General features: G+C 71.2%; 52 protein-coding genes and 1 riboswitch (2 of these 53 running past the window's edge). Of the genes, 21 read left to right on the top strand and 31 right to left on the bottom strand.

Annotated features, from left to right (window positions below; genetic code table 11):
- Positions 1-560: the 3' end of a MarP family serine protease gene (locus LQ757_RS05805; RefSeq protein WP_231046220.1), read on the top strand. 616 nt of this gene lie to the left of the window's left edge; only the last 560 of its 1,176 coding nucleotides appear in the window; its start codon lies off the left edge, out of view; the stop codon is at positions 558-560.
- A 42-nt stretch (positions 561-602) separates the two neighbouring features.
- Here the strand turns inward: LQ757_RS05805 and LQ757_RS05800 are convergent, their stop codons facing one another.
- Both LQ757_RS05800 and LQ757_RS05795 read right to left on the bottom strand, forming a co-directional pair.
- On the bottom strand, positions 603-1,535 hold the full coding sequence (locus LQ757_RS05800) for an aldose 1-epimerase family protein (RefSeq protein WP_231046219.1): 933 nt from the start codon (positions 1,533-1,535) through the stop codon (positions 603-605).
- Between the two features lie 17 nt (positions 1,536-1,552).
- Complete coding sequence (locus LQ757_RS05795; protein WP_231046218.1) at positions 1,553-2,374, bottom strand: DeoR/GlpR family DNA-binding transcription regulator; 822 nt, start codon at positions 2,372-2,374, stop codon at positions 1,553-1,555.
- Between the two features lie 140 nt (positions 2,375-2,514).
- Here LQ757_RS05795 and galT point away from each other — a divergent pair, with 140 nt between their 5' ends.
- Both galT and galK read left to right on the top strand, forming a co-directional pair.
- A complete protein-coding gene (galT, locus tag LQ757_RS05790) occupies positions 2,515-3,615 on the top strand; it encodes a galactose-1-phosphate uridylyltransferase (protein ID WP_231046331.1) in 1,101 nt (366 codons plus the stop codon).
- Positions 3,612-4,775 carry a galactokinase gene (gene galK / locus LQ757_RS05785; protein ID WP_231046217.1) on the top strand — a complete coding sequence of 388 codons (1,164 nt, stop codon included), beginning with the start codon at positions 3,612-3,614 and terminating at the stop codon, positions 4,773-4,775. Before galT ends, galK begins: the two co-directional genes overlap by 4 nt.
- Before the next feature lie 12 nt (positions 4,776-4,787).
- Here the strand turns inward: galK and LQ757_RS05780 are convergent, their stop codons facing one another.
- The 3 genes from LQ757_RS05780 to LQ757_RS05770 form a co-directional block, all read right to left on the bottom strand.
- Entirely contained in the window at positions 4,788-5,348 is a 561-nt protein-coding gene (locus LQ757_RS05780) for a helix-turn-helix domain-containing protein (protein WP_231046216.1), read from the bottom strand.
- A gap of 317 nt (positions 5,349-5,665) precedes the next feature.
- Positions 5,666-6,238: a GNAT family N-acetyltransferase gene (locus LQ757_RS05775; protein ID WP_231046215.1), complete on the bottom strand. Its 573-nt coding sequence runs from the start codon at positions 6,236-6,238 to the stop codon at positions 5,666-5,668.
- Positions 6,235-6,732, bottom strand: a complete 498-nt coding sequence (locus LQ757_RS05770; RefSeq protein WP_231046214.1) for a YbaK/EbsC family protein — start codon at positions 6,730-6,732, stop codon at positions 6,235-6,237. The genes LQ757_RS05775 and LQ757_RS05770 overlap by 4 nt, the downstream gene beginning before the upstream one ends.
- Positions 6,733-6,788: 56 nt before the next feature.
- On the opposite strand from LQ757_RS05770, the gene LQ757_RS05765 reads away from it, so the two are divergent.
- Together LQ757_RS05765 and LQ757_RS05760 are read left to right on the top strand one after the other, a co-directional pair.
- Positions 6,789-8,105 carry an APC family permease gene (locus tag LQ757_RS05765; RefSeq protein ID WP_231046213.1) on the top strand — a complete coding sequence of 439 codons (1,317 nt, stop codon included), beginning with the start codon at positions 6,789-6,791 and terminating at the stop codon, positions 8,103-8,105.
- Between the two features lie 9 nt (positions 8,106-8,114).
- Complete coding sequence (locus LQ757_RS05760; protein WP_231046212.1) at positions 8,115-8,651, top strand: gamma carbonic anhydrase family protein; 537 nt, start codon at positions 8,115-8,117, stop codon at positions 8,649-8,651.
- A 15-nt stretch (positions 8,652-8,666) separates the two neighbouring features.
- Here LQ757_RS05760 and LQ757_RS05755 read toward each other — a convergent pair whose 3' ends face one another.
- The 9 genes from LQ757_RS05755 to LQ757_RS05715 all read right to left on the bottom strand — a co-directional run bounded on the left by LQ757_RS05755 (position 8,667) and on the right by LQ757_RS05715 (position 18,365).
- Positions 8,667-10,013, bottom strand: a complete 1,347-nt coding sequence (locus LQ757_RS05755; protein ID WP_231046211.1) for a DUF6716 putative glycosyltransferase — start codon at positions 10,011-10,013, stop codon at positions 8,667-8,669.
- Positions 10,010-10,888, bottom strand: a complete 879-nt coding sequence (locus tag LQ757_RS05750; RefSeq protein ID WP_231046210.1) for an N-acetylneuraminate synthase family protein — start codon at positions 10,886-10,888, stop codon at positions 10,010-10,012. Before LQ757_RS05750 ends, LQ757_RS05755 begins: the two co-directional genes overlap by 4 nt.
- Positions 10,885-12,249 carry an acylneuraminate cytidylyltransferase gene (locus LQ757_RS05745; protein WP_231046209.1) on the bottom strand — a complete coding sequence of 455 codons (1,365 nt, stop codon included), beginning with the start codon at positions 12,247-12,249 and terminating at the stop codon, positions 10,885-10,887. Before LQ757_RS05745 ends, LQ757_RS05750 begins: the two co-directional genes overlap by 4 nt.
- Before the next feature lie 123 nt (positions 12,250-12,372).
- The gene (locus LQ757_RS05740; RefSeq protein ID WP_231046208.1) at positions 12,373-13,257 is read right to left on the bottom strand and encodes a bifunctional methylenetetrahydrofolate dehydrogenase/methenyltetrahydrofolate cyclohydrolase; all 885 of its coding nucleotides are present in this window, start codon (positions 13,255-13,257) and stop codon (positions 12,373-12,375) included.
- A gap of 8 nt (positions 13,258-13,265) precedes the next feature.
- Positions 13,266-14,540, bottom strand: a complete 1,275-nt coding sequence (gene glyA / locus LQ757_RS05735; protein WP_231046207.1) for a serine hydroxymethyltransferase — start codon at positions 14,538-14,540, stop codon at positions 13,266-13,268.
- Positions 14,541-14,609: 69 nt separating this feature from the next.
- Positions 14,610-14,692: riboswitch (ZMP/ZTP riboswitch) on the bottom strand.
- Between the two features lie 82 nt (positions 14,693-14,774).
- Positions 14,775-16,079, bottom strand: a complete 1,305-nt coding sequence (locus tag LQ757_RS05730; RefSeq protein ID WP_231046206.1) for a DJ-1/PfpI family protein — start codon at positions 16,077-16,079, stop codon at positions 14,775-14,777.
- 5 nt (positions 16,080-16,084) lie between these two features.
- On the bottom strand, positions 16,085-16,501 hold the full coding sequence (locus LQ757_RS05725) for a hypothetical protein (RefSeq protein ID WP_231046205.1): 417 nt from the start codon (positions 16,499-16,501) through the stop codon (positions 16,085-16,087).
- Between the two features lie 134 nt (positions 16,502-16,635).
- Positions 16,636-17,274, bottom strand: a complete 639-nt coding sequence (locus LQ757_RS05720) for a response regulator transcription factor (RefSeq protein ID WP_231046204.1) — start codon at positions 17,272-17,274, stop codon at positions 16,636-16,638.
- Positions 17,271-18,365 (bottom strand): sensor histidine kinase, encoded by a 1,095-nt coding sequence (locus tag LQ757_RS05715; RefSeq protein WP_231046203.1) that lies wholly within the window; start codon positions 18,363-18,365, stop codon positions 17,271-17,273. The genes LQ757_RS05720 and LQ757_RS05715 overlap by 4 nt, the downstream gene beginning before the upstream one ends.
- A gap of 161 nt (positions 18,366-18,526) precedes the next feature.
- On the opposite strand from LQ757_RS05715, the gene LQ757_RS05710 reads away from it, so the two are divergent.
- Both LQ757_RS05710 and LQ757_RS05705 read left to right on the top strand, forming a co-directional pair.
- Positions 18,527-20,056 (top strand): beta-N-acetylhexosaminidase, encoded by a 1,530-nt coding sequence (locus LQ757_RS05710; RefSeq protein ID WP_231046202.1) that lies wholly within the window; start codon positions 18,527-18,529, stop codon positions 20,054-20,056.
- 93 nt (positions 20,057-20,149) lie between these two features.
- The gene (locus tag LQ757_RS05705) at positions 20,150-20,542 is read left to right on the top strand and encodes a VOC family protein (RefSeq protein ID WP_308195568.1); all 393 of its coding nucleotides are present in this window, start codon (positions 20,150-20,152) and stop codon (positions 20,540-20,542) included.
- Between the two features lie 80 nt (positions 20,543-20,622).
- Here the strand turns inward: LQ757_RS05705 and LQ757_RS19375 are convergent, their stop codons facing one another.
- The 3 genes from LQ757_RS19375 to LQ757_RS05690 are packed head-to-tail and all read right to left on the bottom strand — an operon-like array spanning position 20,623 to position 23,821.
- The gene (locus LQ757_RS19375) at positions 20,623-21,531 is read right to left on the bottom strand and encodes a carbohydrate ABC transporter permease (protein WP_231046201.1); all 909 of its coding nucleotides are present in this window, start codon (positions 21,529-21,531) and stop codon (positions 20,623-20,625) included.
- A 3-nt stretch (positions 21,532-21,534) separates the two neighbouring features.
- Positions 21,535-22,518 carry a carbohydrate ABC transporter permease gene (locus tag LQ757_RS05695; RefSeq protein ID WP_231046200.1) on the bottom strand — a complete coding sequence of 328 codons (984 nt, stop codon included), beginning with the start codon at positions 22,516-22,518 and terminating at the stop codon, positions 21,535-21,537.
- A 49-nt stretch (positions 22,519-22,567) separates the two neighbouring features.
- Complete coding sequence (locus tag LQ757_RS05690; RefSeq protein WP_231046199.1) at positions 22,568-23,821, bottom strand: extracellular solute-binding protein; 1,254 nt, start codon at positions 23,819-23,821, stop codon at positions 22,568-22,570.
- 411 nt (positions 23,822-24,232) lie between these two features.
- Between LQ757_RS05690 and LQ757_RS05685 the strand changes: the two genes are divergently transcribed.
- The 9 genes from LQ757_RS05685 to LQ757_RS05645 all read left to right on the top strand — a co-directional run bounded on the left by LQ757_RS05685 (position 24,233) and on the right by LQ757_RS05645 (position 33,394).
- Positions 24,233-25,102: an SIS domain-containing protein gene (locus LQ757_RS05685; protein ID WP_231046329.1), complete on the top strand. Its 870-nt coding sequence runs from the start codon at positions 24,233-24,235 to the stop codon at positions 25,100-25,102.
- A gap of 5 nt (positions 25,103-25,107) precedes the next feature.
- Positions 25,108-26,076 (top strand): ROK family protein, encoded by a 969-nt coding sequence (locus tag LQ757_RS05680; protein ID WP_231046328.1) that lies wholly within the window; start codon positions 25,108-25,110, stop codon positions 26,074-26,076.
- On the top strand, positions 26,073-27,059 hold the full coding sequence (locus LQ757_RS05675) for a 1-phosphofructokinase family hexose kinase (protein WP_231046198.1): 987 nt from the start codon (positions 26,073-26,075) through the stop codon (positions 27,057-27,059). Before LQ757_RS05680 ends, LQ757_RS05675 begins: the two co-directional genes overlap by 4 nt.
- On the top strand, positions 27,056-27,913 hold the full coding sequence (locus LQ757_RS05670) for a class II fructose-bisphosphate aldolase (protein WP_231046197.1): 858 nt from the start codon (positions 27,056-27,058) through the stop codon (positions 27,911-27,913). The genes LQ757_RS05675 and LQ757_RS05670 overlap by 4 nt, the downstream gene beginning before the upstream one ends.
- A complete protein-coding gene (locus LQ757_RS05665; RefSeq protein ID WP_231046196.1) occupies positions 27,910-28,698 on the top strand; it encodes a DeoR/GlpR family DNA-binding transcription regulator in 789 nt (262 codons plus the stop codon). The genes LQ757_RS05670 and LQ757_RS05665 overlap by 4 nt, the downstream gene beginning before the upstream one ends.
- A complete protein-coding gene (locus tag LQ757_RS05660; RefSeq protein ID WP_231046195.1) occupies positions 28,695-29,852 on the top strand; it encodes an N-acetylglucosamine-6-phosphate deacetylase in 1,158 nt (385 codons plus the stop codon). Before LQ757_RS05665 ends, LQ757_RS05660 begins: the two co-directional genes overlap by 4 nt.
- A 425-nt stretch (positions 29,853-30,277) precedes the next feature.
- Complete coding sequence (locus LQ757_RS05655; protein WP_231046194.1) at positions 30,278-32,083, top strand: sigma-70 family RNA polymerase sigma factor; 1,806 nt, start codon at positions 30,278-30,280, stop codon at positions 32,081-32,083.
- Between the two features lie 29 nt (positions 32,084-32,112).
- Complete coding sequence (purU, locus tag LQ757_RS05650) at positions 32,113-32,988, top strand: formyltetrahydrofolate deformylase (protein WP_231046193.1); 876 nt, start codon at positions 32,113-32,115, stop codon at positions 32,986-32,988.
- A 37-nt stretch (positions 32,989-33,025) separates the two neighbouring features.
- Positions 33,026-33,394: a YrdB family protein gene (locus tag LQ757_RS05645; protein WP_231046192.1), complete on the top strand. Its 369-nt coding sequence runs from the start codon at positions 33,026-33,028 to the stop codon at positions 33,392-33,394.
- Positions 33,395-33,418: 24 nt separating this feature from the next.
- Here LQ757_RS05645 and LQ757_RS05640 read toward each other — a convergent pair whose 3' ends face one another.
- A complete protein-coding gene (locus tag LQ757_RS05640) occupies positions 33,419-34,513 on the bottom strand; it encodes a hypothetical protein (RefSeq protein ID WP_231046191.1) in 1,095 nt (364 codons plus the stop codon).
- Positions 34,514-34,635: 122 nt separating this feature from the next.
- On the opposite strand from LQ757_RS05640, the gene LQ757_RS05635 reads away from it, so the two are divergent.
- Entirely contained in the window at positions 34,636-35,226 is a 591-nt protein-coding gene (locus tag LQ757_RS05635) for a TetR/AcrR family transcriptional regulator (RefSeq protein WP_231046190.1), read from the top strand.
- A 67-nt stretch (positions 35,227-35,293) separates the two neighbouring features.
- On the opposite strand, the gene LQ757_RS05630 is transcribed toward LQ757_RS05635, so the two are convergent.
- The 9 genes from LQ757_RS05630 to LQ757_RS05590 all read right to left on the bottom strand — a co-directional run bounded on the left by LQ757_RS05630 (position 35,294) and on the right by LQ757_RS05590 (position 46,666).
- Positions 35,294-36,079 carry a glucosamine-6-phosphate deaminase gene (locus LQ757_RS05630; RefSeq protein WP_231046189.1) on the bottom strand — a complete coding sequence of 262 codons (786 nt, stop codon included), beginning with the start codon at positions 36,077-36,079 and terminating at the stop codon, positions 35,294-35,296.
- Positions 36,064-36,984, bottom strand: coding sequence for an ROK family protein (locus tag LQ757_RS05625; RefSeq protein ID WP_231046188.1), 921 nt, complete (start codon positions 36,982-36,984; stop codon positions 36,064-36,066). The genes LQ757_RS05630 and LQ757_RS05625 overlap by 16 nt, the downstream gene beginning before the upstream one ends.
- Positions 36,981-38,621 (bottom strand): glycoside hydrolase family 3 N-terminal domain-containing protein, encoded by a 1,641-nt coding sequence (locus LQ757_RS05620; RefSeq protein ID WP_231046187.1) that lies wholly within the window; start codon positions 38,619-38,621, stop codon positions 36,981-36,983. Before LQ757_RS05620 ends, LQ757_RS05625 begins: the two co-directional genes overlap by 4 nt.
- Complete coding sequence (locus LQ757_RS05615) at positions 38,618-39,514, bottom strand: carbohydrate ABC transporter permease (protein WP_231046186.1); 897 nt, start codon at positions 39,512-39,514, stop codon at positions 38,618-38,620. The genes LQ757_RS05620 and LQ757_RS05615 overlap by 4 nt, the downstream gene beginning before the upstream one ends.
- On the bottom strand, positions 39,511-40,455 hold the full coding sequence (locus LQ757_RS05610) for a carbohydrate ABC transporter permease (protein WP_372459632.1): 945 nt from the start codon (positions 40,453-40,455) through the stop codon (positions 39,511-39,513). Before LQ757_RS05610 ends, LQ757_RS05615 begins: the two co-directional genes overlap by 4 nt.
- 169 nt (positions 40,456-40,624) lie before the next feature.
- Entirely contained in the window at positions 40,625-41,866 is a 1,242-nt protein-coding gene (locus LQ757_RS05605; protein WP_231046184.1) for an extracellular solute-binding protein, read from the bottom strand.
- A gap of 68 nt (positions 41,867-41,934) precedes the next feature.
- Positions 41,935-43,107, bottom strand: a complete 1,173-nt coding sequence (locus LQ757_RS05600; protein WP_372459631.1) for an ROK family transcriptional regulator — start codon at positions 43,105-43,107, stop codon at positions 41,935-41,937.
- 175 nt (positions 43,108-43,282) lie between these two features.
- A complete protein-coding gene (locus tag LQ757_RS05595; protein ID WP_231046183.1) occupies positions 43,283-45,178 on the bottom strand; it encodes a heavy metal translocating P-type ATPase in 1,896 nt (631 codons plus the stop codon).
- A 270-nt stretch (positions 45,179-45,448) separates the two neighbouring features.
- Positions 45,449-46,666: an NADP-dependent isocitrate dehydrogenase gene (locus LQ757_RS05590; protein WP_231046182.1), complete on the bottom strand. Its 1,218-nt coding sequence runs from the start codon at positions 46,664-46,666 to the stop codon at positions 45,449-45,451.
- 262 nt (positions 46,667-46,928) lie between these two features.
- Between LQ757_RS05590 and LQ757_RS05585 the strand changes: the two genes are divergently transcribed.
- The gene (locus LQ757_RS05585; protein WP_231046181.1) at positions 46,929-47,381 is read left to right on the top strand and encodes a GNAT family N-acetyltransferase; all 453 of its coding nucleotides are present in this window, start codon (positions 46,929-46,931) and stop codon (positions 47,379-47,381) included.
- A 17-nt stretch (positions 47,382-47,398) separates the two neighbouring features.
- On the top strand, positions 47,399-47,728 hold the full coding sequence (locus LQ757_RS05580; protein WP_231046180.1) for an MGMT family protein: 330 nt from the start codon (positions 47,399-47,401) through the stop codon (positions 47,726-47,728).
- 90 nt (positions 47,729-47,818) lie between these two features.
- Here the strand turns inward: LQ757_RS05580 and LQ757_RS05575 are convergent, their stop codons facing one another.
- On the bottom strand, positions 47,819-49,615 hold the full coding sequence (locus LQ757_RS05575; protein WP_231046179.1) for a sensor histidine kinase: 1,797 nt from the start codon (positions 49,613-49,615) through the stop codon (positions 47,819-47,821).
- Positions 49,615-50,280, bottom strand: a complete 666-nt coding sequence (locus tag LQ757_RS05570; protein ID WP_231046178.1) for a response regulator transcription factor — start codon at positions 50,278-50,280, stop codon at positions 49,615-49,617. The genes LQ757_RS05575 and LQ757_RS05570 overlap by 1 nt, the downstream gene beginning before the upstream one ends.
- Positions 50,281-50,505: 225 nt before the next feature.
- Between LQ757_RS05570 and LQ757_RS05565 the strand changes: the two genes are divergently transcribed.
- On the top strand, positions 50,506-51,837 hold the full coding sequence (locus tag LQ757_RS05565) for a type III PLP-dependent enzyme domain-containing protein (protein ID WP_231046177.1): 1,332 nt from the start codon (positions 50,506-50,508) through the stop codon (positions 51,835-51,837).
- Positions 51,838-51,895: 58 nt separating this feature from the next.
- Here LQ757_RS05565 and LQ757_RS05560 read toward each other — a convergent pair whose 3' ends face one another.
- Both LQ757_RS05560 and LQ757_RS05555 read right to left on the bottom strand, forming a co-directional pair.
- Entirely contained in the window at positions 51,896-53,701 is a 1,806-nt protein-coding gene (locus tag LQ757_RS05560) for an ABC transporter ATP-binding protein (RefSeq protein WP_231046176.1), read from the bottom strand.
- Entirely contained in the window at positions 53,698-55,638 is a 1,941-nt protein-coding gene (locus tag LQ757_RS05555; protein ID WP_372459626.1) for an ABC transporter ATP-binding protein, read from the bottom strand. Before LQ757_RS05555 ends, LQ757_RS05560 begins: the two co-directional genes overlap by 4 nt.
- A gap of 509 nt (positions 55,639-56,147) precedes the next feature.
- Between LQ757_RS05555 and LQ757_RS05550 the strand changes: the two genes are divergently transcribed.
- Positions 56,148-57,671, top strand: partial view of an FtsX-like permease family protein gene (locus LQ757_RS05550; protein ID WP_231046175.1) — the start only. 1,554 nt of this gene lie beyond the right edge of the window; 1,524 of the gene's 3,078 nt are visible here — the first part of the coding sequence; it begins with the start codon at positions 56,148-56,150; its stop codon lies off the right edge, out of view.

Below are 57,671 nucleotides of genomic sequence, written 5' to 3'. Positions count from 1 at the left end.
GCAACGCCTTCGAGTGCGGCAGCAACCTCTCGGGCAGCGGCTTCGTCGTGGCATCCGATCGCGTGGTCACCAACGCGCACGTCGTGGCCGGCGTCAGCGAACCCATCGTCGAGGCGCCCGGCCAGCCGGCGCTCCCGGGGCGCGTCGTCGCGTTCGATCCCGACAACGACCTCGCGCTCATCGCCGTCGACGGACTCGCGACCCCGCCGCTCGCGATCGACGAGCCCGCGATGGGCGACGACGTGGCCGTCGCGGGCTACCCGTTCGGCGGCCCGTTCGAGCTGCGGCCGGGCCGTGTCGCGGCCAGCGGGCCGCTCACGATCGTGACCGACGGCACGACGTCGACCCGCGAGGTCGTCACCATCTCGGCCGATGTGGACCACGGCAACTCGGGCGGGCCGGTGCTCACCCAGGACGGCGAAGTCGGCGGCGTCGTGTTCGCGCGTTCCGACACGTCGGACCTCGTCGGGTTCGCGATCCCGGTCTCGACGCTGACGCCGCTCGCCGATGCGGCGCCGACGCTCGACACGCCCGTCGGCTCGGGGTCGTGCGTGCGCTGAGCGCCCCGGCTCACCGCGCCGCGATGAGCGGAATGGACGACGTCAGTCGGCGCTGAATCCTTCGAAGCGGATGCCCCAGCTCAGCTCCCACTCCTCGCCCGGGCCGAGCCAGCGCAGGCCGCGCTCGGAGTTGAACGCCTCGGCCGGTGCGGTCATCGGCTCGATCGCGATCGCCACGTCGCCGTCCTCACCGGGGAACGTGCGCGTGGTGTAGACCTGCACGTACCCGAACTCGTCGTCGGCCCAGACCGAGACACTGCGCCCATCGGGCGCGGTGAGCGTGTGCTCGACCCGGCCCTCGTCGCCTGAGAGCTCGCCGAACGCGTCGTCGAGCGAGACGTCGCCCACACGGCGACCTTCGCGGAAGTCCCACTCGGTACCGTCGACCGGCACCTCGCCGGTCGGCAGCAGTCGGTCGTCGACCTCGATGTGGCTCGCCGCGTCGAGGCGCAGGGTGAGATCTGCCGTGGGGACGCCGCCGATCTTGAGGAACGGGTGCGTGCCGATCGCGACGGGGGCCGGTTCGGCGCCGAGGTTCTCGACGAAATGCGTGACCCGCAGTCCGTCGGCGACGAGCTCGTAGTGCACGGCCGTGCCGAGCAGGAACGGGTAACCGAGCTGAGGGTAGATGCGTGCCGAGAGGGTGACCGAGTCCCGCTCGCGCGAGATGGCCGTGTATTCGGTGTACCGCAGCAGCCCGTGGATGGCATTGTTGTGCTTGGGCTCACTGATGGCGAGTTGGTGGTCGACGCCGTCGTGGCTCCACCGGCCGTCGCGGATGCGGTTGGGCCATGGCACGAGCACGATGCCGGCGCCCGACGGAGGCGACTGGTCTTCGGCGTACGGCGGCACGAGGTCGATGCCGTTGATGCTGAGGGTGCGGATGCCGGCCGCGACGGCGGTGATGGTCGCCTGGATGTCTCCGCTGGCGGTCGACGTCTCGAGGACGAACTGCTCGCCCGTGGGTGCGCTCATCCCTCCACTCTAGGGTCTCAGGCGCACGTCACCGCGAGCCCGACGTCCTCGAGCTCGGCGACGATCGCCCGCGGCGCGGAGGCGTCGGTCACGAGGGCGTCGAACGCGTCGACCGGGGCGACTCGTCCCAGGTGCACCTCGCCGATCTTCGTGCCGTCGGCGACGACGAGGGCCCGCGCCGCGCGCTGCAGCATGAGCGACTTCACGGCGGCTTCGGGCAGGTTCGCGTTGGTCACCCCGTGCGCGGGATCGACGCCATTGCAGCCGATGACCGCGAGGTCGACATGCACGTCGCGCAGCATCGACGCGGCGAGCGGGTCGACGAGCGAGTGCTGGCGCGGCCGCAGGGTGCCGCCGGTGACCACGACCTGGAAGCGCGGGATCTCGGGCTCCAGTTCGAGGGCGATCGACAGGCCGTTCGTGAAGATCACGAGATCGGCGAGGTCGTCGCGGCGGCGCAGCGCCCTGGCGACCTGCAGCGTCGTCGTGCCGACGTCGAGGATCAGACTCTGTCCGCTCTTCACGAGTGAGGCGACGTGCTCGCCGATGCGCCGCTTCGGCTCGACCGACGCCTCGAGCGCCTCCTCGAAGCTCGGCTCCCGCTCGGGCCGATCGGCGCCGACGACGGATGTCGCGGGCACGGCACCCCCGTGGACCCGGCGGATGCCGCCCTGGCGTTCGAGCGCGTCGAGGTCGGCGCGCGCCGTGACGGTGGTGACCCCGAACGCCCGGCTCAGCTCGGTGACCCGCACGAAACCGCGTTCGGCGACGAGGGCGAGGGCGAGTTCGCGCCGTCGAGGTGCGTCGTGCTGCGGGGTCGTCGGCTCGGTGTCGGTCACATCGCCATGATCGCCCCTCGGCCCGAGCTTTGCAATACGAAACTCATTTGTTTGCAAAACGAAAGTCGCGTATCGTGTGCGACGTGAACGACACGACCGAGGCCGCTGCGGGGACATCCGCGCTCGAATTCGACCCTCGCATCGCGGTGCGCCCGACGACCCTCGCCGACGGGCGCGAGCTCATCTACTTCGACGACGCCGACACCACCCTCACCGGCGAGCACGCGATCGACGCGCGAACGCTCGAAGCGCGCCCGCCGACGGCCGAGATGCGGCAGGATCCGCTGACCGGCGAGTGGGTCTCGATCGCGGCGGCACGGCAGAACCGCGTCATGCTGCCGCCCGCGAACCTCGACCCGCTCGCGCCGCAGACGCCTGACAACCCCTCCGAGATCCCGAGCGAATACGACGTCGCCGTCTTCGAGAACCGGTCGCCGTCGTTCGGGCCCTCGCTCGCCGAGCCCGGCACGCCGAGCGCGCTCGCGTCGCTGCGCGAGGTCGGGCTCGAGCGCACCCATACGTCGGTGGGTCGCTGCGAGGTGGTGTGCTTCAGCCCCGAGCACGAGGGCTCATTCGGCACGCAGACCGTCTCGCGGGCACGCACCGTGATCGAGGCATGGGCGCACCGCACGGCCGCACTGTCGGCGCTGCCGGGCGTCGAGCAGGTGTTCCCGTTCGAGAATCGGGGCCGTGAGATCGGCGTGACCCTGGGCCACCCGCACGGGCAGATCTACGCCTACCCCTATGTGACGCCGCGCACCGAGCGACTGCTCGCCTCGATCGACGCGTACGGTCCAGGCCTCTTCGCCGATCTCGTCGAGCGCGAACGCAGCGGCCCGCGGGTGCTGCTCACGGGCGAGCACTGGACTGCGTTCGTGCCGTTCGCCGCGCGGTGGCCGATCGAGGTGCACCTGCTCCCTCACCGGCACGTGCCCGACCTCGCCGCCACGACGCTCGCCGAACGCGACGAGCTCGCATCGCTGTACCTCAAGCTGCTGCGCGGCATCGACCTGCTCTACGACACCCCGACGCCGTACATCGCGGCCTGGCACCAGGCGCCGGTGAACGATCGGCGCGACGAGGTGCGCCTCATGCTGGCGCTCACGAGCCCGCGACGGGCCGCCGACAAGCTGAAGTTCCTCGCGGGCTCGGAGGCCGCGATGGGAGCATGGATCGGGGATGTCACCCCCGAGGCACAGGCCGAGGCGCTGCGCGCCGCGATCGGGAAGGCACGGGTATGAGCGGGGACGCGGTCGCCGGGGCGGCGCACGGCTTCGCCGAGTGGTTCGGGCGCACGCCCGCGGGCGTCTGGTCGGCGCCGGGGCGGGTCAACCTCATCGGGGAGCACACCGACTACAACGACGGGTTCGTGTTCCCCTTCGCGATCGACCGCCGCACGGTCGTGGCGCTCGGCGACCGCGACGACCGGGTGCTGCGCGTCGCGACGAGCCACGACCCCGAGTCCGTCTCGATCCACCTCGACGAGCTGTCCCCCGACGCCGTCGACGGCTGGGCGGCGTACCCGCTCGGCGTCGCCTGGGCGTTCGGCGAGTTCGGGGCCGATCTCGCACACGCTCGCGGGGTCGACCTCTACATCGACTCCGACGTGCCGATCGGCGCGGGGCTCTCTTCTTCGGCCGCCATCGAATGCGCGGTGGCGCTCGCCCTCGACGAGCATTGGGGCCTCGGCTTCGATCGCCCGACGCTCTCGAAGATCGGCCGCCTCGCCGAGAACCGCGCGGTGGGTGCGCCGACCGGCATCATGGACCAGACCGCCTCGCTGCTTGGCGAACCCGACTCGGCGGTGTTCCTCGATTGCCGCAGCCTCGACGCCGACGTGATACCGCTCGGGTTCGGGGCCGAGAGCCTGTCGCTGCTCGTCATCGACACGCGGGTCTCGCACGCGCACGCCACCGGCGGGTACGCGTCGCGACGGGCATCGTGCGAAGCGGGCGCCCGCACGCTCGGTGTGGAGTCGCTGCGCGACGTGCACGTCGACGACCTCGAGGGCGCCGCCGAGCTACTCGACGACGAGACGTTCCGTCGCGTGCGGCACGTCGTCACCGAGAACCAGCGCGTGCTCGACACCGTGCGCACGCTGCGCGAGCACGGGGCCGGCGCGATCGGCCCGTTCCTCGACGCGTCGCACGCGTCGATGCGCGACGACTTCGAGATCTCGGTGCCCGAACTCGACCTCGCGGTCGAGACTGCGCAGGCTACCGGAGCGATCGGCGCTCGCATGACGGGCGGGGGATTCGGCGGCGCCGCGATCGCGCTCATGATCGACGCGCTGGTCCCGGTCGTGACGCGCGAGGTCGTGGCGGCCTTCGCCGAGCAGGGGTTCCGCGAGCCGGTCGTCTTCACCGTACGGCCGAGCGCGGGGGCACGGCGCGACGTCTGACCACGGCCCGCGTCACGCCTCGCACCCGCATTCGCAGTTCGGCGCGCAGCCCGCATGTTCCCAGCACGCGGCAGTGCAGGCGCAGTCGCCGGCGAGCAGGGCATGTGCCCGACGGCTCGCCTCGGCGAGACGCGTCGCCCTCGCAACCTGCTCGGCCCCGGCGATGTCTCGCCGCGTGGGTTGATCAACACTCGCGTCGATGCCGAGTTCGCCCCGTCGCCGATCGCGCTGCTGGCGATGGTGGTACCACGCCTTCGGCGCCGGGCGGTGACGGTACCCATCGACGAGTGCGGTCGCCGGAGGGTCCCACGTAGGTCGAACATCAAGATGCGCAGGCAACTTGCGACCACCGTGGTCGCGTAGGACATCGGTCGACACCGGATCGACTTCGACGCCATCGCGGTCGACGACGACTAACCGCATCCCAGCCAGCGAAAGCATCGCGACGAACGTGACGACATCCACCTGCCGCGACGCAGACTCGATGCGAGCGATCTGCGACTGCGAGAGCCCCACCGCCGAGGCCAGCTGACGCTGACTCAGATCACCGGCTCGCCGAACGCGCATCACCATCCCGGGGATATCGATCCTCGTCATGCATCAGTCTCCTCGCCCGCGGTTGCAGACCTCAGTCTTGCCTCGACCACCGACACTCTGCGATCGACAGAGCATGGCCCTTCGTGACTCCGACACTGATGCCACGTGGCATCAGTGTCGGAGTCTTGAGCCGGATGAGCTCCAGTCGGCGGGCGAGTTCGGCCGACCCACTCGAGACCCGCGCAGAGACGGCACGACTCGGTGGGGACTTCAGAAGAGATGCGAACGAGGCGAGCGGGTGCGCGTCGCGAAGCGCAGCGCAGGTGCCGGCGTGGTCTGCGAGTCACGGTGGATCACGGCGCGGGGGTGTACTCCTCCGCGAGGATCGCGTAGGTGAAGCCGTCGACCCAGCCGAGTTCGGCGTGCCACGAGTCGCGCACCCCGTGCTGCTCGCGGCGCATGCCAAGCTTCTCCATGACGCGCCACGAGGCGACGTTGTCGGCGAAGCACTCGGCCACGACTCGGCGCAGGCCGAGGTCGGTGAACGCGATCTCGAGCAGGGCACGCGCGATCGTGGTCGCGTGCCCTCGGCCCGCGTGCGCCGGGTCGATGAGGTAGCCGAGCAGCCCTTCGGCCCCGCGCCAGACGTCCCCGTCGAACTGGCCGATGCCGTCGCGCACGTCGAGTGATCCGGTGCCGACTACGACGCCGTCGAGCACGGCCACCGCGGTGTGCTGGGCGGGGTCGTCGATGCTGTCGAGCCACGCCGCACGGAACTTCTCGGGGTCGACCGTCGTACGCAGCAGCCACCGGACCACGTCGGGGTCGTTGCGCCACACGAGCACCTGGTCGAGGTCGTCGCTCGTCGGGGCCCGGAGCTCGAGGGAGCCGGCGGTGCGCGGCCACGCGACGCGGTCCGAGGTCACGCGGATGCCTCGGGCGACGGCTCGACCGCGCGCGGCACGCCGCCCGTGATGCGCACGAGCTCGTCGAACGACGTGGGGAATACGGTCTTCGCGTGGCCCGCGGCAGCCCACACCACGGAGTACTGGGCGAGCTCGGTGTCGACGATCGTGCGAACGGGGGCAGGGTGGCCCACCGGTGCGACACCGCCGATGACCTGTCCGGTCGCGTGCTTCACGGTGTCCTTCGAGGCGCGACCGATGACGCCGCCGAGCTCTGTGCCGAGCCACTCGGTGTCAACCCGGTGCGCACCCGACGTGAGCACGAGGATGGGCTCGTCGTCGAGGGTGAACACGAGCGAGTTCGCGATCTGGCCGACGTCGATGCCGAGGGCCGCAGCCGCGAGCGGGGCGGTCGTCACGGCATCGTCGAACCACACGATCTCGGGGTTCAATCCGTGCTGGGCGAGGGCTTCGGCGACGCGGTCGACGGCGGGATGCGAGGGGGCAACGGTCATGCTCCGATCCTACGATCGCCCCCAGCTCGCAACACGCGTCGGCTAAGGTGCCGCTCGTGACCGCTGCCGAACCGCACGACCGACTGGTCCGCCGACTCGGGCTCGGCGACGCCGTCGCGATCGGCCTCGCGGCGATGATCGGCGCGGGCGTCTTCGCCGTCTGGGCGCCGGCCGCCCAGGCCGCCGGCGCGGGCCTCGTCGTCGGGCTCGCGATCGCCGCGTTCGTCGCGCTCGCCAATGCCGCGTCGACCGCCCAGCTCGCGGTGCGCTACCCCGAGTCGGGCGGCGCCTACCGGTACGGACGCGAACGCCTCGGCGAATGGCCGGGATTCCTCGCAGGATGGGGATTCGTCGTCGGCAAGACCGCGAGTTGCGCCGCCATGGCCCTCACCGCCGCGGCCTACCTCGTGCCGGGCGTGTGGCAGCGGCCCGTCGCGGTCGCCGTGGTCGTCGTGCTCGTCGGGGTGAACCTGCTCGGCGTGACCCGCACCGCGCGGGTGGGCGCGGTGCTGGTCGCCGCCGTGATCGCCGTGCTCGCCCTGGTCGTGGTCGCCGGGATCGCGGCAGCGTCGGGCGGGAGCAGCAGCGCCGAGCTCGGCGCGATGGACGGCCAGTCGATCGTGCCGCCGTTCTCACCAGGGATGCCCGGCACGGCGTACGGAATCCTGCAGTCGGCCGCGCTCATCTTCTTCGCCTTCGCAGGATATGCCCGGATCGCGACGCTCGGCGAGGAGGTGCGCGAACCCTCGCGCACCATCCCCAGGGCCATCGGCATCGCGTTCGGCGTCGTCATCACGGTCTACCTCGCGGTCGGCGCGGCGGCCCTCGCGGCACTCGGTCCGCGGCTGCTCGCCGCATCGGGCGCACCCCTCGTCGACGTCGTCGCGGCAGCCGGGTGGAGCTGGGCCGAGCCCGTCGTGCGGATCGCCGCCGGCGTCGCCGCGCTCGGTTCCCTGCTCGTGCTCATCGCCGGCATCGCGCGCACCGAACTCGCCATGGCTCGCGATCGCGAACTGCCGGCGCGGCTCGCCGCGGTGCATCCGCGAACGTCGACGCCGCTCGTCGCCGAGCTCGTGACGGGCGCCGCGATCCTCGTGCTCGTGCTCGCCGTCGACCTCCGCGAGGCGATCGGGTTCAGCTCGTTCGGCGTGCTCGTCTACTACCTGATCGCCAACGTGTCGGCGATCACGCAACCCGCGGCCGAGCGACGCGTCCCACGCACCTTGTCGGCTGCGGGCGCGATCGGATGCGCCGTGCTCGTCGTCACCCTTCCGCCGGTGTCGATCGGCATCGGGCTCGCCGTGTTCGTCGTCGGCGCGCTCGGCCGGCTCGTCGTCGCAAGCGTCCGGCGCCGTCGCCGCGACGCTGGCTAGGCTTGCCCCATGCCAGCAGACCCCTCCGCCCGCATCCTCACCCTCGCGGGCATCGACGCCCCCAGGCTCGCAGACTCGGCCTTCGTCGCGGCCGGCGCCGTGATCGTCGGCGATGTGCGCCTCGAGGCCCGATCGAGCGTCTGGTACAACGCCGTGCTCCGCGCCGAGGCCGAGCCGATCGTGCTCGGCGAGGGCTCGAACCTCCAGGACACCGTGGTCTGCCACGTCGACGCGGGTTACCCGCTCACCGTCGGACGCAACGTGTCGGTCGGGCACGGCGCCGTGCTGCACGGATGCACCGTCGAAGACGATTCGCTCGTGGGCATGGGCGCCAGGGTGCTCAACGGCGCCGTCATCGGGGCGGGCTCGCTCGTCGCCGCCGGCGCCGTCGTGCTCGAGGGCACCGTCGTGCCGCCCGGTTCGCTCGTCGCGGGCGTGCCCGCGAAGGTTCGCCGCGAGCTCACCGACGCCGAGCGCGAGGGCATCCGCCGCAACGCCGACGCCTACCTGCGGCACGTCGACGAGCACACCGCCCCGGTCGACTGAGGATGCCGACCCGGCTCAGGCCGCGTCGACGAGCTGCGGCGAACGCAGCTCGCGCGCCCCGAGCTGCGGTGTCGCAGGCTCGCCCGCGAGACGCCGGCGCACCTGACGCACCCGACGCACGACCCATCGCGACGGGAGTGCGAACACGACCGACACGGAACCCGCGAACGAACGGTCGAACTCGCCGAGCATGCGCTTGCGCTCGAACGAACGGCGCAACGCGCCGCCCGTCAGGTTGTACCGGCGTTCACGCAGGGGCAGCGGCGCCGCGGCGCGACGCTCGAGCAGCTCGCCGACACGTGCCGGCCAGTCGTCGTGCTCGCGCCCGTGGAAGTAGTTGTCGTCAAGCCACTCGGCGCTCGGGTGCCTCGCGTCCCACCCGGCGACCGCCTCGGCGCCTCCGAAGAGGCCGCTGCCCTCGAACACCGTGTTGATGAGCTTCGGCGCGATGCCGAACTCGTCGACGACGACCGCGGGAACACCGGCCGCGATCGCTTCGAGCACCGCGGTCGAGCTCACCGTCACGAGCGCCGCGGCGCGTTCGAGGTGCTCGGCCATCGGCCCGTCCTCGACGACGAGGTTCGGCGGCAGGGTGCCGCCGAGCTCGGCACGAACGCCCGGGTCGTCGAGGAGATCGCCGAAGTCGTACGCCTCATCGTGCGTCTGCGCCTCGCCGCGGCGAGCGCGCACCTTCACGACGACGCGTCGCGACGGACGGCGACGTGCGGCGTCGACGAGCCAGCCGAGCAGGCGCACGCGGTCCTCGCGGGCCGCGGGCACCTTGGCCTGGGCGGCGAACACGAGGTCGGGGCGCTCGAGCGCCGACGGTTCGCCGTCACCTTCGGCGGGGACATCCGCTCGCCTCGTCTCGGAAAGGAACGGCAGTGTCGCGAGCCCGAACCCGACGGGGATACCGAGCTGCTCCGCGTTCGCGCGGAACTCGCGCACCTCGCGCCGGCTCTGCAGGACGATGAGGTCGACCTGCTCGCGGTAGATGATCGCCTTCGGCTCGGCGGGGATCGTGAGGCCAGGGAATCCGCTCACGAGCACCGGCCGGTCGGGCGCGCGGCCGACGATCGGCGTGACGACGCGCACGAGCGGTCCGCGCATCGCGAGCAGCATCACGTCGGGCCGGCGTACCGCGAGGTGCTGCTCGACCTCGTGCAGCTCGAGGAAGGTCACGTCGGAGACGTCGAACACCGACCCAGCCAGCGCCGCGCGCAACTGCCGAGCACTCGGCGCCACGGGCGTCGCGAGGATGGCGAGTTCGGCCCGCCATCCTCGCGGGAGACGCGACGCGAACGCGGCCCCCCACTTGACGTACGAATCGGAGTCCGCGAGGACGAGGAACCTCGGGCTCACAGGGCGGGCACCCGCCGCAGCTTCGCGCGCGGCGCCTCCTCGCCCGGGAATACGCGCTTCACGCCGTCGCCCATGGCGTCGCCGATGACGCGGATGTCGCGCACGAGGTGCTCGAACCCGGTGGGCTCGAGCGAGGCGGCCTGGTCGGAGCCCCACATCGCACGGTCGAGCGTGATGTGGCGCTCGACGGCGACCGCGCCGAGGGTCACGGCGGCGAGCGAGATCTGCAGGCCGCGCTCGTGGCCGGAGTATCCGATCGGCACCCCGGGGTAGCGACGGCGCAGGGTGTCGATCATGCGCAGGTTCGCCTCTTCGGCCGGCATCGGGTAGCTCGACGTGGCGTGCATGAGGATGAGGTCGTCGGTGCCGAGCACCTCGACCGCGCGGTCGATCTCGTCGATCGTCGACATGCCCGTCGAGAGGATCACGGGCTTGCCCGTGCGGGCCATCGTGTCGAGCAACTCGAGGTCGGTGAGCGACGCCGAGGCGACCTTATAGGCGACGACGTCGAGGGCTTCGAGGAACTCGACCGACGGGACATCCCACGGCGACGCGAACCAGTCGAGGCCTGCACGCATCGCGTACGAGGCGATCTCGAGGTACTCGGGCTCGCCGAACTCGACCCGGTGACGGTACTCGAGGTAGGTCATCGTGCCCCACGGCGTCTCGCGCGGCACGTCGCGCATGTGCTCGGGCGTCGCGATCTCGGGCGTGCGCTTCTGGAACTTGACGGCCTGGGCACCTGCCTCCACGGCCACGTCGATGAGCCGCTTGGCGATCTCGACGTCGCCGTTGTGGTTGAGGCCGATCTCGCCGATCACGTAGACCGGGTGGCCCGGGCCGATCAACGATCGGCCGATGCGGACGGACGTCATGCGAATGCTCCCTGCTTCTGGACGACCCGGTCGGCGTATGCCGATTCGGGAATGGTTCGTGCGCCGACGACGAGTTCGGCGAGTTCACGCACCGCTCCGGTGCCGCCGCGGCGGTCGAGGACGAGCCGTGCGATGCTGCGCACCGACGGCACCGCGTCGGCGACGGCGACCGGCCAGCCGACGAGCGCGAGCGCGGGAAGGTCGCCCTCGTCGTTGCCGAGGTAGGCGATGCGATCGAGGCGGATGCCCCGGGCCTCGGCCCACTCGGCGAGCGCGATGCCCTTCTCGGCGACGCCCTGTCGCACCTCGACCTGCAGCTTCGCGGCACGAGCGGCCACCACGGGGTTCGTCTCGGCCGACAGGATCAGCACGGGGATGCCCGCCTCGCGCAGCCGTGCCACGCCGTGGCCGTCGCTGCGGCTGACGCGCACGAGCTCGCGGCCCTCGGCGTCGACCCACGCGGTGTCGTCGGTGTGCACGCCGTCGAAGTCGGTGACGACCGCGTCGACGTCGATGCGGGGCTTCGGGTGGCGACGTCCGCTGTCGTTGCTGTCGCGGCTGTCGTGACCCGTCGAGCCGTGGTGGCGCGCCGGCTGCGGCGGCATGACGACCGGGCCGGTGCCGACCGGGTCGTCGTCGCCGAGCCCGCCGCGAGCGATCACCCGGGCGAGGGCCAGGTCTGCGGGGTCGTCGATCTCGATCGCGTGCGCGTCGGGCACGCGCAGCATGCCGATGCGCCCGAAGAATCGATGGCCGGCGTCACGGAACCCGTCGGTGCGCATCACGTAGAAGGCGCCGGTCTCGCGGTACTCGGGCTCGCGCTCCTGCCTGCGATGGCGCACGGATGACTCGTGGTTGACCCCCTCGGCACCGTCGGCCGATTCGCGCCAGAGGAAGGCATGGCTCGGCACGACCGAGAAGACCACGTCGTCCTCGCCGTCGACGACCCTGCGCACGGCCTCGTCGAGGTCGGCGGAGTCGACGAACGGCGACGTCGCCTGCAGGAACACCGTGATGCCGGGAAGGGTTCCGGCGCCGGCGGCGATCTCGTCGAGCGCGTGCAGCAGTGCCGACTCGGAGCTCGCGGTGTCTCCCGCGAGCTCGACCGGGCGGCGGATCACCCCGGCGCCCTCGGCGTGCGCCGCATCGGCGATGCGGTCGTCGTCGGTCGACACGAACACGGCGTCGATGCGGCTCGCGCCGATCGCGGCGCGGATCGTTCGGGTGATGAGCGGTACGCCCGCGACGGGCGCGAGGTTCTTGCCCGGGAGGCCCTTGGAGCCGCCTCGCGCGGGAACGATCGCGACGACCCCCGCCGCGGGGGGCATGGCGCGACCGGTGCGTCGCCCGTCTGGGAACATGCCGCGAAGCTACGCGCGCCGATTTGCCGCCCGGTGATCAACGAGTGAACGCCGGGCGACCGGGAGGAGGCCGGACGGGCGGGCTAGCGGGCCGATGCCGAGCGCGCCGGACGCCGCCCGGCGCTACCGGTTCAGCTTGAACTCGGCCGACTTCACGACGTTCGCGAGCAGCATGGCCCTGGTCATCGGCCCGACCCCACCGGGGTTCGGCGAGAGGTGCCCGGCGACCGATGCGACGGCGGGATCGACGTCGCCCGTGAGCCGGCCCTTGCCGGTCTCCTCGTCTTGCACGCGGGTGATGCCGACGTCGAGCACCGCGGCGCCCGGCCTGATCCACTCGGGCTTCACGAGGTGCGGCACGCCGACGGCGGCGACGACGATGTCGGCCCGGTGCACCTCGGCCGCGAGGTCGACGGTGCGGGAGTGCGTCAGGGTCACGGTCGCGTCGAGGCCCTTGCGGGTGAAGAGCAGTCCGAGCGGACGGCCGACCGTGAGGCCGCGACCGATCACCGTGACGTGCCGTCCGCGGATCGGCACGTCGTAGCGCCGCAGCATCTCGACGATGCCCGCCGGCGTGCACGGCAGCGGCGAGTGCAGCTCACCCTCGATGCCGAGCACGAGCCGGCCGAGGTTCGTCGGGTGCAGGCCGTCGGCGTCCTTGTCGGGGTCGATGAGCTCGAGCATCGCGTTCTCGTCGTGCCCCGCGGGCAGCGGCAGCTGCACGATGTACCCGGTGACCTCGGACGCGGCGTTGAGGTCGCGGATCGCGGCGCGCACGTCGGCCGTGGTCGCCGAGGCGGGCAAGTCGACGCGGATGGACTCGATGCCCACCTCGGCGCAGTCGCGGTGCTTGCCCGCCACGTACGACTTCGAGCCGGGGTCGTCGCCGACGAGCAGCGTGCCGAGACCCGGCACCACCCCGTGGGCGCGCAGCAGTGCGATGCGCGAGGCGAGCTCCTGCTTCACGGCCGCCGCGGTCGCGACGCCGTCGAGGGTGATGGCGGTCATGGTGGAACCTACTGCGCCAGGCCGGGGTACAGCGGGAACCGCGCCGTGAGGGCCTCGACGCGGGCGCGCAGCGCCGGGACATCCGCTTCGCCCTGCAGAGCCAGTGCGATGATGTCGGCGACCTCGGTGAACTCGGCGTCGCCGAACCCGCGGGTGGCGAGCGCGGGCGTGCCGATGCGCAGGCCCGAGGTGACCATCGGCGGGCGCGGGTCGAACGGCACCGCGTTGCGGTTCACGGTGATGAGCGCCTCGTGCAGCAGGTCTTCGGCCTGCTGGCCGTCCATGGCGGAGTTGCGCAGGTCGGCGAGCACGAGGTGCACGTCGGTGCCGCCCGTGAGCACGTCGACGCCGGCGGCGCGCGAGTCGTCGGCCGTGAGGCGGTCGGCGAGGATCTTCGCGCCCCGCACGGTGCGCTCCTGGCGGTCCTTGAACTCGGCCGAGGCCGCGATCTTGAACGCCGTGGCCTTCGCCGCGATGACGTGCATCAGCGGGCCGCCCTGCTGGCCTGGGAACACGTTGGAGTTGAGCTTCTTCGCGAGCTCCATGTCGCGCGCGACGATGAAGCCCGACCGGGGGCCGCCGATCGTCTTGTGCACGGTCGACGACACGACGTCGGCGAAGGGCACCGGGTTCGGGTGCAGGCCCGCGGCGACGAGGCCCGCGAAGTGCGCCATGTCGACCCAGAGCTTGGCGCCGACCTCGTCGGCGATCTCGCGGAAGGCGGCGAAGTCGAGCTGGCGCGGGTACGCCGACCAGCCCGCGATGATGACCTGCGGCTTGTGCTCGAGGGCCTTGTCGCGCACGACGTTCATGTCGACGACGAACGTCTCGGGGTCGACGCCGTAGGCGACGGCGTTGTAGAGCTTGCCCGAGAAGTTGAGCCGCATGCCGTGGGTGAGGTGACCGCCGTGCGCGAGCTCGAGCCCGAGGATCGTGTCGCCGGGCGTGGCGATGGCCGACAGCACGGCGGCGTTGGCGGTGGCGCCCGAGTGGGGCTGCACGTTCGCGTACTCGGCGCCGAACAGGCTCTTGGCACGCTCGATCGCGAGCGACTCGGCGACGTCGACGTACTCGCAGCCGCCGTAGTAGCGACGACCCGGGTATCCCTCGGCGTACTTGTTCGTGAGCACCGAACCCTGCGACTGCAGCACCGAGACCGGGACGAAGTTCTCACTCGCGATCATCTCGAGGTAGTCGCGCTGGCGACCGAGCTCGAGCTCGAGCACCTCGGCGATCTCGGGATCGACCTCGGAGAGGGGGGCGTTGAAGACGGACTCGGCCAAGACTGGCTCCTTCTGACGGTACGGACCAAACGAGGGTGCTGCCTCGTGCGACTCGCGCCACGAGGCATCCGTACCGGCCCAGGCGTGCGGTCGGTGCGTGCCAGGTCGCTCCCCGATGGGAACCCATCTCAACGCCAGTCGCGACGAACGCAAGCATAGCAACGGATGTCCCACGCCGCGGTTCCCGTGCCCACGCGGGTCACACGTGGGCACGGGAACGGCAGCCCTGTGTCGCTAGGTGCCCGAGCGCCCGCGTCGGCGAGCACGGGCGAGTGCGAACGCGCCGAGCGCTGCGAGCACGCCGACGCCGGCGAGGAGGAGCGGGCGGAACGTCTCTGCCCACGGCCAGGCCGGCCCCTCGAGCGCGAGGGCGTCGACGGGGTACTCCAGCACCTTCGCCGTCCACTCGGCGGTGGCGACGTCGGTCGTTCGCGCGAGGTCGCGCAGCACGGCGTCGAACGCGAAACCCGCTTCGCGATGCGGATACTCCGGCGCCATGCCGGGGACCGGTTCGTGCTCGGTCCTGCCGGGCACGACGAGCCGATCGAGTCCGACTGCGGTCTCGGCGCGCGGCACGAACGTGAGGCCGTGGCGGGAGCGCACCGCGCCCTCGCCGATGGCGACCGTGCGCACCGCGAGGGATTGCCCATAGGTGTCGAAGACCGAGGCGAGCTCGATCTCGCCGACGCCGTCGCTCAACAGCACCCCGATTCCCTCCCGGCCCCAGCTGAACGCGGTGTTGAGCCCCACAACGGCATCGGCCGGCGCGAGCTGGGCCTGCTCCAAGCGGGCGGCCCCGTCGCGGTGGTAGAACGGCCACGCGATCCCGCGCGCGGCCTCGGCTGCGGCATCCGCGCCGACGAGGCGCTCGACGATGCGCAGCGTGCCGTCGATGCCCGACAGGATGCCGGCGGTGCTGACGACGTCGCCGTCGTCGACGTACCTCGTGCCGCGCACCCAGTCGACGGCCCCGTACGTGCGCTCGAACTCGTCGACGCGCAGCCAGTGCGCGGTCGCGGTGCGCCCGTCGAGGAGCCCGGCCGAGGCGAGTACGCCGGATCCGTTGCAGATGCTGAGGAGCAGCGCTCCCCCGGCTGCCTGGTCGGCCAGCCAGTCGGTGACGGGTTCGATCGTGGGCCTGCCGACGTCGGGCATTGCCGGTATCACGACGACGTCGGCCGATCCGCCGAGCACCTCGTCGAGTTCGTCGAAGGTGAGATCGGGCACGAGGTCGAGTCCGCCCGTGAGTGGCACCGGGTGGGTCGCGGGCGCCACGGTGTAGACGTTGAACGCTCCCGTGGTCGCGAGGATCTCGTAGGGGGCGAGCGTGTCGGACACCACGGCGCCCTGCTCGCCGACCACGACGACCGCCGTCGGCTTCGCCGGATCGTGCGCAACCGGTTCTGGCGCCGGAGAAACGCCGTCGGTCCTCGGTGCGTTGAGCGAGGTGAGTGCGCCGACGACGGCCGGAGCGCCGAGGGCTGCGGGAAGCGCGACCGCGGCGAGCACGACCACCACGACCTTCAGGAATGCGCGCATGGCGGTCACCACCCGTACTCGCGCCGGCGGCGCAGCATCGCGACGAGCATCGCCGGAACCATGAGCACGTGCCCGGCGATCATGAACGCCCCGTCGGAGAGCACCCCGGCCCAGAGGAACGGGAGCAGAACGAGGAACGACAGGTACATCGCCGCCGACATCTCGGCGATCGCCGGCAGACCGTGGCCGCGGATCCGCATCCACACGGCCATGCCGATCGACATGTTCGTGGCCATCACGAGCGCCTGCGCGGTCGTGTTCTCGTGAAGCCCCGGCCAGGCGAACGCCCAGACCGGGTCCAGCACGACCATTCCGACGAGCATGGCGATCACCATTTCGAGCAGGTGCAGTGCGAACCGCAGCACCGAAGGTCGGCGGACGGTCGTCTCGGTGCGGTGGGGCGTCTCAGCGTGGTGGCTCATCTCGACTCCTTGCGTGTTCGAAGGGGGAACACACGGAATCCTCCGCGGGGCACGGGGGCGCGTCAGGTGCCGAAGGTCATGGCCGGGGTCACGTTCGGGCGGTGACGTGCGGCGGTGACCCGGCGGGGAACGCGTCAGAGGACGCCGAGGTCGCGTGCGCGGATGGCCGCCTGCGTGCGGTCGCGCACCTCGAGCTTCGACAGCACGCTCGTGACGAGGTTCTTCACGGTGCCCTCGGCGAGGAACAGCACGCCTGCGATCTCGCGGTTGCTGCGACCGTCGGCGAGCAGGCGCACGACCTCGACCTCACGGTCGGACAGGGGATGCTCCGGGGGCGGCGCATCCTCAGGCAACCGGGCCACCCGTGCCACGACCTTCGCCGCCACCGACGGCTGGAGCACAGACTCGCCGCGCGCCGCCGCGTCGAGCGCCTCGACGAGCCTCGCCGACGACACGTCCTTGAGGAGGTACCCGACGGCGCCGGCGCGCAGGGCGGCGAACACGTCGTCGTCGTCGTCGAACGTCGTCAGGGCGAGCACCCGCACGTCGGGCTGCTCGGCGCGGATGCGCGCCGTCGCGGCGATGCCGTCGAGCACCGGCATCCTCAGGTCCATGAGCACCACGTCGGGACGCAGCCGCCCGCTGCGACGCACCGCCTCCTCGCCGTTGCCTGCCTCCCCGACGACCTCGACCCCCGGGTGCACCTCGAGCAGCGTCATGAGCGCCTCGCGGAAGAGCGCCTGGTCGTCGGCGACGAGGACGCGGATCGTCATCCCGGCACCTCGACCGTCAGGGTGAGTCCGGCGCCGCCGGCCGGGGCCAGGGACATCCGCCCGCCGAGGTTCGACATGCGCTCACGCAACCCGGTGAGCCCGAAGCCGTCGCCTGGCGGCTCGGGAAGGCCCCGGCCATCGTCGCGCACCTCGAGCCTGAGGTGCTCGTCATCGGTGAAATCGAGGACGACGGTCGTGCTGCTCGCGTCGGCGTGCTTGCGGACGTTCGTGAGCCCCTCCTGCACCGCCCGGTAGAGCGACTCCTCGATCTCTGCCCGGATGGGGCGGACGCTTCCGAGGATCTCGAGCTCGGTCGGCACACCCGCCTCGGTCGCTTCGGCGGTGAGGGCCTGCAGCGCCTCGGGCAGCGCGGGGCGGTGTTCGCGCAGGGCGGCCACCGACCGGCGCACCTCGGCGAGGGCCTGCCCCGACTGCTCCTGCGCCGTGGCGAGCATCGCGTCGAGCCGCTCGGGCTGGGCCGTGCGGATGACGGCGCGCGCGGCCTCGAGCTGCATCTGCACGACCGTCAGGTGGTGTCCGACACCGTCGTGGATGTCGCGCGCGAGCCGGTTGCGCTCCTGGATGGTGGCCAGCTGCTCGGCCTGGGCGGCGTAGCCGCGCAACCGCTCGTTCGCTTCGGCGAGCGCAGCCCGGGCTTTCTGCTCGCGAACGAGGAGCCAGGTCACGATGAGCGTGAAGATCGTGACCGCGAGCGTGCCGAGCCCTTCGCGGAGTCCGTCCTGCCAGTCCATGCCGAGGTGCACGAGCGGGATGACGGCCGCGACCACGGCCGCGACCGGCAAGGGCAGGAGCAGCACGCTCTGCACGACGAGCACCACGAGGAGCAGAGTGGAGCCGACCGCCGCACCCGACAGCGAGAACACCGCGAACCCGAGCGCCAGTTGCACGCCGACGAACGCCACCGCCCACCAGACGGAGCGCCCCTGCACGAAGCGGAACCCGAAGATCGCGAGCAGCGAGAAGACGAGCCCGACGAGCAGGGTCGGCACCGGCTGCTGCTCGAAGCTCGCCGACCCGAGGGGCAGCGTCACGTACGCGATGACGGTCAGGATGGCCACGGCCCACTGCACCGTTCCACTGTGGGGGACACGGTGTTCCCGGGTCAACCTCGCGTCGTCCCCTCTCCGGCTCGATCACCCCGCGCTCGCGGAGCGGGTCTCCCGCTTCTCGCTGCGTACGCTGGTGTCTGCGGGGGGCAATCCACCTCATCGCCGACCAGAACGGATTCGCCATGACCGGCATCGTCCCCGCCCCGGCCTCGATCGAGTTCCACACGACCTCGGCGCCGTTCCGCATCGTCGACGAGACACGCATCGTCGCAGCCGCCGACGTGCACGCGATCGCAGCGGCGCTCGCGCGCGACCTTCGCACCGTCCTGGGGCGCGAGCTGCCCGTGGCCGACGCCACGGCGCGCGAGGCCGACATCTCCCTCGTGCTGCACGACGGCGGCGAGGCGGGTGGTGAGTCGTACACCCTCGACGTCTCCGATCGAGGCATCGCGATCGGTTCCGCGACCCCGGCCGGCCTGTATCGGGCGACGTGCTCGCTGCGACAGCTGCTCCCGGCACGAACCGCGGCCGGCGCCTCGAAGCCTTCGGTCGGCGACGTGGTCGTGCCCGCCGTCTCGGTGGCGGATGCGCCGCGCTTCGCCTATCGCGGCGTCATGCTCGACGTCGTGCGCCACTTCTTCGCGGTCGAGGACGTGCTGCGACTCATCGACGCCCTCGCCGTGCTGAAGATCAACATCCTGCACCTGCACCTCACCGACGACCAGGGCTGGCGCATCCGGGTCGACTCGTGGCCCGAGCTCACCGGCATCGGCGGATCGACCTCGGTCGGCGGAGCCGGCGGCGGGTTCTACACGAAGGCCGACTATGCCCGCATCGTCGACCACGCCGCCGAGCGGTTCATCACCGTGGTCCCCGAGATCGACCTGCCCGGCCACACGAACGCCGCCCTCAGCGCCTACCCCGAGCTCAACCACGACGGCGTCGCCCGCGAGCCGTACGAGGGCGTCGAGGTCGGGTTCTCGTCGCTGAGCGCCCGTCCCGAACGGGCGGAGGCGACCGACCGGTTCCTCTCCGATGTCATGCGAGAGGTCGCCGAGCTCACCCCCGGCCCCTGGCTCCACATCGGCGGCGACGAATCGATGTCGACCACCGCGGCCGACTACCTCGACCTCGTGCAGCGCATCACGAGCGCCGCGGCCGCGACCGGCAAGTCGGTCATCGGCTGGCATGAGATCGGAGCGTCGCCATCGTTGCCGGTCGGCACGATCGCACAGTATTGGGGCTACCTCGAGCCCCAGGATGACGCGGCTCGCCTCACGACCTCAGTCGTGGTGCAGGGCGGCCGGGTGATCATGTCCCCCGCCGACGTCGCCTACCTCGACATCCAGCACGCCGGAAGCCCGAGCACGCCCGATGGATACGAACTCGGACTCGACTGGGCGAACGGACCGACCTCGCTCGAAGACGCGTACGCGTGGGAGCCGACCGCGATCATCGACGGCATCGGCGAGCAGCAGATCCTCGGCGTCGAGGCGCCGATCTGGACGGAGACGGCACGAACCATCGCCGATGTCGAGTTCCTCGTCTTCCCCCGCGTCGCGGCGATCGCCGAGATCGGCTGGTCGCCGAGGCCACGTGACGGTGCCCGCGATCACGATGAGTTCGCTGCACGCGTCGCGTCGCTCGGCGCGCACTGGCGCGGTGCCGGCACGGTGTACTGCGCCGTCGACGGCGTCCCCTGGGAGGCGTAGCGCAGTCCGTCCACCCGGCCCTTCCGGCAGATGGCGGCTCGGGCTAGGCTGCGGCTGGCGCGGAAGTGCCGCGCCAGCCGACACGGGAGGCGCATGATGCCGGGAATCGTACATTTCGAGATCCCTGCCGATGACCAGGGCCGGGCGCGGGAGTTCTACAGCGCCGCCTTCGACTGGCGGCTCGACGTCCTGCCCGAGCTGCAATACACCAACGTCGTGACCACGCCCGTCGACGAGACGACGCAGGCGCCGCTCCAGCCGGGCGCGATCAACGGCGGCATGTTCGAGCGCTCGGGCGATCTCACGCATCCGATCATCACCGTCGACGTCGACGACATCGACGCCGCCCTCGAGAAGATCGTCGGGCTCGGCGGCGACGTCGTGCAGGCGAAGACCGCGATCCCGGGCATGGGGTACTTCGGCTACTTCCGCGACACCGAGGGCAACGTCCTCGGGCTCTGGACGACCGCCGCCGACGCCGCCTGACGACACCGCCTGAGCGGGACCCGCCGAGGGGCGAGAGGCGCCCGGGACGCTCGGCGTTGCCGACCGAACCGGGCCATCCCCTACTTGACGCTGCCCGCGGTGAGCCCTCCGACCAGTCGCTTCTCGATGATCATGAACAGGATCACGACCGGGATGATGGCCACGATCGAGACGCCGAACACGTAATGCCAGCTCGTCTCGTACTGCCCGACGAACTTCGTGAGCGCGACCGACAGCGGCTGGTTGCCCGCGGTCGAGAGGATCACGAGCGACGCCGCGAACTCGTTCCAGCACGCCACGAACGTGAAGACGATGGCGGTGACGATGCCCGGCCAGACGAGCGGCAGGTTGATGCGGAACAGCACGGTGAGCCGGCCGGCGCCGTCGATCTGTGCCGCCTCGTCGACCTCCTTCGGGATGCCGGCGAAGAACGAGTGCATGATCCACACCGCGAACGACAGGTTGAACGCGGCGTTGATGAAGATCATCGCCGCCCAGGTGTCGATCATGCCGAGCGTCACGAACTGGCGGAACAGGCCCGAGGTGAGCACCGCGGGCTGCAGCATCTGGGTCACGATGACGAGGAAGAGGAAGACCATGCGGCCCGGGAACTGCATGCGAGCCGTGTAGTAGGCCGCGGGCATCGCCACGAGCAGCACGAGCAGCGTCGCGAACACCGAGATGATGATCGTCGAGATGAGGTTCTGCACGAGCGGCGTCTCGGGCGTCGACCACATGTTGATGTAGTTCTCCCAGTGCCACTCCGTGGGGAAGTAGGTGGGATCGACCGAGCGGATCTGCGCCTTGGTTTTCACCGAGCCGAAGAACATGATCACGTACGGGAGGATGAACACCAGCAGCACGATGAGCCCGGCGACCATGCGCACGAGCACCTTGCCGAACGGGACCTGGTCTTCGGTGTAGCGGCGCTTGCGAGCGGATGTCGCGGGCGCGGGGATCGTCTCGAAGGCGGGGGCGGTGACGGCCACGGCTCAGACCTCCTTCATCGGCTTGACGACCTTGACGTACACCGCGACGATCACGATGACGATGAGGAAGGCGACGACCGAGAGCGCGCTCGCGACGTCGACCTTGTGCTGGTTCTGGATGTACTTGAAGATCATCGTCATGATCGTGTCGGCGTCGTAGCCGGGGATCGACCCTGTCATGACCTTCAGGATCGGCAGCGAGTTGAACACGTTGATGATGTTGATGAGCACGGCGACCGAGAGCGCCCCGCGAAGCTGCGGCAGCACGACGTTGAAGTAGGTGCGCACCGGTCCGGCGCCGTCCATCTTCGCGGCTTCGAGCACGTCGCCGGGCACTGTCGCGAGGCCCGCCAGGATCGTGTAGGTCGTGAACGGCAGCGACACGAACACGGCGACCACGATCGACCACGCGAACGCGGTCTCGGGGTTGCGGGTCCAGCCGTAGCCCTCGGGCGTGGCGATGAGGCCGACGTCGACGAGGAACTTGTTGATGATGCCGAAGTACGGCTCGAGCCCGTAGTAGACGACCATCGTCGTCATGACGACCGAGGCCGCCCACGGGATGATCACGGCGAGCCGCACGATGCGCCGCCCGGGGAACGCCTTGTTGAGGATCTGGGCGAGGCCGAGCGAGATGACGACGGTCGCGGCGACGACCACGACGACCCAGACGATCGTGCGACCGAAGATCGGCCAGAAGTAGGGGAACGTGAAGACCTCGATGTAGTTGTCGAAGCCGACCGAGCCCTTGTCGAGCCCCGAGATCGAGATGTCGCGGGTGGAGTTGTAGAACATGACGACGGCTGGGAACAGCACGACGCCGAAGATGAGGATCAGCGCGGGGCCGATCCACGGCAACGAGGCGAGCAGCTCGCGCCCGCCCTTGCGGGGCTTGGCCGCGTCGGTGCCAGCCGGCCCGCCGGAGCGGGGGCGGCGCTCGGCCGCCCCCGCCTCGGGGATCGATGACGCATCGGTGGTGGTACTCATGGTTCGGTGGTCACCGATCCCTTCGGGTGGGTCGTGATGGGGTGCGGGATCAGCCCGCGTCGGCCTGCGCCTGGATCTCGGTGAGGACTTCCTGCGCGGGCTTCGTCTGGATCTGTCCGAAGAGCGCCTTGAACGCCGCATCGGTCGCCGACCACGCGGGGTTCGTGCTCGGGTAGAACTGCGCGTCGGGCAGCACCTCGAGGAACGGCTGCAGCGCCTCTTCGCCGCCAAGCGCCTCGGCGCCCGACTTCGTGACCGGCAGGAAGCCCTCGGCCTGGACCCACGGCACGTACACGTCGGCCGTGTAGTAGTAGTCGAGGAACTTGGTGATCGCCTCCTGCTTGTCGCCGTCGTTCTCGAAGGCCATGAGCTGGTCCATGACGCCGACGGTGATGGGGCTGCCGTCCTGCGTGGGGATCGGGACGATCGAGTAGTCGAGCTCGGGGTTGCCCTCTTCGATCTGGCCGACGGTCGGCGGGAGGCCGACCTGCATGCCGATCTTGCCCTGCACGAAGATGTCCATGAGCGGCGAGCGGTCGGTCGAGCCCGGGTCGGCCTGCGTGGCGCCCGCGTCGATCATCTTCTTGATCTGCTCGGCGCCGGGCAGGTTCGCCGGGTCGTCGACCGTGATCGCGTCGGCGTCGCCGAAGGTGCCGCCGCCGCCCCACAGCCACACGGCCGCCTCGGCCTGGGCCTCTTCGGAGCCGAGGGGCATGCCGTAACCGGCCACCCCGCCGCCGAGGGCGGAGACCTTCGTCGCGGCGTCGAGCAGTTCGTCCCACGTCGTGGGCGGCGCCGCGACGCCGGCCTGCTCGAGCAGCGTGTTGTTCACGAACAGCGCGCGGGCCGACGCGATCAGCGGCAGCGCATAGGCCGTGCCGTCGACCTCGGCGTTCGCGATGAACGACTCCTGGAAGTCGCTGAACGTCTCAGCCGACACGACCTCTTCGGCCGGGTAGAGCAGCTCGTCGGCCGCGAAGCCGGCGAAGGGGCCGCCGTTGTAGATGTCGGGTGCCTCGCCGCCCTGGATCTTCGTGGCGATGACCGACTCGAGGTTGTCCCACGACTGCACCTCGAGCTTGACGTCGATGTCGGGGTTCGCAGCCTCGAACCCGTCGATGACCGTCTCCCAGTTTCCCTGGGTGTTGTCGGGGTCGTACGTCGGCACGAGCAGGTCGAGGGTGGTCTTGCCGGAGGTGTCACCCCCATCGCCGGTGCCGCCGCCGAATCCGCACGACGCGAGGGTCAGGGACGCCGCTGCGGCGATCGCGATCGCGGAGCCGAAGCGCAGAGACTTCTTCATGGATGCTTCCTCACTCTGGTGGATGGTGCACCGCCACTGCGTGAGCCTCGCGCGACGGTGCGTGTGTTCGAATCACGCACTCCGCACGCTCGCAGAGTGGTGTTTCATGAACGTTACGCCGAGTAAACAATCAAATCCATTCACCCGACGGAGGGCAATCTACGACGAATGCCGTGCACCCGTCAAGATCGGGCCGGTTATTGTTATTCTATCTCGCCCGGACCACACGAAACAGGGACCGAGGTCGCGAAGCCCTCAGTGAAACACGCGTTTCGGTGATTGTTCGACAGATCTTGCAATCATCTGCAATCATGGAGACGTCACCGCGGCGTGCAAGCTCCGCGACCGCGCCACACACTTCCTTGGAGTACGCCCGTGTCCCTGCAGTCCACCCCCGTTCCCGCCGCCCACATGGCGGCCGAGCTGGCCTCCCAGCCCGAGACCTGGGCGCGTGCCGCCGACCTCCGCGACGACCAGGCGCGGCTGCCCCAGCGCGGCGCGCGCATCGCCGTCGTGGGCTGCGGCACATCGTGGTTCATGGCGCAGTCCTACGCCTGGCTCCGCGAGACGGGCGGCCACGGCGAGACCGACGCGTTCGCGGCATCCGAGGCGTTCGTCGACCGCGGCTACGACGCGGTCGTCGCACTCACCCGCTCGGGCACCACGACCGAGGTGCTCCAGCTCGTCGAGCAGCTGCGCGGGCGGGTGCGCACGATCGGCGTCATCGGCGACGCGGGGTCGCCCCTCGTGAACCTCGTCGACGATGCCATCACCCTGCCCTTCGCCGACGAGCAGTCGGTCGTGCAGACCCGCTTCGCCACGACCGCGCTCGCCCTCTTCCGCGCCTCGCTCGGCGAAGACCTCGCGCCGGCAGTCGCCGACGCCGAGCGCGCCCTCGCAGAGCAGTTCGACCCGGCGCTCGTCGACGCCGAGCAGGTCACGTTCCTCGGTCGCGGCTGGTCGGTCGGCCTCGCACACGAGGCCGCGCTCAAGATGCGCGAGGCGTCGCAGTCGTGGACCGAGTCGTACCCCTCGATGGAGTACCGCCACGGCCCGATCTCGATCGCCGCGCCCGGCCGGGTCACCTGGCAGTTCGGCGAGGCACCCGAGGGCCTCGCTGCGGATGTCGCAGCGACGGGTGCCCGCTTCGAGACGAGTACGCTCGACCCCATGGCCGAGCTCGTGCGCGCACAGCGCGTCGCGCTCGCGCGCGCCCGCGCCAAGGGACTCGACCCCGACCAGCCGCGCAACCTCACGCGTTCGGTCATCCTCGGGGCGTGACTCCCATGACCTCCGCCGATGCACTGGGGCCGCTCGGCTCCGGCGCGCCGGTGCTCGCGTTCGACGTCGGCGGCACCGACACGAAGTCTGCGCTCATCGGCGCCGACGGTCGGGTGCTGGGCCTGCGGCGCACGCCGACCCCGCTCGACCCGGCCGACCCGGCCGGCGCCGTCGTGGCGTCGATCGGCGCACTCGCCCGCCGCCACCTCGACGAGTCGCCGGGCCTCGCGCCCGTCGCCGTCGGCGTGAGCGTGCCCGGCCTCGTCGACGAGGTCGCGGGCGTGGGCATCTTCGCCTCCAACCTCGGGTGGCGCGATGCGCCGATCCGCGATCTCGCCGAGGCCGCGACCGGTCTGCCCGTCGCCTTCGGCCACGACGTGCGCGCCGCCGGGGACGCCGAGCACCGCCTCGGCGCCGCCCGCGGCTACGGCGACGTCGTCGTGCTCGCGATCGGCACGGGCATCGCGAGTTCGCTCATCCTCGACGGCCACCCGTACTCGGGCGGCGGCTATGCCGGGGAGTTCGGCCACTCGCTCGCCGACCCGCTCGGCGAGCCGTGTGCGTGCGGCGCGATCGGCTGCCTCGAGACCATCGCCTCCGCCGGGGCGATCGCGCGGCGCTACCGCCGGGCGTCGGGCAACCCCGTCACCGGTGCGAAGGACGTGCTCGATGCGGCCGGCGCCGGCGACCCGATCGCCCGGCGGGTGTGGAACGACGCGGTCGAGTCGCTTGCGCGGGCCCTCGCCCGGGTGGTCGCGAACCTCGCCCCCGAGGCGATCGTCATCGGCGGCGGCCTCGCGCAGTCGGGCGCTTCCCTGTTCGACCCGCTCGCCGAGCGGCTCGACGCACTGCTCAGCTTCCATCGGCGCCCCGCACTCGTGCACGCCGAGCTCGGCGACGACGCGGGCCTGCTCGGCACCGCTCTCGCGGCGCGCGACCTCGCCGCCGTCCGTGCAGCGGAGGTCATCCCGTGATCCTCACCGTGACGCCCAACCCCGCCGAAGACCTCACCTGGCACGTCGACCGGCTGCGTCCGGGCGACACCCACCGTGTCGACGCGGGCGCCTCCCGCGCGGGAGGCAAAGGCATCAACGTCGCCCGGGTGCTCGCCGCCGAGGGGCACGACGTGCTCGCTCTCTCGACCGCCGGCGGCGCGACCGGCGCCGGCCTCGCCGAGGACCTCGAGCGCAGCGGCCTGCGCCATGTGCTCGTCCCGGTCGCGGGCGAGACTCGGCGCAGCATCGCGATCGTCGACGAGGCGAGCGGCGACACGAGCATCTTCAACGAGCGCGGCGCCGACCTCTCGCCCGTCGAAGCGGCCGACCTGCTCGCCGAGGCCGCCCGCCTCGGTCGCGCCGCCGCGGTCGCGGTGATCAGCGGCAGCCTGCCGCCCGGACTCGAGCCCGATGCCGTCGCGGCCCTCGTCGCCGAACTCATCGCCGCCGGAGTCGCCGTGGTCGTCGACACGAGCGGACCCGGGCTCCTCGCCGCGGCCCGCGCGGGCGCGACGGTGCTGAAGCCCAACCGCGACGAGCTCGCGGCCGTCACGGGTGAGTCCGACCCCGTCGCCGGCGCGCGGGTGCTGCTCGACGCGGGCGCCAGCGTCGTCGTCGTCTCGCTCGGCGCAGAGGGGCTCCTCGTGCTCGACGCGACGGATGCGGCGCGGGGCATCCGTGCCCGCCTGCCGAAGCCGCTGCACGGCAACGCGACCGGCGCCGGCGACGCCGCGGTGGCGGCGATCGCCGCTGCACTCGCCGAGCACCCCGAACTGCGCGCCCCAGGCGGCGGCCCCGACGACCCCGACACGACCAGTGCGCGCATCGCCATGGCCCGCCGGGCGACCGCGTGGTCGGCATCGGCGGTGCTCATGCCGCTCGCGGGCGCCCTCTCCCCCGAACACGCGGCCCTCGAGGCCGACGTCGTCGTCACCACCCTCGAATCCCAGGAATCCGCATGACGCTCGCCCCCACCCGAACGATCCTCGACGCCGCCGCCGCGGCCGGCACCGGGGTGGGCGCGTTCAACGTGCTGCACCTCGAGACCGCCGAGGCGCTCGTGGGCGCGGCCGAAGACACGGGGCTGCCCGTGATCCTGCAGCTGTCCGAGAACTGCATCCGCTACCACGGCGGCTTCGAGCCGGTCGCGCGGGCGACGCTCGCCGCGGCCGACGCCTCGAGCGCGACGGTCGCCGTGCACCTCGACCACGCCGAAGACCCCGAGCTCGCGTTCACCGCGATCGAGCACGGCTTCGGCTCGGTCATGTACGACGGCGCGAAGCTCGACTTCGCCGACAACGTCGCCACCACCCGCCGGGTGGTCGAGCGCGCCGCGCTCGCCGGCGTGCTCGTCGAGGCCGAGCTCGGCGAGATCGGCGGAAAGGACGGCGCCCACGCCCCCGGCGTGCGCACCGACCCGGCCGAGGCCGCGCAGTTCGTCGCCGAGACCGGCGTCGACGCCCTCGCGGTCGCGGTCGGATCCTCGCACGCGATGACCGAGCGGGTCGCCGCCCTCGACCTCGAGCTCATCGCGCGGCTGCACGCCGCCGTGCCCGTGCCCCTCGTGCTGCACGGATCGTCGGGCGTCCCCGACGACACCATCGTGCGGGGCATCCGCTCGGGTCTCACGAAGGTCAACGTGTCGACGCACCTGAACGGCGCGTTCACCGGCGCGATCCGCGACTACCTCGCGCAGCATCCTTCGGCCGTAGACTCCCGAAAGTACCTCGCGGCGGGCCGCGACGCGGTGCGCCTCGAAGCGGGCCGCCTGCTCCGCCTGTTCGCATCGGCACACCAGAGGAACGAGATCGGATGAACCGTGCGGAGCGCCTGAGCGCCGTGCTCGACCTGCTCGCCGAACACGGCCAGGTCGAGGTCGACCAGATCGTCGAGCGTCTCGACGTGTCGCCCGCGACCGCGCGGCGCGACCTCGACGCCCTCGCGAGCCAGCAGCTGCTCACGCGTACGCGCGGCGGGGCGGTCGCCCACTCGGTCGCCTACGACCTGCCGTTGCGCTACAAGAACCAGCAGAACCCCGCCTCGAAGTCGGCGATCGCCCGGGCGGCGAGCGCGCTCGTTCCGCGCGGCGCGGTGATCGGCCTGTGCGGCGGGACGACGGCGACCGCGATCGTCGAAGAGCTCCTCACGCGCGGCGACATCATGGAGCCCTCGGCCGATCCCGGCCTCACGGTCGTCACGAACGCGATCAACATCGCCATGCAGCTCGCGGTGCGCCCGCAGATCAAGACGGTCGTCACCGGCGGCGTCGTGCACGCGCGCTCCTACGAGCTCGTCGGCTCGTACACCGACGCCGTACTCGGCAGCATCACCCTCGACTACGCGTTCATCGGCGTGAACGGCATCGACCCCGTCGTCGGCCCGACCTCGCACGACGAACGCGAGGCCGCGGTCAACGCGCTCATGGCGTCGCGGGCGGCGCACGCCGTGCTCGTCGCCGACTCGTCGAAGCTCGACAAGCGCGCGTTCGCGGCGATCGGCACCGGGCGCCTCTTCTCGACGCTCATCACCGACAGCAGCGCGACGAGCGAGCAGCTGGCTCGCCTCGCCGACCGGGGCTACGACGTTATCGTTGCCGAGTGAGCGTTTCTCCGATCGTCATCCACTCCGCACGGCTCGTCAGCGGATTCGACACGGTTCCCGACTCGTGGGTGCGGTTCGAGGGTGACCTCCTGGTCGCGCGCGGCATCGGCGACGGGTGGCGCGAGGCGCTGACGCCCGAGACCGCGGTGACCGATGCCGCGGGGCGGGTGCTGGTGCCCGGGTTCATCGACATCCACTGCCACGGCGCCGGCGGCGCCTCGGTCGACGAGGGCGATGAGGCGATCGAGACGGTGCTCGCCGTGCACAACGCGCACGGCACGACCCGCTCGGTGCTCTCGCTCGTGACGGCGGGGATCGAACCGCTCGCCGCACGCCTCGAGACGATCGCCCGCGTCGCGGCACGCGACCCGCGAGTGCTCGGGGCGCACCTCGAGGGCCCGTTCCTCGACACCGAGTTCCGCGGCGCGCACGACCCCGCCCTGCTGCGCACGGCCGACGCCGACACGGTCGACCGGCTGCTCGATGCGGCCGACGGCACGCTGCGGCAGATCACGATGGCGCCCGAGCGCGAAGGCGCGGCCGACGCGATCCGCCGGTTCACCGCCGCCGGCGTGCGCGTCGCCGTCGGGCACACCGGCGCCGACTTCGCGACGACGCTCGCCGCCTTCGACGCGGGCGCGAGCATCCTCACGCACGCGTTCAACGGCATGCGCGGCATCCACCACCGGGCACCCGGGCCGGTCGTCGCGGCCATGAGCGCCGACCACGTCACCCTCGAGGTCATCAACGACGGAGTTCACGTGCACCCCGAGGTCGTCAAGCTCGCCTTCGCCGGGGCACCCGGGCGCGTCGCGCTCGTCACCGACGCGATGGCGGCGGCGGGCTCGGCCGACGGCACGTACCTGCTCGGTTCGCTCGAGGTCGTCGTCGAGGCGGGCGTCGCGCGGCTCGCTCACGGCGGCTCGATCGCCGGGTCGACCCTGACGCAGGACGAGGCCCTGCGACGCGCGGTCGTCGACAGCGACATCCCGCTCGAGCAGGCGGTCGCGGCACTCACGAGCACCCCCGCCGCGGCCATCGGCCGCGAGCGCGACCTCGGGCGGCTCGAGCCCGGGTTCGCCGCGGATGCGGTGCTGCTCGGCGATGCCCTCGACGTGCAGGCCGTGTGGGGCGCGGGCGCGCGTCTCGCCTGACAGCCGTCGGCGCGGGCGCGCGTCTCGCCTGACCGAAGTCGGCGCGCGGGCGACCCGCATCGCCGGACGCAGCTCACCGGAGACGCGTCGGCACCGAGTGGGGCGGGGCCCCGGGGCGTGTTCCCCATCGCCCCCGGGCCCCAGCCCGTTTCGATCGGATGCTCTCCCCCGAGTCATCCGATCATCGCCGGTCTCCCGGCATCCGTCTCGAGCGTTCGGGTCACTGGAAACGGCGGTACCTGAGCGCCTGCTCGCGCATGCCCTCACCTGAGAGACGGGTCGCACCGGCATCCATGACGCGAATCCGGGGATTTTCTGTTGAAATGGGTGCACCCGCCGATTGCGCCGTCATGATCCCCCTGATGGCGAGTCTCTTCGGGTGAGGAACGTCCGTACCCGATCACCCGAATTCGAAGGAGCCGTGCGTGCCCCCGACGCGCACCGAGCACGACGCCGACGCGGCGCTCATCGACCGCACGCGCCGCGGCGACCGTTCGGCGTTCGCGCAACTGTGGCAGCGGCACGCCGCGTCGGGTCGCACCGTCGCGCGGTCGTACAGCTCGCTCGACCCCGACGACCTCGTGTCCGAGTCGTTCACCCGCATCTACGACGCGATCCTTGCCGGCAAGGGGCCGACCGCAGCGTTCCGCCCCTACCTCTTCACCACGATCCGCAACACCGCGGCGAGCTGGGGGCGGGCGCGCCGCGAGACGAACCTCGAGACGCTCGAGTCCTTCGAGGACCCCGACACGAGCGAAGCGGCGACGCTCGACGCGCTCGACCGGTCGACGACCGCCCAGGCGTTCCGATCGCTGCCGACGCGTTGGCAGGAGGTGCTCTGGTACAGCGAGGTCGAGGACATGTCGCCGCAGCAGATCGCCCCGCTCGTGGGCATGAGCGCCAACAGCACCGCCGCCCTCGCGTATCGCGCGCGCGAGGGACTCCGGCAGGCGTGGATCCGCGCACACCTGAAGAGCGCGACCGAACCCGACTGCCGGTGGACCATCGACCGGCTGGGCACCTACACGCGCGGCAAGCTGCGGGCGCGCGACACCGCGAAGCTCGAAGCGCACCTCGACGAGTGCGCCAAGTGCACGATCGTCGCGGCCGAGGCCCGCGAGGTCGGATCGCGCCTCACGCTCGTGCTGCTGCCGCTCGCCGCCGGAATCGGCGGGTCGACCGCGTACTCCGGATGGCTCTCGCAGGGCGCCCCCGTCGCCGATTTCGCGATGGGCGCGGCGGGCGTCGCCGGAACGGCGGGCATCGCCGCGGGTTCCGCGTCGGGGACGACGTCGGCGGCCGGCGCCGCGGGTTCGGCCGGCACGGGTGCGGGCGCCGGATCCGCGGGCGGCGGTGTCACCGGGACCGGCATCGCGATCGGCGCCGGGGCCGCGGTCGCCGCAGCGGTCGTCGCGGCGGCCGTCATGCTGCCGGGGCTCATGGCACCCGAGCAGGCGGCGCCGGCACCGGCGATCGAATCGCAGACGGCAGTTGATGCACCCGGGCCGGTCGCCCTCCCCGAAGCGGCGCCGGTCGACGATGCACCCCCGCCGCTGCAGCCCCGCACCGTCGAACCCGACGCGGTCGCAGTGCCCGAGGCCCCCGCGCCGGTGCCACAGCCCGCACCCGCCCCCGCCCCCGGTGCACCGGCACCCGCACCCGCACCCGCACCCGCACCGGCACCCGCCGAGCCGGCACCGCCGCCGCCCCCGGCCGACACCGTCGCCCTGCCGCCATCGGTCTCCTCGATCGACACCGCGGGAGGCATCGTGCAACCGATCGTGAAAGGCACGGCCGAGCCCGGGGCCACCGTCACCGTCGCCGGAGCCGGCGGCTCGTGGACGACGGTGGCAGGGTCATCCGGCGCCTTCTCGATCGAACTCGCCGGACTCCCGGCCGGCCGCACCGACCTCGCCGTCACCCAGACCGACGTCGCCGGCAACGTCTCGACGCCAGCGGTCGCCGGCGTCGACCTGGTCGCGCCGACGCTCGTCATCGACTCGAGCGACACCCGCCGGCCCATCATCACGCTGTCGGGCGTGAGCGGAACCACGGTCGAGCTCGTCTTCGACGGGATCCGCACCGAGTTCGTGACGCTCGACGGCGGCAGCGTCGAACTGCGCGGCAACGTGCTCGCGAACATCATCACGATGTCGGATCCCGAGATCTCGATGCGCTACGTCGCGGGCGACCGCGCGGGCGCCTGGGCGCTCGCGACCTACGTCGGCTGAGTCCCCTGCGTGCCCGGTACTCTGGGCGGATGACCACGCCGCCGCCCGCGCCCGAACACCTGTATCACTGGGTCGTGACCCTCAGCTGCGTCGACGGACCCGGCATCGTGCACGCGATCTCGGGTGCCATCGTCGCGGCCCGCGGCAACATCACCGAGAGCCAGCAGTTCGCGAGTCTCGACACGGGCCGCTTCTTCATGCGCCTGCAGGTCGAGTCGCAGGCCACGCGTGCAGAGTTCGAGGAGGCGCTCGCGCCCGTCACCGAGCGCTGGCAGATGCAGTGGCACCTCGACGAGGTGGGACGTGCACTGCGCACCCTCGTGCTCGCGTCGACCGCCGGGCACTGCGTGAACGACCTGCTGTTCCGCCAGCGGGCCGGGCAGCTGCCGGTCGAGATCCCGCTCGTGCTCTCGAATCACGGCACGCTGCGAGACCTCGTCGACTTCTACGGCGTTCCCTTCGAGTCGCTGGCGGTGACGGATGCCGCGTCGAAGGCCGCGTTCGAGGCGCGCGTGCTCGCCGCCGTCGACGAGCACGACATCGAGCTCGTCGTGCTCGCGCGCTACATGCAGATCCTCTCGCCCGAGCTGTGCGACGAGCTCGCCGGCCGGTGCATCAACATCCACCACTCGTTCCTGCCGGGCTTCAAGGGGGCGAACCCCTACCGGCAGGCGCACGCCCGTGGCGTGAAGCTCATCGGCGCGACCGCGCACTTCGTGACGAGCGACCTCGACGAGGGGCCGATCATCGAGCAGAACGTCGTGCGGGTCGATCACTCGCGCAGCCCGAGCGAACTCGTCGCGATCGGTCAAGACGAAGAGAGCCGCACGCTCAGCCAGGCCGTGAAGTGGTTCGCCGAGCGGCGGGTGCTGCTCGACGGGGCGCGCACCATCATCTTCCGCTGAGGGGTGTGAGGTTGAGCGCGCGGTAGGCTTGAGGGTCGTGAGCACCGCACCAGCAAACCCCCAGCACCAGAAGATCTCGCCGAACGACGTGCTGCGCTTCCTCCTCGAGCTGTTCGCGTTCGTGTCGCTCGGCATCTGGGGCTTCCTGGCGTTCCCGCTTCCGTGGCCCGGCGTGCTGATCGGCATCGGCGCTCCGCTGCTCGCCATCCTCGCCTGGGCGCTGTTCGTGTCGCCCAAGGCGGTGTTCCGCATCGACACGTTCGGCAAGGCGCTCGTCGAGATCGCCGTGTTCTCGGCTGCGGCCATCGGGTGGTGGACGCTCGGGCAGCCGATCGTCGCGGTGGTGTTCGCCGTCGTGGCCGCGGTGAGCGGCATCCTGCACGGCCGTAGGGAGCTCGCGCGCTGACGAACGGCGACCACACGACCTGCGCTACCGGGCGACCGGTTCGCCCGCCGGCGCGGTGACCTGCTCGTCGGCGTGCGCCGCCTCGGCATCGGACTCGGCACCGCCGGCGGTGCGGAAGTGGCCGACGACCGAGAGGAGCAGTCCGCCGACCGCCCAGGCCGCCAGTACCAGCCATGAGAACGTCGTGTCGGCGGCGGGGAAGTACGAGAGCTCGCGCACGAGCGTGGCTGCGGCCCCCGGCGGGAACCACTGGCCGATCTCGCCCCACGGCACCGGGTAGAACTCCTTGGGAACCGCGACGCCCGAGATGGGGTTGGCGAACAGCAGCATGACGACCGGGCCGACCGCGATGCCCGCGCGGCCGATGAGCGCCACGAACCCGGTGATGGGTGCCGCGATCGCCGCGAGCGCGAGCGCGATGGCGGCGGAGTTGACCCAGTAGTCGCCCTGCAGCGCGCCGAACCAACCCTGCAGGATGCCCGTGAGCACGAGGCCGCCGGCGGCGGAGTAGACGAGTACCGCGGTGACGCGACGCATGGCGCCGATGACCGCGACCGAGATCGCGATGCCGCCCAGCATGCCTCCGAGCACGAGCGGGAAGAGTGCCGCGGAGAGGCCGGTGCCGCGCGGATCGGTGTCGGCGAGGGGAACGACATCGGTGACGACGACGTCGATGTGGGGCGGGGCCGAGGGAGCGCCCGCGGCCTGCGCGGCCGCGGCGGCCTGCGCATTCACGCCCTCTTCGAGGCCGGTCGCGATGCCGCCCAGCAGCTGGGCGACGGCGAGGCTCGACGCCGACGAGGTGAGGACCTCGGGCTCGGGGCCGAGCACGATCGCGCCGTAGACGTCGCGCGACTCGATCGCGGCGACGGCTGCGTCGCGATCGTCGACCTCGTCGAAGGCGATAGCCCCGGGCTGTTGTTCGTCGACCGCGGCTTCGGCGGTGGCGACCGCCTCGGCCGGCCCCGTGATCGCGATCGGGAGGTCGTTCGGCTCGGCCGTGACCGAAGGCCACGAGAACGCGAGCACGATCACGGCGACGACGGCCGCGAGTGCGAGCGCAAGGCCGATGACGCGACCGAGCGGGGTGTGCGCGGTGGTGGCATCCGAGTGAGCCATGATCTCCTCCTGGTGACGAGGTGCGGTGGCACTTCATAAAACGAATATTCGTTCTTTATCAGAATGCGCCCGACGCCTATGCTTGTCAAGAATGATCGTTCGGTTTTCCGAGGGAGGGCGCGATGCCGAAGGTGACGGACGAGTACCGCGCCGCCAGGCGCGACGAGATCCTCGACGCCGCTCTCCGCGCCTTCTCGGTCAAGGGCTTCCAGCGCACCTCGATGGCCGACATCATCAGCGAGTCAGGACTCTCAGCGGGGGCGATCTACGGCCACTTCAACAGCAAGCGCGAACTCGTCGCCGGCGTCGCCGCTCGCATGCTCGAGGCCCGGCAGAGCGAACTGGTCGCGCGGCGAGCAGGAGGTGAGCCGCTCAGCCCGGGTGAGTTGATGTCGACGTTCGTCAACGGCATGCGGCGCGAACCGTTCAGCCGAATGCTGGTCCAGCTCTGGGCCGAAGCATCGCTCGACTCCGACATCCGCGAACTCGTGCAGGGTGTGCTCGTCCACCTGCGCGCCACCGTCCGCGGTCAGCTCGCCGAGTGGGCCGCAGCCAACCCCGATCGGGTATCCGGAGACCCCGAGGCCTGGGCCGACCGGATGACGCCGGTACTGATCGCCGTCGGCCCGGGATTCATCGTGCAACGCCAACTCGTCGACGGCTTCGACGAGGAGGGGTTTCTCGCAGCGCTCCCCGAGATGCTCCCCCACTGAACGCACCGAGCGGATGTCCCGGGGTCGCGTCACGCCCCGGGACATCCGCTCGATCGCTTCAGACCCGTCAGATGCCCTGCCATGCGGGCTTGTTCGCGTAGGCGTACCGGTAGTAGTCGAGGTTCTCGAGCTGCGACGCGGCCGCCTCGTCGACGATGACCGTGCTGTGGGGGTGCAACTGGATGGCCGAGCCGGGCTGGTTCGCCGAGACGGGCCCCTCGACGGCCGCGGCGACCGCGTGCGCCTTGGCCTCGCCGAACGCGAGCAGCACGAGGTGCCGGGCACGCAGGATGGTTCCGATGCCCTGGGTGATGCAGTGCATGGGCACGTCGTCGGGGCTGTCGAAGAAGCGTGCGTTGTCGATGCGGGTCGGCTCGGTGAGCGTCTTGACGCGCGTCAGCGATGCCAGCGACGAGCCCGGCTCGTTGAAGCCGATGTGCCCGGTGCGGCCGATGCCGAGGATCTGCAGATCGATGCCGCCCGCGGTCGTGATCGCCGCCTCGTAGTCGGCGCCCGCGTGCTCGATGCCCGCCGGGTCGCCGTTCGGAACGCGCACGAGTTCGGGGGTGAGCCCGAGCGGCTCGACGACCTCGCGCGTGATGACCGCACGGTAGCTCTCGGGATGACCGGCCGGAAGCCCCACGTACTCGTCGAGCGCGAACCCGCGCACACCGCGCACGTCGAGGCCGTCGGACGCGATGCGCGCCGCGAGGGCACGGTACGTCGCGAGCGGGGTCGACCCGGTCGCGAGGCCGAGCACCGCGTCGGGCTTCGACCTGATGAGCGACGCGATCGCGCCGGCGACGAGCGAACCCGCGGCTTCCTGATCCGCGACGACTACGACTTCTGCCATTGATCTGCTCCAACCAGCGCAGCACCGACGGCTGCTGCCGGGAATCCGAGGGGTATGACCTGCACGCGAGCCGTGAGGTCGAGTGAAGCGAGGAACGCCGACTCGGCGGCCCACCCGTTCAGGATACGGTGCGTGCCCTCGAGGAGCGATTCGCCGAGCGCGGCGAGCCCGCCGCCGATGACGATCCGGTCGACGTCGGTCGTGAGCGCCAGGAGCCGCACGGCGGCGGCCACGCCCGTGAGGAATCGGTCGCGCACCTCGACCGCGCGCGGTTCCCCCGCGTCGGCGGCATCGAACAGGTCGCGGGCGGGCAACGCGGACGACGTCGGCCACATGCGCGCGATCGCCGATCCCGACGCGAGGGTCTCGAGGCAGCCGCGCTGGCCGCAGCCGCAGCGCTCCCCCGCGGGATCGACCGGGATGTGGCCGATCTCACCGGCGACGCCGTGCCCGCCGCGCAGCAGGCTGCCGTCGAGCACGATGCCCGCCGCGAGCCCCGTGCCGAGGTTCAGGTACGCCATCGCCTCTGGCGCCTCGCCCGCGACGAGCAGGTGGTGGGCGCCGAGGGCGGCGGCCTTCACGTCGTTCTCGATGCGCACGTCGATGCCGAGGCGGTCGGCGAGACGCGGGCCGAGGTCGAGCCCCTCGAGGCCGAGGTTCACGGCGTGCGCGACGCGACCGCTCTCGCTGTCGACGGCGCCCGGGATGCCGATGCCGATCGAGGAGAACGCGGATGTCCCGGCCCCCGCGATCTCGGTCATGCGCGCGACCGTGCGCACCGCGGTCTCGATGACCGCCTCGGCGCCGAACCCGGTGGGCATGCGAACCTGCTCGCTCAGGTCGCCGTCGGCACCGATCGCGACGGCGGCCGTCTTCGTGCCGCCGATATCGATGCCGAGCCTCACGGAGCGGCCGGTGCGGTCGCCCCGGGTGCTGCTGCCGCGGCGGTGAGCACCTCCTCGGCGACCGGCGGCGCGAGCGCGCCCTCGACGAACGCGATGACGGCGTCGCCGACGAGGCGGGAAGCCCCGAACGTCGCCACATCGGCGTAGGCGCGGTCGTGCGACGGCCAGCCCATGTCGATCACCACGACATCATCGCGCTCGGCGCGCAGGGCGTCGATCGCGGCACGGGCGAACGCGTGGCGGTGCAGGTCCTTGCCGATCACGAGCACAGGGCCGTCGGCCGCGGCCGCCGCGGCGAGCTCGACGACGCCAGCGGGTCCCGGCTCAGGCTCCGGCTCGGGCGCACGGTCGTCGGCGATCGAGATCACCGGCACCCGGGCGAACCACGACGGCACCTCACGCGCGGCCTCCGCCGCGAACGGACCCCAGGGCGCGCCGCCGATCGCGATGTTCGCGACCGTGTCGACGCGCACGACCGCGCCGATGCGCGGGGCTCGCGAGAGGCGCGAGCGCGCGACATCCGCGATCTCGAAGGCGTCGATGAGGCGCACGACGTCGACGGCTGCGTGATGCGGCTCGATCGCGCTCGGCGCCGCCGCGTCGGCCGGCACCGGGGGCGCAGCGGCGGCCAGTCCGCGCACGCGCGCCGCCGCCTCGCGAACGCGCTCGGCCGTGAGCCGGCCCGACGCGATCGCCGCCTCGACGGCCGAGACGATGTCGGCGAGCTCGTCGTCGGTGTTGTCGGTGCCGATGCAGAGCAGGTCGCACCCGGCGGCGAGGGCGCGCACGGCGGCTTCGGGGATGCCGTGCACGCCGCTCGCCCCCGCCATGTCGAGGGCGTCGGTGACGATGACGCCATCGAACCCGAGCTCCCCGCGAAGCAGGCGCTGCAGGATGCGCGGGGAGAGGGTGGCCGGATTCTCGGCATCGAGCTGCGGCACCAGGATGTGCGAGGTCATGATCGTGCGCGAGCCCGCCTCGATCGCGGCGCGGAACGGCATGAGCTCCCGTGCGCGCAGCGTCTCGATCGCCAGGTCGACCACCGGCAGCTCGAGGTGCGAGTCGGTCGCGGTGTCGCCGTGGCCCGGGAAGTGCTTCGCGCTGGCCGCGACGCCCGTCTGCTGAAGCCCGTCGACCCAGGCCGCGGTGTGCCGTGCGACGAGCTCGGCATCGGCTCCGAAGCTGCGCACGCCGATGACCGGGTTGTCGGGGTTGGCGTTGACGTCGACATCCGGTGCGAACGTCAGGGTGCAGCCCGTGCCGACGAGCGCCTCGCCGACGGCGGCCGCGACCCGGCGGGTGAGCTCGACGTCGTCGATGCGGCCGAGCACGGCGTTGCCGGGGAATGGCGCCCCGCGATCGTAGAAGAGCCGCGTGACGTCGCCGCCCTCCTCGTCGATCGCGATCACGGCGTCGGGATTCGCGGCTCGCAGGGTCTCGTTCAGGGCGCGCAACTGCTCGGCCGACTCGACGTTCTGCCCGAAGATGCACACGCCGCCGAGGCCGTCGCGCAGGCGGTCGAGCACCCAGGCGGGCGCCTCGGGTCCGTCGAATCCGGGCAGGAGCGTGGTCAGGATGTCCCGGCGCAGGGTGTCGCCGGTGGGCGTCGCGGCGGTCGTGGCGGTCGTCGCCGTCATCCCTTGACCGCCCCGCTGACGAGTCCGCCGGTCATGCGGTGCTGCACGAAGAGGAAGAACACCACGACGGGAATGGCGACCAACGTCGACCCCGCCATGAGCTGCGCCCAGTTGATGCCGCCGTTCGGGTCGAGGAAGGTGCGCAACCATACCGGCAGGGTCATCGCCTCGGGTCGCGGGTTGATCACGAGCGCGAACACGAACTCGTTCCAGGCCTGGATGAAGGCGAAGACGCCCGTCGCCACGAGTCCGGGTGCGAGCAACGGAAAAGTGATCCGCCAGAATGCCTGGGTGCGGCTGAGACCGTCGATCATCGCGGCCTCCTCGAGCTCGGCGGGGACTCCGTTGACGAATCCGCGCAGCGTCCAGATCGTGAACGGCAGCACCGTCGCGACGTAGACGGCGGTGAGGCCCATGATCGAGTTCAGCAGGTGCCAGCCGTCCATCAGGCGGAACACCGAGATGATCATGGCCTCGGCTGGAATCATCTGCACGATGAGGATGGCGACGATGAACATGCCGCGGGTGCGGAACCGGAACCGCGAGACCGCGATGGCTGCGAGGAACGCGAACACGAGCGCGATGACGACCGTGAGCACGGTGATCTGAAGCGAGTTGAGCAGCGCTGGGATGAACGGAGCACGCGACTCGTCGAAGATGACGTCGACGTAGTTCTCGACCGTCGCGTTGTCGGGCCAGAAGTGCAACTCGGTGCCCCGCACCTGGCCGTTGGGCTGGAACGAGGTGTTCACCATCCAGTAGACCGGGAACACCGAGACGAGGAACACGGCGATCGCGGCGACGCCGAGGAGCACCGAGGACACCCTGCCGCGACGGCGGCGGGTCGGCGCCGGGCGTCGGGCTTCTGCCGGCGCAGCGGTCGTGGCGGTCATCGGCTCTCCTCCTTGATGCTCTGGCGCACGTAGAAGATCGAGATGCTCACGAGCAGGAGCACGACGATCACCGAGATCGCGCCGCCGGCGCCGAAGTCGCCGGTGCCGAGCGAGACACGGTAGATGTACACGCCGAGCGTGTTGGTCTGTTCGGCGAGGCCGCCGATCGACTGCAGCGCGTAGATCTGGGTGAAGACGCGCAGATCCCAGATCACCTGCAGGATCGTTACGACGATGAGGATCGGCTTGATGTACGGCACGATGACGAGGAAGAAGCGCTTGATCGCCCCCGCACCGTCGAGTTGTGCCGCCTCGAGAACCTCGTCAGGCACTTGGGTGAGGCCCGCGTAGAGCGTGAAGGCCACGAACGGCACGGCACCCCACACGATGATGATCGCTGCGACGAAGAAGAAGCTGAGGGGCTCGATGAGCCAGGAGTGGCCCTCGAACGGCAGGCCGAACCACTGCGAGAGCACGTTGTTGAGCACGCCGTACTGGGTGTCGAAGATCCAGCCCCACACGATGGTGGCCGAGAGGGGCGGCATCGCCCAGGCCAGCAGCAGGCCGATCGAGACGATCGTGCGCAGCACGCCGCCGAGTTTCTGCATCATGATCGCGACGAGCGTGCCGAGCACCATCGTCGCGACCACGCAGACTGCGGCGAAGAGCACCGAGCGGCCGAGCACGAGCCAGAACTCGGAGTCGGTGAGGACGTCGAGGTAGTTCTGCAGGCCGGCGAACTCGGGCGGGGCGCCGAAGACCTGCTCTCGGCCGAAGCGCTGGAACGACATGATGAGCAGCTGCAGCAACGGCCAGCCGGTGATCACCACGAGGACGATCAGCGAAGGCAGCAGCAGCCCGTATGCCGTCAGCGCCGCTCGGGGGCGTCGGCGGCGCTCGGGCCGGTCGGACCCGGGCCCGGGCCGGCCGTCTTCCGCGATGCTCGGTACCGACTCGAGTCGGTTGCTGAGCTGGGTCACAGTGGAACTCCAAAAGATCACCGGAGGGGACCGGTGGGGACGATGTCAGGGGGCCCGCGGACCGGCGGCGCGTACGCTGCCGGTCCGCGGTCCGCGGCGGATGCCGCGGGTGCGGCGGATGCCGCGGGGACTAGCCGTTGAGGATGTCCTCGATCTTCGTGTCGACCTCTTCGGCCAGGGACTTCAGGTCCCCGCCCTGTGCGATCTTCACGAAGAAGTCCTCGAGGACGCGCGACGCCTCGACCTCTGCCCAGTTCGGCGACGCCGGGGTGAGCTTCGAGTTGCCCGCTGCCGCGGTGTAGGCCTGCGCCTCAGGGGTGTCGCCGAGGGTGGAGGCCAGCGACTGCTTGGCCGGGATCAGTCCGTTCTCGCCGTAGATGGTCTGGAACTCGTCGCTGAGGATGATCGCCAGTGCCTTCTTCGCGAGTTCGGGGTGAGCCGACTTCGCCGAGATGCCGATGTTCGAACCACCGGCGAACGCCTGAGCGGCGCCGCCGTTCTTGCCGGGGAGCGCGTAGACGAACGGCGCCGCGGGCGGGTTGTCCGTCTCGCATGCGCTTGCGAGACCGTAGGCCCAGTTCGGCGCGGAGAACTGGATGGCCTGGCCCTCGCAGTACGGCGTCCACGGCTCGGCGTTGTCGCCGTCCTTCGGGGCGAGCGACGCGGTCGTCATCAGGTCCTGCACCTGCGCAAGACCCTTCAGCGACTCGGGAGACGAAAGCTGCGCGTCCCACGCGTCGCCGTCGGGCACGGCGATCTCGCCACCGTTCTCCCAGATGAACGGGAGCGCGTTGTACCAGTCCTGACCGGCGAAGTAGATGCCCGACTTGCCGGCGTTCGCGGCGGCGAGCTCCTTCGCCGTGCTGACGTAGGCGTCGAGGTCGGCGGGAGCCTCAGTCACGAACGCCGGGTCGGCGAACACCACGCGAGCACCCGCGTACAGCGGTGCGGCGTAGAACTTGTCCTCGTAGGTTCCCGCCTCGACGAAGCCGGGAAGCAGGTCGTCGCCGCCGAGTGCTTCGTACTGGTCGGAGATGTCGAGCAGCGCGCCGACCGACGTGAAGGCGGGCGCCTGCGTGTTGCCGAACTCGACGATGTCGGGGCTGTCGGAGCTCGAGAGGCTCGTCGTGAGGCGGTCGACGAGACCGTCCCACGTCTGCTCCTCGATCACGAGCGTCGAACCGGGGTTCTCCTCTTCGAACGTCTCGACGAGGTAGTCGCGGGCTGCGTCGGGAGTGTCGGTTCCAACGAGCCAGACCCGGATCTCCCCGGCCTCGTCGGAGCCACCGGAGGCGCCGGTGCCTCCAGCGGCACAGCCGGCGAGGGTGAGCGCGGCTGCGGCGCCGAGCGCCACGATACCGAGTTTCCTCATTTCGTTGCTTCCTTTCATGGGGTGGAGGAGAAAGCGGGGATGCTGACTCCTCTTGGTGCGTGGAGCCTCTACGAGACCCCGAGTTGTCCGGAGAGGACCATGACGGCCGCGCCGCGCAGGACGATGTCCTGCGCCTGCTCGGACATCCGGAGCCTCAGATCACGGTTGATCTCCGCCATCGTCCGCTTCCGGAGGGTGTCGACGGCCGCCTCGTGGAAGACGCCGTCGAGCAGTTCGGCGGGGCCGCTGAGCACGACCTCCGACAGGTTGAGGGCGCCGACGACCGGCGCGAGCACGATGCCGAGCCTGCGGCCCGCCTCGCGCAGGATCTCTTCGCGAGCGGATGCCCCGGCCGCGTCGGTGCCGTCGAGCTCGGCGAGCTGCGCGGTGAGCCGTGGCGCCGAGATCCACGCTTCGAGGCATCCGTCGCGCCCGCACGCGCAGCGTGGGCCGCCGTCGGTGCCGACGACGACGTGGCCGATCTCGCCCGCGGCGAAGCCGCCGCCGATGACGGGCCGGCCGCCGACGATGAGGCCGGCGCCGACGCCGTGGCCGATCTTGATGAGCAGCACGTCGTCGAGGTCGGTGGCGCCGTGCTCGGCGAGCACGGCGACGTTGGCGTCGTTCGCGACGTGCACCGGCAGCGAGGTGGCGCCGGTGAGCCGTGCCTGCAGAGGCAGGTCGCTCCAGCCGAGGTTGGGCGCCGAGCGCACGACTCCGACCGGGTCGACCACGCCGGGCGACCCCACGCCGATGCCGAGCACCGTGATCGTGGCGGCCGCGAGCAGCTGCGCGACCAGCGCGTCGACGAGGGCGTACGCCGCCTCCCCGGTGGCGCCGTCGCGGGCGAGTTCGGCGCGGGCGACGATGCGGCCGTCGAGGTTCATGACCGCGCCGCGGAAGACCTCGTGTTCGGACAGGTCGATGCCGACGATCTGGAACGCGCCGCGTGCGATGTCGATGAGCGTCGCGGGCTTGCCCGGGCGGGCGTCTTCGCGTTGCCCGAGCTCGGCGACGAGTCCTTCGACGATGAGCTCGGCGACGAGGTCGGAGACCGTGACCCGCGTGAGGCCGGTCTCGCGGGCGACGTCGGCCCGGCTCTGCGCACCCGCGGTGTAGAGCGTCTGCAGGACGAGCGCGCGGTTGTGGCTGCGCGCGTGCTCGGGAAGCACCTTGCTCGTGGGCCGCAGGGCACGCGTGCGCGTGAAGATCGGGGCACCCGCGAACGGCACCGTGAGCAGGTCGGAAGCACCCAGCTGAGTGGGGGGCGTGGGCTCCGAAGTGACGGGGCCTCGCTGTGCATCCGTTGCAGTCACGTTTGTTAGTAAACCTTACGAACAAACTCTGCGCAAGTGTTCGCCCCGATCTCCTCGAGGTGTTATCGACTCGTAACCGGTCGAGCAGGTGCGCCGGGCGTTAGCGTCCCGCGCGCGCAGGCTCCGAGACCGTTCCGGCCGCGACATCCGCCCGCCCGGCCGCCTTCGCGTCGCGCCGCCCGCCGATCGCGCGCAGTGCCGCGAGGATCGCGATCAGGTCGACGACCTCCTGCAGCAGCGCGCCGATCGTCGCGGGGATCACCCCGAACGAGGCGATGAGCATGAGCGCCACGCTGACGATGATGCCGATCCAGATGCTCTGCAGGGCGATGCGCACGGTGTCGCGTCCGATCTCGACGGCCTTCGCGACGCGCGAGATGTCGTCGACGAGGATCACCGCCGATGCGGACTCGCTCGCCGCCGTCGCCCCCTTCGCGCCCATCGCGATGCCGACATCGGCGGCCGCGAGCACGGGCGCGTCGTTGACGCCGTCGCCGACCATGATCACGGGGCGCTCGGCGATCGCCGACACCTCGTGCACCTTGTCGGCCGGCAGGCAGTCGGCGCGCACGCGCGTGATCCCGAGCTCGGCGGCGATATGGTCGGCGGTGGCCTTCGCGTCGCCGGTGAGCATCATCGTCCGGCGCACCCCGAGCTCGTCGAGTCGCTCGAGGGTCGCCTTCGCGTTCTCACGCAGCCGGTCGCTCGCGAGCAGCGCCCCGGCATAGCGGCCGTCGATGGCGACGTACACGGCGAGCTCGCCGGGCGCGATGGTCGTGCGCGCGGCGTCCGGCGCGTGCTCCTTCACGAATGCGAACTTGCCGACGACGACCTCCCGGCCGCCGACCTTCGCCTGCACACCGTTGGTGGCCGCCTCGCGCGCCCACTCGGCCTCGGCGAGCGGCAGGGCGCGATCGCGGGCCGCCTCGATCATCGAGGTCGCCAGCACGTGCGACGAGTACTGCTCCGCGGATGCCACGGCAGCCAGCAGCTCGTCATCGCCGAAGCCGCGCGTGGGGCGAACCGCCACGAGGGTTGGCTCGCCCCGCGTGAGGGTGCCCGTCTTGTCGAAGACCGCCGTCTTCGCCGATGCGAGCTGCTCGAGCACTCCCCCGCCCTTGACGATCACGCCGTTGCGGGCCGCGCGGCTCATGCCGCCGATGAACGCCACCGGCGCCGCGATGAGCAGGGGGCACGGAGTGGCGAGCACGAGCACCTCGGCGAACCGCACCGGATCGCCGGACACCCACCACGCCACCCCGGCCAGTGCGAGCGAGAACAGCGTGAACGGAACGGCGTAGCGGTCGGCGAGGCGCACGACCGGCGCCTTCGAGTCGGCCGCCTCGGCGACGAGCGCCACGATCTGCTGGTACTGGCTGTCGGCGGCGGTCGCGGTCGCCACGATCTCGACGGCCGACTGCCCGTTCACCGCGCCGCTCAGCACCGCGTCGCCGGCCCGCTTCTCGACGGGCACGCTCTCGCCCGTGATCGACGACTCGTCGAGCGTCGTCTCGGCCGACCGCAGGGTGCCGTCGACGGGAAGGATCTCGCTCGGCCGCACGAGCAGCACGTCGCCCGGCTGCACCCGATCGGCCGGGATCTCGACGATGTCATCGCCCTCGATGCGATGCGCGAGCTGCGGTGCGCGGGTGAGCAGCGCGTCGAGCTCGCGCTTCGCACGCCGGTTGGCGTAGTCCTCGAGCGCCTCGCCGCCGGTGAGCATGAGCACGACGAGCAGCGCCGCGATGTACTCGCCGACGGCCACGGTCGCGATGATCGCCGTGATGGCGAGGATGTCGAGCCCCCAATGGCCACGCAGCATGTCGCGCACCATGCCCACCGCCTGCCACGCGGCGATCGCCAGGGCGTAGCCGCTGAAGATCCACACGACGGCGCTGCCCGCGCCCGTGAGGGCGAGCACGATGCCGAGACATCCGATCGCGATCGTGAAGGTGACCACCCAATACCGGCGAGCGAGCTTCAGGAAGCGAGCCATGCCTCCATCCTCTCCCACCGCCCCGCCCACCCCACGGCGCTTCGGCCCGAAAACAGGAAGACGCGCCGCGGCGCTTCGGCCCGAAAACAGGAAGACGCGCCGGGGCGGTCGCGAAAACAGGAAGACGCGCCGGGCGCGGCGGCCCGGGTTCCTGTTTTCGGGACGGCACTCCGCGGGGCAGGCACTGCACGTGGACGAGACGGCACTCGCCACGAATGCGACGAGGGGCGGATGCCGCAGCATCCGCCCCTCGTGAAACGCGACCGCGGGCTACGCGGCCAGGCGGGTCTTGAGGTTCGCCGAGAGCGTCGCGAGGAACTCCTCGGTCGTCTGGTACGCCTGCTCGGGGCCGACGAGGAGTGCGAGGTCCTTCGTCATGGCGCCCGACTCGACCGTCTTGATGACGACGTCCTCGAGCGTGTGCGAGAAGTCGATGAGCTCCTGGTTGCCGTCGAGCTTGCCGCGGTGCGACAGGCCGCGCGTCCACGCGTAGATCGAGGCGATCGGGTTCGTGGAGGTGGGCTTGCCCTGCTGGTGCTGGCGGTAGTGACGCGTCACCGTGCCGTGCGCCGCCTCGGCCTCGACGACCTTGCCGTCGGGCGTGGCGAGGACGGAGGTCATGAGGCCGAGCGAGCCGAAGCCCTGCGCGACGGTGTCGGACTGCACGTCGCCGTCGTAGTTCTTGCACGCCCAGACGTAGCCGCCCTCCCACTTGAGGCTGGCTGCGACCATGTCGTCGATGAGGCGGTGCTCGTAGGTGAGCCCGGCCTCGTCGAACTTCTGCTTGAACTCGGTGTCGAAGACCTCTTGGAACAGGTCCTTGAAGCGGCCGTCGTAGGCCTTCAGGATCGTGTTCTTCGTCGAGAGGTAGACCGGGTAGTTGCGGTCGAGGCCGTAGTTGAGCGATGCGCGCGCGAAGTCCTTGATCGACTCGTCGAGGTTGTACATGCCCATCGCGACGCCCGAGCCCGGCGACTGGAAGACCTCGAACTGCTGCGGCTCGGAGCCGTCCTTCGGAGTGAAGGTCATCGTGAGGGTGCCCTCGCCCTCGAAGCGGAAGTCGGTGGCGCGGTACTGGTCGCCGAACGCGTGACGGCCGACGATGATCGGCTTGTTCCAGCCGGGCACGAGGCGGGGGATGTTCGAGATGATGATCGGCTCACGGAAGATGACGCCGCCGAGGATGTTGCGGATCGTGCCGTTGGGCGAACGCCACATCTTCTTCAGGCCGAACTCCTCGACGCGCGCCTCGTCGGGCGTGATCGTGGCGCACTTGACGCCGACGCCGTGCTTCTGGATGGCGTGCGCCGCGTCGATCGTGATCTGGTCGTCGGTCTCGTCGCGCTTCTGGATCGAGAGGTCGTAGTACTCGAGGTCGACGTCGAGGTACGGGTGGATCAGCTGGTCCTTGATGGCCTGCCAGATGATGCGCGTCATCTCGTCGCCGTCGAGCTCGACGACGGTGCCTTCAACCTTGATCTTCGACAAGAGTGTCTCCTTGGATCTGTCGGGGATTGGGGAAAGTCTGGTGGGCGTGAGCACGCCATCGAACAGCTTACCGCTTCGCCCGAATATCTCGACATCGAGACAACCTGGCTCGATATCGAGACACCTCGGGGCTCGATATCGGGACGATCACCGCCCGATTTCCGGCGAACGGATGCCCCGTGCGGCGCTGCGCGCAGTTCAGGGTCGGGTCAGGGAGATCCCTGCTACCGACTTGCGCGCTCGACAGGTTAGCCTTGGCAGCATGGCTGAGCTGAGACTGGAAGACCTGTCCGCGTCGAACATCGTTGCCGCGAACTCGCTTTCGCTGAAGCCCGGCCAAGAGCAGTTCGTCGCCCCCGTCACGTACTCGGCCGAGGCCTCGGTCGTGAACCCCGACACCGCATGGCAGCGTGTGGCGCTCATCGAGGAGCGCGTCGTCGGCTTCATCCACGGCAACTTCGACCCCGAGAACCCGCACGAGGAGTTCCGCGCGTGCATCTGGCGCATCAACGTCGATGCCGAGGTGCAGGGCAAGGGCGTCGGCCGGTTCCTCGCCGAGGCGCTCGCCGAAGAGGCCAAGCGCCGCGGCTTCGACCGCATCACCGTGCTGTGGGAGCCTGGCGAGCAGGGCCCAGAGGCGTTCTTCCACCGCATCGGGTTCGTCGACGTCGGCGAGACCGCCTACGGCGACGTGATCGGCGCACTCGAGCTCTGACGCTCGTGGCCCGCGCGGTGTCCGAACGATCCGGTCCCGAGCATCCGCAGGGGTTCGTCGACGCGGTGCTCGCCGTCGTCGCCGACATCCCGCCGGGCCGGGTCGCGACCTACGGCGATGTCGCCGCGCTGCTCGGTTCGCGCGGTGCGCGTGCGGTCGGGCAGGTGATGGCCAGGTACGGTTCGGATGTCGCGTGGTGGCGCGTCATCCGCGCGGGCGGTCGCCCGCCGACCGGGCATGCCGAGCGTGCCCGGCCGCACTACGACCGAGAGGGCACGCCGCTGCGCGCCTCGACCGACGACGACGGCTACCGCATCGACCTCGCGGCGGCCCGCTGGCGCCCCTGAGTTCTCGTGGGTTGAGGAGCGACGAAGGAGCGTCTCGAAACCCGGGGTCTGCGGACGACTGGTTTCGAGACGCTCGCTGGCGCTCGCTCCTCAACCTGCCACGGCGAGCGGCACGCGCACGGTGATCGTGGTGCCCGCTCCGGGCGGGCTCTCGATCGTGATCGTGCCGTCGACGGCGTCGACGCGATCGGCGATGCCGACCATGCCGCTGCCCGCGGGTGAGGCGCCGCCGAGGCCGTTGTCCCGCACGACGAGTTCGAGCACGCCGCGCTCGTCGAGGTGCGCGCGCACCCAGGCGCGGGTCGCCTTCGAGTGCTTGGCGACGTTCGCGAGCGCCTCGGCGACGACGAAGTACGCCGTCGACTCCACGACCGCGGGCAGCCGGCCCTCGGCCTGCACATCGACGACGACCGGTACCGGGCACCGGCCGGCGAGCTCGGGGACGGCGAGCGCGAGCCCGCCCGAGGTGAGCAGTGACGGGTGGATGCCGTGCGCGAGCTCGCGCAGCTCCTTGAGGGCCGTGTTGAGCATCGCGATCGTGCCGTCGAGCTCGACGCCGAGCGGCTCGACGCCTCGGTCGCGCGCCTGGTTGGCGGCGAGCCTCAGCCGCATGCCGAGAGACACGAGGTGCTGCTGCGCCCCGTCGTGCAGGTCGCGCTCGAGCTGGCGGCGGGCCTTCTCGGCGCCCTCGACGATGCGGCTTCGCGACTGCCGCACCTGTTCGAGGGTGCGCTCGATCTCGGAGCGCAACCGCCCGTTGTCGACCGAGAGGCGCAGTGCGCTCGAGACGCCGTCGAGCAGGCGCATGTTGTCGGTGAGCACCTTGTCGTGGCGGATGAGCGCGATGGGGATCCCGGTCGGCGACACCACGGGCAGCAGGCTGTGCTCGCCCGCCCGCCCGGCGGGGTCGCCGTCGAGGGGTTCGCCGCCCGCATCGGCATAGCGGCCGTGCTCCTCGTCCCACCAGTAGACCCGCACCGATGCGTCGCGCAGGGTGCGCGCGAGCGACTCGGCCCAGAGGCCGCGGTCGGCGCCTTCGCGGGTGATGCGCATGAGGTCGGCGACGCGCGCCCGCATGTTGCGGGCGTGCGCGAGGCCGGCGACGAAGCTCACGGGGAGCGACACGATGGCCACGAGCGAGATCGTTCGCATCACTTCATCGGCGGTCGTCTGCACGGCGTAGGTGACGGCGTACCACGCGAGGGTCACCGCCCACGCGAAGAGGGCGAGCGGCATGAGGAATGCGACCGTGCGCGCCGGAACGCTGCCGCGCACCCACCTGACGAGCAGCCGGCCCGCGATCACGAGCGCGAGCAGGGCGCCGATGCCGCGGAAGCCGTAGTCGATCGCGGCGTAGAGCGCCGGCGCTTCGGCGATCTGGTAGGGGTTCGCGACGCAGGCGCAGGTGTCGGCATCGGGCGTCTCGAGCAGCAGGACGACGGCGAGGAAGTACGCGATCGCCGAGGCGAGCGCGATCCCCGCGATCCATCGGTCGGTGCGGTCGCCGAACCATCCGCGGGGGTACACGAGCACGATGATCCCGGCGATGAGCCCCCACCACAGGTGCATGCCGTACAGCAGCGGCCAGAGCCATCCGATGTCCTCGACGACGCGGAAGAACGTCACCGGAATCCACAGCACCGCGAACGCGACCATGAGCCGCGAGGGGACTCGGAGCGGTCCGATGCTCCACGCCACGCCGGCGCACGCGAGGAACACGAGCGGCACGATCGAGTGCAGGGTCGCGTACGACACCTCGGGGAGGTACTCGGGTGCCGTCGCCGACGTCACGAGCCAGCCCGAGAACTCCATGCCGAGCGACAGCGCGGCGGCGGCCGCGATGACGATCGTGCGCTTGATGATCCGGCCTCTGCGGCCGGGAGCCATCACCTCTCGCCGAGGAGCGTCAATACCGCGAGCACCCGCCGATGGTGCTCTGGGGACTCCTCGAGGTCGAGCTTCTGCAGGATGCTGCGCACGTGTGTCTCGACGGTCTTCAAGCCGAGGAACAGCGTCTGGGCGATGCCGCCGTTCGAGTATCCCTGCGCCATGAGCTCGAGCACCGACCGCTCGCGTTCGGTGAGCCGCGAGAGCGGGTCGTCGGCGCGGGTGCGATGCACGAGCTGCTCGACGACCTCGGGGTCGACGACGGATCCGCCCGACGCGACCGTCTCGACGGCGCGCACGAGCGTCTGCGGCTCGGACACGCGTTCCTTGAGCAGGTACCCGGTGCCGCTGCCGGCGCCCATGACGCGCAACGCGTACTCGGGCGTCGCGTACATCGACAGCAGCAGCACGCCGATCGTCGAACCGTTCGCGCGCATCTGCTCGAGGGCGACGATGCCCTCGTCGCGGAAGCTCGGGGGCATGCGGATGTCGAGCACCGCGGCGTCGAGGTCGAGTTCGTCGACCACGTCGAGCAGTTCCTGTCCGGTGCCGACCGATGCCACCACTTCGATGCCGCCGCCCTCGAGCACCTTCGAGATGCCCTCACGCAGCAGCAACGCGTCATCTGCGATTCCGACGCGCAGGGGGACGGTCGGATCTGCCATCGAAACTCCGTTCTGTAAGCATGGGCCATCGACATGCGGTCGCCCCGCTTGACGTGACTGTACCGCGTTTCGGTGTCGCAGTTCCGCCCCCTTTCAGGGGTCACCCTGATGCGCTCAGCGCCGATGCCCTCGCGGCGTTCGACGAACGCGCTTCAGTGCGCGCCCTCGACGAGTTCGGGGCCGCCATGGATGCCGCCGGGTCGCGCCTCGGCCACGCTCGTGGTCATGTTGAGCAGCGATTCCCCCCGCATCACTCGCACGGGTCCCACCCAGATGCACCTCGCCGAGGTCCTCGTCGGCCGTCCGCGACGTATCGCATCGCGACTGCGCCACCACGGCACGGCATCGATGCCGACCGCCGATCGCGCGCCGTACCGTGAGCTCGTTCGTCGCGACCTCGCCGAGTACGCGAGCCGCATCGACCTCGACGGCCTGGTTCGCCGGCACGGCAGCCCGCTGCTGGTGCTCGACACCGACCGCGTGACCACGCAGCTGCTCGCCCTGCGCCACGAGCTTCCCGACGTCGGCATCCACTTCGCGACCGGCGCACTCCCCCACCCCGCGGCGATCAGCGCGATCGACGCCTTCGGTGCGAGCTTCTCCGTCGCGTCCCGGTGCGAGATCGACCTCCTCGAGCGCGCCGGCGTCTCGATCTCCCGGTGCCTGCACAACCACCCGATGACGTCGATCGCCGACATCACGGGAGCGTACCTGCGGGGCATCCGCACGTTCGTCGTCGACAGCGAATCGGAGGTCGCGAAGTTCCGCGGCCTGCCCGAGGTCGCCGTGCTCGTTCGACTCGCCTTCCCCACGAGAGGCGAGCGGTCGCCGAGCTTCGGGGTTCGGCCCGAGGATGCGCCGGCGCTCGTCGCCCACTGCCTGCATGTCGGTCTGCGCGTGGCCGGGTTCACGTTCGACGTGGGCAGCCAGACCGTCTCTGCCGCACCTTGGCAGCGCGCGATCCGCCGCACGCTCGCGCTCATCCGCGATCTCGAGGAGCGCCACGCGATCCGCTTCGAGATGCTCGACCTGGGCGGCGGGCTCCCCGTCGACTACGACGAGCCGGTGCCGACGCTCGCCGAGCTCGCCCGCAGCATCCGTGAAGAGCTCGCCGTCGCGCCGCGCCACCTGCAGATCGTCATCGAGCCCGGCCGGTTCGTCGTGGCCCCCGCAGCGACCCTTGTGACCAGGGTCGTCGGCACGGCCGATCGGCCCGACGGCCGGTGGCACTACCTCGACGAGGGCGTGCACGGCGCGTTCTCGAGCCTCGGCACCGAAGGAGCGCACCCGCTCGTATTCGCGGCATCCGAGCTCACCGCGCAGCCGGCGACCGACGGACCGGCCGACCGCGCGACCCGCCGCCGCCGCGCTCGTGGACACGTTCCGGTGACGCTCGCCGGCCCCACGTGCGACAGCGCCGACGTGATCGCCCGTCGCGTGGCCCTGCCGCCCCTCGACGACGGCGACCTGCTCGTGAGCCCCATGATGGGCGCCTACACCGCCGCCACGAGCTGCAACGGCCTCGCCCCGACACCGTTCGTCGTCATTCCCGGTTGAGCCGGGACGACCCGGGCCCGCGGTATCCCGCGGGCCCGGGTCATCCGTTCGCCTTCGTCTACACGAGCGAATCGCGCCAGGCCGCGTGCAGTGCCGCGAACCGGCCCGTGCCGCCGATGAGGTCGTCGGGCGTGCCGTCTTCGACGATGCGGCCGTGCTCCATAACCAGCACGCGGTCGGCGATCGCGACCGTCGAGAGGCGGTGCGCGATGATCACCGCGGTGCGGTCCGCCAGCAGCGACTGCAGCCCCTCCTGCACGAGGCGCTCGCTCGGGATGTCGAGCGAACTGGTCGCCTCGTCGAGGATGAGCACCGCGGGGTTCGCGAGGAACGCCCGCGCGAACGAGATCAGCTGGCGCTGCCCCGCGCTCACACGACCGCCGCGCTTGTTCACGTCGGTGTCGTAGCCGTTCGGCAGCCCCTCGATGAACTCGTGCGCGCCGACGGCCTGCGCCGCCCGCACGATCTCGTCGAACGACGCGTCGGGCTTGCCGAGCGCGATGTTGTCGGCCACCGATCCCGAGAACAGGTACGCCTCCTGCGTGACCATGACGATCGCCCGCCGCAGGTCCTTCGGGTGCAGGTCGCTGAGCGCGATGCCGTCGAGCGAGACGACGCCGTCGCTCGGATCGTAGAACCGTGCGATGAGCTTCGCGAGGGTCGACTTGCCGGCACCCGTCGACCCGACGAGCGCGATCGTCTGCCCGGCGGGGATGTCGAGATCGAACCGCGGCAGGATGACCCGGCCCTTCGTGTAGGCGAACTCGACGGCCTCGAAACTCACATGGCCCTCGGCGTTCCACAGGTCGACCGGCTTCACCGGGTCGGGCACGCTCGGCTCCTCTTCGAGCACGCCCGAGATCTTCTCGAGCGCCGACGACGCCGACTGGTACCCGTTGTAGAACATCGCGAGGTCCTCCATGGGGTCGAAGAACCGTTTCGTGAAGAGCACGGCCGCGAGCAGCACACCGACCCCGAGCGACCCGTCGATCACCCGGAACCCGCCGAGCACGAGCGTCACCGCGACCGCGGCGTTGCCGATGAAGGCGAGCCCGGGGTTGAAGACGACGAAGAGGCCGAGCACCTTCGCGTTGACGTCGCGGTAGTCCTCGACGAGGTCGCCGAACTCCACCACGTTGCGGCGCTCCTTGCGGAACGCCTGCACTGCGCGGATGCCCGTCATCGTTTCGACGAACTGCACGATGAGCTTCGCCGAGGCCACGCGCGAGCGCCGGAACAGCGCCTGCGACCGCACCTGGAACCAACGCGTCAGGATTCCCAACGGCACGAGCGCGGCGAGCAGCACGAGCCCCGACTGCCAGTCGAGCAGCACGAGGGCGACCGCCGTGAACACCATGTACATGAGCCCGCGCACGAGCATCGTGAGCCCCTCGTCCATGAGTTCGCGAATGGCGTCGAGGTCGCTCGTCTGCCGCGAGATGATGCGGCCCGACGTGTAGGACTCGTGGAACTCGAGCGACAGCTTCTGCGTGTGCAGGAAGACCCGCGTGCGCAGGTCGATGAGCACCGCCTGGCTGATGCGCGCCGAGAGCCTGATGTACGCCGAGATGAGGAACGCGCCGACGATGCCGGTGATCAGGTAGGCGAGACCGGCGAACGCGGCCGGGTACCAGTTCTGTTCGATGAGCGCCGGGATGCCGCTGTCGATGCCGTACGCGATGATCGCCGGTCCAGCCACCTGGGCGGCCGACGATACGACGACCGCGGCCGCGGTCAGCCACAGCTTGCCCTGCAGTGGCTTCAGCAGCGAGCCGAGCAGGCGCCGCGAACGCAGGCGGATGTGGCGCGACTCGGCCTTGGAGTAGTCGTGGCGTTCTTCGCCCTGCACACCGGTGACGCTCATGATGCCGCCTCCTCTCGTTCGAATTCGGTCGGTTGAGCATCCGTCGCTCGAGGGGCGCCCGACGCAGTCGGACGCGTCTCGAGACCCGGACGCGACTCGAGGCTCCGTCGCTCCTCGTCTTCGAGGCTCGAGATGACGAAGCGGTAGTGCTCGCTCTCGCGGAGGAGCTCTGAATGGGTGCCGACCGCGGTGACCCGGCCGTCCTCGAGCAACGCCACGCGATCGGCGAGGGTCACGGTCGACGGCCGGTGCGCCACGATGAGCGCAGTGGTCGAGGCGAGCACCGAGCGCAACTCGGCCTCGACACGTGCCTCGGTCGCGACATCCAACGCCGACAGCGGATCGTCGAGCACGAGCACCGCGGGCTTCGCGGCGACCGCTCGCGCGAGCGCGAGCCGCTGGCGCTGGCCGCCCGACAGGCTCATGCCCTCTTCGCCGACCTTCGTGTCGACCCCGTCGGGCAGGTCGTACGCGAACCCGGCCTGCGCGATGCGCAGCGCCTCGTCGAGCACCCGCTCGGCCTCGGCGACCACGTCGGGGGCGTCGCCCGCGAGCTCGGGGCGGCCGAGCAGCACGTTCTCGCGCACCGAGGCGCTGAACAGCGTCGCATCCTCGAACGCCATCGCGACGTGGGTGCGCAGCTCTTCGCGGCTGAAGGCGCGCACGTCGACGCCGTCGACCGTGACCGAGCCCGCGGTGACGTCGTAGAGGCGCGTCGTGAGCGCGGTCATCGTGGTCTTGCCGCTTCCCGTGAGGCCGACGAGCGCCATGGTCTCGCCGGGCTCGATCACGAGGTCGACGCCGTCGAGCAGGTCGCCGAATCGATCGGGCGCGTCTTGATACCGGAAGTGCACGCCCGAGAACGCGAGCTCCCCCTTCGGCCGCGCGAGGTGGCGCGGATCCTCGGGGTCGACGATCGTGTTCTCGCTGTCGAGGATGTCGAAGAAGCGGTCGGTCGCCGTGCGCGCGTCGAGCGCGAACGCGAGGAAGAAGCCGATCGACTCGATCGGCCAGGCGAGCACGGTCGCGGTCGCGAAGAACGCGACGAGCTCGCCGACACTGAGCTGGCCGTTCGCAGCGAGCCACACCCCGACGATGAGGCAGATCGCGAGCGCGACGGTCGGCACGATCATGATCCACACCCAGATGTTCGCGTCGAGGCGCGCCTTCTCGATCTCGGTGCGGCGCAGCGACTCGGCCTGCGCGCGGAACGTCGACAGCGCGTGCTTGCCGCGCCCGAACGCCTTCAGCACGCGGATGCCGTGCACCGACTCCTCGACGGCGGTCGCGAGGTCGCCCGCCTGGTCCTGGCTCAGGCGCGACTTCTCGGAGTACTGCCCCTCGAACCGCCAGCCGGCCCACCAGAGCGGCAGGGAGCAGACGAGGAAGATGAGTCCCAGCATCCAGTTCATCGACATGAGGATTCCCACGCCGACGACGATGATCACGAGGTTCGCACCGGTCAGCACGAGCCCGAACGAGAGCCAGCGGCGGATGAGCCCGAGGTCGCTCACGGCACGCGAGAGCAGCTGCCCGCTCGGCCAGCGGTCGTGGAAGCTCACCGGGAGGTCTTGCAGCTTCGCGTAGAGGGCGTTGCGCATGCGCGCCTCGACCTTCGTGCCCGGACCGACGACGAGCCAGCGCCGCAGCGCATAGAGCAGCGCCTCGGCGGTGCCGAGTGCGAGCACGAGCAGCGCGAGCGGCACGACCGCCGACGCGTCGCCGTCGGCGAGCGGGCCGTCGACGATCTGCGCCAGCACCTGCGGGATGGTCAGTGCGATGAGTTGCGCCACGAGTGCGGCGGCCATGCTGCCCGCGAATGCGGGCATCGCGGGCCCCGCGAACTCGCGCAGGCGCCAGAGTGCGCGCACGGTGCCCACGCGCGGGGTCGGTTCGGTCGCGACATGCGGATGCTGCGGCTGGACGGATTCGGACAAGTCCGTTCCTCTCAGAGGGGATGCCGATCACTCAGGAGCGAGCCTGGTCGGCGGGTGTGACGGTGAACGTGGACGCGGGAAGGCGTCGGTCGGGCCCGGTCGACGACGGCGTGGTCGGCGACGGCGGGGCCGCGAAACGTGCAGGCGGAGCCTGCGGGCGGGGCCGGTCTCTACCGGGCGCGGCCTACGACGGGGAACGCCGAGCGACCGGCGCCATCGACCGCAACCGTGCGGGCGTCGGTTTCTGTCTGCATGGTGTCCTCCTGCGTCGTGGTGTGGATCTCGCCGTATCGAGTCGCTCTGTCGAACCCCTCGGGGCCGCCCGGGGTCGCCACGGCAGCCAGCCCTACAGCCTATGATGCCGCGGGACTGGCATGCAAGACCGACTTCGGGAGTAGGCTGCGATGTCGTCGTCGCGCGGGCCAGCGTGCCGTCGCCCCCTTCGAGGCGGCCGCGCTCGGGTCCCTGCACCCGCCCGCGTGCGCGGCCCGAATCGACGAGGAGCGCGCGTGGGAGCAGCACGGACGGCGTTCGCACGCGCGAACGCCCGGCTGGGTGTGCTCGCCGGTCTCGCCGCCGTCGTCCTGCTGCTCGCCGGCCTCGGCGCCGGAGTCCTCGACGCCCTCGCGGGTGCGGCCACGGGCGGCCTGCGCACCGGGCTCGCCGCGACGACCGGCACCGACGGCGCGGCTCGCTGGCAGATCCGGCTCGCCGACGACCCCGACGCCCAGGCCGCGGCCGCGGCCGCCGTGCTCGACCGCATGCTCGTGCCGAACGGCGCCGCGTGGAGCCGCAGTGTCGAGACGGCCCCCCTCGCCGCCACGGTCGGCACGGCTGGCGACGGGGAGCCGTTCGGCGCCGTGCTTCTCGCCGACCCGGCCCTTCCCGACCGTGCCGAACTCGTCGACGGTGCGTGGGCCGACGCCCCTGACTCGATCGCCGCGGCCGACGCCGAGGGCGCTCGCGCGGCGACCCTGCACGCCGGCGCCGCTGCCGACCTCGGACTCGCCATGGGCGACCTCGTCACCCTCGACGGCGACGAGGCACGCCGCCTGCTCGTCGTCGGCACCTGGCTGCCGGCCGACCCGAACGATCCGGCCTGGTTCGGGGAGCCGATCGTCGCGACGGGTGCGGTCGAGGGCGCTGCGGGGCCGTTCGTCGTCGAAGAGGACGCGATGACGGATGTCCCGGCCGCGGTCGTCGTGCGCTGGACCGCCCTGCCCGACACGGCGAAGCTGACGCCAGACCTGGCCGCGGCGCTGCGTGCGACCCTGCCGAACGTCGAGCCCGCGCTGCGCGACCGGCCCGAGCTCGGGTCGAGCGGACTCGGCGCGACGGGCGACCTCGGCGCAACCCTCACGCGCCTGCTCGCAGGCATCGGCGCCGTGCGCGCCGTCGCGCCGCTCCCCGTGCTCGTGCTCGCGTTCGCGGGCCTCGCCGCGATCACCCGACTCGCAACACTGCTCGGCGCGGCCCGGCGGTCCGAGACGACGCTGCTTCGCGCGCGCGGCGCCTCGGCCCAGCGCCTTGCCGGCGAGACCGCCCTCGAGGTGCTCGTCGTCGGCGCGCCCGCCGCGATCATCGGAGTGCTCGTCGCTGAGGCGGCGCTGGCGCTCACCCGCCCCGGGGAGGCCCGCGACCCGGGCATCGCGTGGCTCGTGGCATCCGTCACCGTGCTGGCTGCGGTCGTGATCGTCGCAGGCCGCGCCTTCATCGACGCGCGGCGGCCCGTCGTGCGCGGCTCCGGCGACGAGGTCGGCCGCGCACCGCGCACCGCGGTCGCCGGAGGCGCGCTGCTGATCGCGGTCGCCGCGGCGATCGCGCTGTGGCAGTTCCGGCTCTACGGGTCGCCGCTCGTGACGAGCGCGTCGGGCGGGGTCGACGTCGATCCGGTGGCCGTGCTCGCGCCCGTGCTCGTGCTGCTCGCCCTCTCTCTGCTCGCGCTCGGCCTGACCGGGCCGGTCGGCGCGGTGCTCGAACGCCTCGCGGCGAGCCGACCGGCCCTCGTGCCCGCGCTGCCGATGCGCCAGCTC

The organism is Agromyces cavernae (genome assembly GCF_021044935.1).
Taxonomy (GTDB): Bacteria; Actinomycetota; Actinomycetes; order Actinomycetales; family Microbacteriaceae; genus Agromyces; species Agromyces cavernae.
Note: the sequence above shows the minus strand (reverse complement) of the source record. Positions and strands in the feature narration are given on the sequence as shown.

Coding starts and splice junctions, on each gene's coding strand:
- LQ757_RS05800 (WP_231046219.1), bottom strand. CDS start 1,535: ATGAGCGCACCCACGGGCGAGCAGTTCGTCCTCGAGACGTCGACCGCC.
- galK (WP_231046217.1), top strand. CDS start 3,612: ATGAGCGGGGACGCGGTCGCCGGGGCGGCGCACGGCTTCGCCGAGTGG.
- LQ757_RS05780 (WP_231046216.1), bottom strand. CDS start 5,348: ATGGTGATGCGCGTTCGGCGAGCCGGTGATCTGAGTCAGCGTCAGCTG.
- LQ757_RS05770 (WP_231046214.1), bottom strand. CDS start 6,732: ATGACCGTTGCCCCCTCGCATCCCGCCGTCGACCGCGTCGCCGAAGCC.
- LQ757_RS05760 (WP_231046212.1), top strand. CDS start 8,115: ATGCCAGCAGACCCCTCCGCCCGCATCCTCACCCTCGCGGGCATCGAC.
- LQ757_RS05750 (WP_231046210.1), bottom strand. CDS start 10,888: ATGACGTCCGTCCGCATCGGCCGATCGTTGATCGGCCCGGGCCACCCG.
- LQ757_RS05745 (WP_231046209.1), bottom strand. CDS start 12,249: ATGTTCCCAGACGGGCGACGCACCGGTCGCGCCATGCCCCCCGCGGCG.
- LQ757_RS05740 (WP_231046208.1), bottom strand. CDS start 13,257: ATGACCGCCATCACCCTCGACGGCGTCGCGACCGCGGCGGCCGTGAAG.
- LQ757_RS05730 (WP_231046206.1), bottom strand. CDS start 16,079: ATGCGCGCATTCCTGAAGGTCGTGGTGGTCGTGCTCGCCGCGGTCGCG.
- LQ757_RS05725 (WP_231046205.1), bottom strand. CDS start 16,501: ATGAGCCACCACGCTGAGACGCCCCACCGCACCGAGACGACCGTCCGC.
- LQ757_RS05720 (WP_231046204.1), bottom strand. CDS start 17,274: ATGACGATCCGCGTCCTCGTCGCCGACGACCAGGCGCTCTTCCGCGAG.
- LQ757_RS05710 (WP_231046202.1), top strand. CDS start 18,527: ATGACCGGCATCGTCCCCGCCCCGGCCTCGATCGAGTTCCACACGACC.
- LQ757_RS05705 (WP_308195568.1), top strand. CDS start 20,150: ATGATGCCGGGAATCGTACATTTCGAGATCCCTGCCGATGACCAGGGC.
- LQ757_RS05695 (WP_231046200.1), bottom strand. CDS start 22,518: ATGAGTACCACCACCGATGCGTCATCGATCCCCGAGGCGGGGGCGGCC.
- LQ757_RS05690 (WP_231046199.1), bottom strand. CDS start 23,821: ATGAAGAAGTCTCTGCGCTTCGGCTCCGCGATCGCGATCGCCGCAGCG.
- LQ757_RS05685 (WP_231046329.1), top strand. CDS start 24,233: ATGGCGGCCGAGCTGGCCTCCCAGCCCGAGACCTGGGCGCGTGCCGCC.
- LQ757_RS05680 (WP_231046328.1), top strand. CDS start 25,108: ATGACCTCCGCCGATGCACTGGGGCCGCTCGGCTCCGGCGCGCCGGTG.
- LQ757_RS05670 (WP_231046197.1), top strand. CDS start 27,056: ATGACGCTCGCCCCCACCCGAACGATCCTCGACGCCGCCGCCGCGGCC.
- LQ757_RS05665 (WP_231046196.1), top strand. CDS start 27,910: ATGAACCGTGCGGAGCGCCTGAGCGCCGTGCTCGACCTGCTCGCCGAA.
- purU (WP_231046193.1), top strand. CDS start 32,113: ATGACCACGCCGCCGCCCGCGCCCGAACACCTGTATCACTGGGTCGTG.
- LQ757_RS05640 (WP_231046191.1), bottom strand. CDS start 34,513: ATGGCTCACTCGGATGCCACCACCGCGCACACCCCGCTCGGTCGCGTC.
- LQ757_RS05635 (WP_231046190.1), top strand. CDS start 34,636: ATGCCGAAGGTGACGGACGAGTACCGCGCCGCCAGGCGCGACGAGATC.
- LQ757_RS05630 (WP_231046189.1), bottom strand. CDS start 36,079: ATGGCAGAAGTCGTAGTCGTCGCGGATCAGGAAGCCGCGGGTTCGCTC.
- LQ757_RS05620 (WP_231046187.1), bottom strand. CDS start 38,621: ATGACGGCGACGACCGCCACGACCGCCGCGACGCCCACCGGCGACACC.
- LQ757_RS05615 (WP_231046186.1), bottom strand. CDS start 39,514: ATGACCGCCACGACCGCTGCGCCGGCAGAAGCCCGACGCCCGGCGCCG.
- LQ757_RS05605 (WP_231046184.1), bottom strand. CDS start 41,866: ATGAGGAAACTCGGTATCGTGGCGCTCGGCGCCGCAGCCGCGCTCACC.
- LQ757_RS05595 (WP_231046183.1), bottom strand. CDS start 45,178: ATGGCTCGCTTCCTGAAGCTCGCTCGCCGGTATTGGGTGGTCACCTTC.
- LQ757_RS05585 (WP_231046181.1), top strand. CDS start 46,929: ATGGCTGAGCTGAGACTGGAAGACCTGTCCGCGTCGAACATCGTTGCC.
- LQ757_RS05575 (WP_231046179.1), bottom strand. CDS start 49,615: ATGGCTCCCGGCCGCAGAGGCCGGATCATCAAGCGCACGATCGTCATC.
- LQ757_RS05570 (WP_231046178.1), bottom strand. CDS start 50,280: ATGGCAGATCCGACCGTCCCCCTGCGCGTCGGAATCGCAGATGACGCG.
- LQ757_RS05565 (WP_231046177.1), top strand. CDS start 50,506: ATGTTGAGCAGCGATTCCCCCCGCATCACTCGCACGGGTCCCACCCAG.
- LQ757_RS05560 (WP_231046176.1), bottom strand. CDS start 53,701: ATGAGCGTCACCGGTGTGCAGGGCGAAGAACGCCACGACTACTCCAAG.